This is a genomic window from Pseudarthrobacter sp. WHRI 8279 (genome assembly GCF_040224115.2).
Lineage (GTDB): Bacteria > Actinomycetota > Actinomycetes > Actinomycetales > Micrococcaceae > Arthrobacter.
In genome coordinates, this window is sequence record NZ_CP168162.1 from 1,088,926 (window position 1) to 1,146,102 (window position 57,177).

Annotated in this window: 51 protein-coding genes and 1 tRNA gene (1 of these 52 only partly in view); 35 read left to right on the forward strand and 17 right to left on the reverse strand. The window is 65.4% G+C overall.

Features of this window, described 5'->3' with window-relative positions; genetic code table 11:
- Positions 1-143 precede the first annotated feature (143 nt).
- Positions 144-401 carry a type B 50S ribosomal protein L31 gene (locus tag ABRP28_RS04845; RefSeq protein ID WP_066275740.1) on the forward strand — a complete coding sequence of 86 codons (258 nt, stop codon included), beginning with the start codon at positions 144-146 and terminating at the stop codon, positions 399-401.
- A 112-nt stretch (positions 402-513) separates the two neighbouring features.
- Positions 514-1,605 (forward strand): biotin/lipoate A/B protein ligase family protein, encoded by a 1,092-nt coding sequence (locus ABRP28_RS04850; protein WP_350003356.1) that lies wholly within the window; start codon positions 514-516, stop codon positions 1,603-1,605.
- Between the two features lies 1 nt (position 1,606).
- Here the strand turns inward: ABRP28_RS04850 and pepN are convergent, their stop codons facing one another.
- On the reverse strand, positions 1,607-4,246 hold the full coding sequence (pepN, locus tag ABRP28_RS04855) for an aminopeptidase N (protein WP_350003354.1): 2,640 nt from the start codon (positions 4,244-4,246) through the stop codon (positions 1,607-1,609).
- Positions 4,247-4,266: 20 nt separating this feature from the next.
- Positions 4,267-5,322, reverse strand: coding sequence for a putative sulfate exporter family transporter (locus ABRP28_RS04860; RefSeq protein ID WP_350003352.1), 1,056 nt, complete (start codon positions 5,320-5,322; stop codon positions 4,267-4,269).
- Between the two features lie 113 nt (positions 5,323-5,435).
- On the opposite strand from ABRP28_RS04860, the gene ABRP28_RS04865 reads away from it, so the two are divergent.
- The 3 genes from ABRP28_RS04865 to ABRP28_RS04875 are packed head-to-tail and all read left to right on the forward strand — an operon-like array spanning position 5,436 to position 8,827.
- A complete protein-coding gene (locus ABRP28_RS04865) occupies positions 5,436-6,992 on the forward strand; it encodes a circularly permuted type 2 ATP-grasp protein (RefSeq protein WP_231456534.1) in 1,557 nt (518 codons plus the stop codon).
- Positions 6,993-7,052: 60 nt separating this feature from the next.
- Entirely contained in the window at positions 7,053-7,979 is a 927-nt protein-coding gene (locus tag ABRP28_RS04870) for an alpha-E domain-containing protein (protein WP_066275749.1), read from the forward strand.
- Positions 7,976-8,827, forward strand: a complete 852-nt coding sequence (locus ABRP28_RS04875; protein WP_350003350.1) for a transglutaminase family protein — start codon at positions 7,976-7,978, stop codon at positions 8,825-8,827. The genes ABRP28_RS04870 and ABRP28_RS04875 overlap by 4 nt, the downstream gene beginning before the upstream one ends.
- A gap of 157 nt (positions 8,828-8,984) precedes the next feature.
- On the opposite strand, the gene ABRP28_RS04880 is transcribed toward ABRP28_RS04875, so the two are convergent.
- Entirely contained in the window at positions 8,985-9,377 is a 393-nt protein-coding gene (locus ABRP28_RS04880; RefSeq protein WP_350003349.1) for a hypothetical protein, read from the reverse strand.
- Between the two features lie 288 nt (positions 9,378-9,665).
- Between ABRP28_RS04880 and ABRP28_RS04885 the strand changes: the two genes are divergently transcribed.
- Complete coding sequence (locus ABRP28_RS04885; protein ID WP_350003347.1) at positions 9,666-10,643, forward strand: magnesium transporter; 978 nt, start codon at positions 9,666-9,668, stop codon at positions 10,641-10,643.
- Positions 10,644-10,748: 105 nt separating this feature from the next.
- Here the strand turns inward: ABRP28_RS04885 and ABRP28_RS04890 are convergent, their stop codons facing one another.
- From ABRP28_RS04890 to glgC, 3 genes are all read right to left on the reverse strand, one after another.
- On the reverse strand, positions 10,749-11,216 hold the full coding sequence (locus ABRP28_RS04890; RefSeq protein ID WP_350003346.1) for a pyridoxamine 5'-phosphate oxidase family protein: 468 nt from the start codon (positions 11,214-11,216) through the stop codon (positions 10,749-10,751).
- Positions 11,217-11,231: 15 nt separating this feature from the next.
- Positions 11,232-12,683, reverse strand: a complete 1,452-nt coding sequence (locus ABRP28_RS04895; RefSeq protein ID WP_350003344.1) for an SDR family NAD(P)-dependent oxidoreductase — start codon at positions 12,681-12,683, stop codon at positions 11,232-11,234.
- 71 nt (positions 12,684-12,754) lie between these two features.
- A complete protein-coding gene (gene glgC / locus ABRP28_RS04900; protein ID WP_231456529.1) occupies positions 12,755-14,161 on the reverse strand; it encodes a glucose-1-phosphate adenylyltransferase in 1,407 nt (468 codons plus the stop codon).
- Positions 14,162-14,263: 102 nt separating this feature from the next.
- On the opposite strand from glgC, the gene glgA reads away from it, so the two are divergent.
- Positions 14,264-15,469 carry a glycogen synthase gene (gene glgA / locus ABRP28_RS04905; protein ID WP_350003343.1) on the forward strand — a complete coding sequence of 402 codons (1,206 nt, stop codon included), beginning with the start codon at positions 14,264-14,266 and terminating at the stop codon, positions 15,467-15,469.
- A gap of 82 nt (positions 15,470-15,551) precedes the next feature.
- Here glgA and ABRP28_RS04910 read toward each other — a convergent pair whose 3' ends face one another.
- Both ABRP28_RS04910 and ABRP28_RS04915 read right to left on the reverse strand, forming a co-directional pair.
- Positions 15,552-17,666 (reverse strand): acyl-CoA dehydrogenase, encoded by a 2,115-nt coding sequence (locus tag ABRP28_RS04910; protein ID WP_350003341.1) that lies wholly within the window; start codon positions 17,664-17,666, stop codon positions 15,552-15,554.
- 117 nt (positions 17,667-17,783) lie between these two features.
- Positions 17,784-18,533 (reverse strand): TetR/AcrR family transcriptional regulator, encoded by a 750-nt coding sequence (locus tag ABRP28_RS04915; RefSeq protein ID WP_350003405.1) that lies wholly within the window; start codon positions 18,531-18,533, stop codon positions 17,784-17,786.
- Between ABRP28_RS04915 and ABRP28_RS04920 the strand changes: the two genes are divergently transcribed.
- The 3 genes from ABRP28_RS04920 to ABRP28_RS04930 are packed head-to-tail and all read left to right on the forward strand — an operon-like array spanning position 18,532 to position 22,151.
- Positions 18,532-19,893, forward strand: a complete 1,362-nt coding sequence (locus ABRP28_RS04920) for an acetyl-CoA C-acetyltransferase (RefSeq protein WP_350003340.1) — start codon at positions 18,532-18,534, stop codon at positions 19,891-19,893. The two genes, ABRP28_RS04915 and ABRP28_RS04920, sit on opposite strands and share 2 nt — an antisense overlap.
- Before the next feature lie 9 nt (positions 19,894-19,902).
- Positions 19,903-21,243 carry a 3-oxoacyl-ACP reductase gene (locus ABRP28_RS04925; protein ID WP_350003338.1) on the forward strand — a complete coding sequence of 447 codons (1,341 nt, stop codon included), beginning with the start codon at positions 19,903-19,905 and terminating at the stop codon, positions 21,241-21,243.
- Positions 21,240-22,151, forward strand: coding sequence for a MaoC/PaaZ C-terminal domain-containing protein (locus ABRP28_RS04930; RefSeq protein ID WP_350003336.1), 912 nt, complete (start codon positions 21,240-21,242; stop codon positions 22,149-22,151). Before ABRP28_RS04925 ends, ABRP28_RS04930 begins: the two co-directional genes overlap by 4 nt.
- Before the next feature lie 6 nt (positions 22,152-22,157).
- On the opposite strand, the gene ABRP28_RS04935 is transcribed toward ABRP28_RS04930, so the two are convergent.
- The 5 genes from ABRP28_RS04935 to ABRP28_RS04955 form a co-directional block, all read right to left on the reverse strand.
- Entirely contained in the window at positions 22,158-23,276 is a 1,119-nt protein-coding gene (locus ABRP28_RS04935; protein WP_350003332.1) for an aromatic acid exporter family protein, read from the reverse strand.
- Between the two features lie 81 nt (positions 23,277-23,357).
- Positions 23,358-24,467 carry a serine hydrolase domain-containing protein gene (locus ABRP28_RS04940; RefSeq protein ID WP_350003330.1) on the reverse strand — a complete coding sequence of 370 codons (1,110 nt, stop codon included), beginning with the start codon at positions 24,465-24,467 and terminating at the stop codon, positions 23,358-23,360.
- A 24-nt stretch (positions 24,468-24,491) separates the two neighbouring features.
- Positions 24,492-25,607 carry a glutathione S-transferase family protein gene (locus ABRP28_RS04945; protein WP_350003327.1) on the reverse strand — a complete coding sequence of 372 codons (1,116 nt, stop codon included), beginning with the start codon at positions 25,605-25,607 and terminating at the stop codon, positions 24,492-24,494.
- A 9-nt stretch (positions 25,608-25,616) separates the two neighbouring features.
- Positions 25,617-26,357, reverse strand: coding sequence for a M50 family metallopeptidase (locus ABRP28_RS04950; protein ID WP_350003325.1), 741 nt, complete (start codon positions 26,355-26,357; stop codon positions 25,617-25,619).
- Between the two features lie 160 nt (positions 26,358-26,517).
- Complete coding sequence (locus ABRP28_RS04955) at positions 26,518-26,820, reverse strand: DUF4193 domain-containing protein (protein WP_066275770.1); 303 nt, start codon at positions 26,818-26,820, stop codon at positions 26,518-26,520.
- A 211-nt stretch (positions 26,821-27,031) separates the two neighbouring features.
- Here ABRP28_RS04955 and ABRP28_RS04960 point away from each other — a divergent pair, with 211 nt between their 5' ends.
- The 3 genes from ABRP28_RS04960 to ABRP28_RS04970 all read left to right on the forward strand — a co-directional run bounded on the left by ABRP28_RS04960 (position 27,032) and on the right by ABRP28_RS04970 (position 30,242).
- The gene (locus ABRP28_RS04960; RefSeq protein ID WP_350003323.1) at positions 27,032-28,177 is read left to right on the forward strand and encodes a glycosyltransferase family 9 protein; all 1,146 of its coding nucleotides are present in this window, start codon (positions 27,032-27,034) and stop codon (positions 28,175-28,177) included.
- Positions 28,174-29,145, forward strand: a complete 972-nt coding sequence (locus tag ABRP28_RS04965; protein WP_350003322.1) for a glycosyltransferase family 9 protein — start codon at positions 28,174-28,176, stop codon at positions 29,143-29,145. The genes ABRP28_RS04960 and ABRP28_RS04965 overlap by 4 nt, the downstream gene beginning before the upstream one ends.
- 110 nt (positions 29,146-29,255) lie before the next feature.
- Entirely contained in the window at positions 29,256-30,242 is a 987-nt protein-coding gene (locus ABRP28_RS04970; RefSeq protein WP_350003321.1) for a metallophosphoesterase, read from the forward strand.
- Between the two features lie 271 nt (positions 30,243-30,513).
- On the opposite strand, the gene ABRP28_RS04975 is transcribed toward ABRP28_RS04970, so the two are convergent.
- A tRNA-Leu gene (locus ABRP28_RS04975) sits at positions 30,514-30,596 on the reverse strand.
- Between the two features lie 170 nt (positions 30,597-30,766).
- Between ABRP28_RS04975 and ABRP28_RS04980 the strand changes: the two genes are divergently transcribed.
- Both ABRP28_RS04980 and ABRP28_RS04985 read left to right on the forward strand, forming a co-directional pair.
- Positions 30,767-32,071, forward strand: coding sequence for a M20/M25/M40 family metallo-hydrolase (locus ABRP28_RS04980; RefSeq protein WP_350003319.1), 1,305 nt, complete (start codon positions 30,767-30,769; stop codon positions 32,069-32,071).
- Positions 32,072-32,081: 10 nt separating this feature from the next.
- Positions 32,082-33,242: an acyl-CoA dehydrogenase family protein gene (locus tag ABRP28_RS04985; RefSeq protein ID WP_350003317.1), complete on the forward strand. Its 1,161-nt coding sequence runs from the start codon at positions 32,082-32,084 to the stop codon at positions 33,240-33,242.
- Here the strand turns inward: ABRP28_RS04985 and ABRP28_RS04990 are convergent.
- Positions 33,239-33,472, reverse strand: coding sequence for a DUF5703 family protein (locus ABRP28_RS04990; protein WP_231454336.1), 234 nt, complete (start codon positions 33,470-33,472; stop codon positions 33,239-33,241). The genes ABRP28_RS04985 and ABRP28_RS04990 overlap by 4 nt on opposite strands.
- A gap of 39 nt (positions 33,473-33,511) precedes the next feature.
- Here ABRP28_RS04990 and ABRP28_RS04995 point away from each other — a divergent pair, with 39 nt between their 5' ends.
- Positions 33,512-33,778, forward strand: a complete 267-nt coding sequence (locus tag ABRP28_RS04995; protein ID WP_350003315.1) for a hypothetical protein — start codon at positions 33,512-33,514, stop codon at positions 33,776-33,778.
- Positions 33,779-33,788: 10 nt separating this feature from the next.
- On the opposite strand, the gene ABRP28_RS05000 is transcribed toward ABRP28_RS04995, so the two are convergent.
- On the reverse strand, positions 33,789-34,724 hold the full coding sequence (locus ABRP28_RS05000; protein WP_350003313.1) for an aldo/keto reductase: 936 nt from the start codon (positions 34,722-34,724) through the stop codon (positions 33,789-33,791).
- Between the two features lie 52 nt (positions 34,725-34,776).
- Between ABRP28_RS05000 and ABRP28_RS05005 the strand changes: the two genes are divergently transcribed.
- The gene (locus ABRP28_RS05005; RefSeq protein WP_350003311.1) at positions 34,777-35,610 is read left to right on the forward strand and encodes an undecaprenyl-diphosphate phosphatase; all 834 of its coding nucleotides are present in this window, start codon (positions 34,777-34,779) and stop codon (positions 35,608-35,610) included.
- 15 nt (positions 35,611-35,625) lie between these two features.
- Entirely contained in the window at positions 35,626-36,903 is a 1,278-nt protein-coding gene (gene mshC / locus ABRP28_RS05010) for a cysteine--1-D-myo-inosityl 2-amino-2-deoxy-alpha-D-glucopyranoside ligase (protein WP_350003309.1), read from the forward strand.
- 50 nt (positions 36,904-36,953) lie between these two features.
- On the opposite strand, the gene ABRP28_RS05015 is transcribed toward mshC, so the two are convergent.
- Positions 36,954-37,859, reverse strand: a complete 906-nt coding sequence (locus ABRP28_RS05015) for a PAC2 family protein (protein ID WP_231454332.1) — start codon at positions 37,857-37,859, stop codon at positions 36,954-36,956.
- A 151-nt stretch (positions 37,860-38,010) separates the two neighbouring features.
- Between ABRP28_RS05015 and ABRP28_RS05020 the strand changes: the two genes are divergently transcribed.
- The 17 genes from ABRP28_RS05020 to ABRP28_RS05100 form a co-directional block, all read left to right on the forward strand.
- Positions 38,011-38,748 carry an HAD family phosphatase gene (locus ABRP28_RS05020; RefSeq protein WP_350003307.1) on the forward strand — a complete coding sequence of 246 codons (738 nt, stop codon included), beginning with the start codon at positions 38,011-38,013 and terminating at the stop codon, positions 38,746-38,748.
- The gene (locus ABRP28_RS05025) at positions 38,745-39,911 is read left to right on the forward strand and encodes a site-2 protease family protein (RefSeq protein ID WP_350003306.1); all 1,167 of its coding nucleotides are present in this window, start codon (positions 38,745-38,747) and stop codon (positions 39,909-39,911) included. Before ABRP28_RS05020 ends, ABRP28_RS05025 begins: the two co-directional genes overlap by 4 nt.
- A gap of 93 nt (positions 39,912-40,004) precedes the next feature.
- Positions 40,005-41,072: a tRNA (adenine-N1)-methyltransferase gene (locus ABRP28_RS05030; protein ID WP_231454329.1), complete on the forward strand. Its 1,068-nt coding sequence runs from the start codon at positions 40,005-40,007 to the stop codon at positions 41,070-41,072.
- A gap of 82 nt (positions 41,073-41,154) precedes the next feature.
- On the forward strand, positions 41,155-42,906 hold the full coding sequence (arc, locus tag ABRP28_RS05035; protein WP_350003304.1) for a proteasome ATPase: 1,752 nt from the start codon (positions 41,155-41,157) through the stop codon (positions 42,904-42,906).
- Positions 42,903-44,573 carry a depupylase/deamidase Dop gene (gene dop, locus ABRP28_RS05040; protein WP_350003302.1) on the forward strand — a complete coding sequence of 557 codons (1,671 nt, stop codon included), beginning with the start codon at positions 42,903-42,905 and terminating at the stop codon, positions 44,571-44,573. The genes arc and dop overlap by 4 nt, the downstream gene beginning before the upstream one ends.
- 85 nt (positions 44,574-44,658) lie before the next feature.
- Positions 44,659-44,862 (forward strand): ubiquitin-like protein Pup, encoded by a 204-nt coding sequence (locus ABRP28_RS05045; protein WP_015937113.1) that lies wholly within the window; start codon positions 44,659-44,661, stop codon positions 44,860-44,862.
- An 81-nt stretch (positions 44,863-44,943) separates the two neighbouring features.
- On the forward strand, positions 44,944-45,765 hold the full coding sequence (gene prcB / locus ABRP28_RS05050) for a proteasome subunit beta (RefSeq protein WP_350003300.1): 822 nt from the start codon (positions 44,944-44,946) through the stop codon (positions 45,763-45,765).
- 1 nt (position 45,766) lies between these two features.
- Positions 45,767-46,477: a proteasome subunit alpha gene (gene prcA, locus ABRP28_RS05055; protein ID WP_350003298.1), complete on the forward strand. Its 711-nt coding sequence runs from the start codon at positions 45,767-45,769 to the stop codon at positions 46,475-46,477.
- Between the two features lie 13 nt (positions 46,478-46,490).
- On the forward strand, positions 46,491-47,855 hold the full coding sequence (gene pafA, locus ABRP28_RS05060) for a Pup--protein ligase (protein WP_350003296.1): 1,365 nt from the start codon (positions 46,491-46,493) through the stop codon (positions 47,853-47,855).
- 111 nt (positions 47,856-47,966) lie between these two features.
- Positions 47,967-48,929 carry an FKBP-type peptidyl-prolyl cis-trans isomerase gene (locus ABRP28_RS05065; RefSeq protein WP_350003294.1) on the forward strand — a complete coding sequence of 321 codons (963 nt, stop codon included), beginning with the start codon at positions 47,967-47,969 and terminating at the stop codon, positions 48,927-48,929.
- Between the two features lie 108 nt (positions 48,930-49,037).
- On the forward strand, positions 49,038-49,433 hold the full coding sequence (locus ABRP28_RS05070; protein WP_066275847.1) for an FKBP-type peptidyl-prolyl cis-trans isomerase: 396 nt from the start codon (positions 49,038-49,040) through the stop codon (positions 49,431-49,433).
- A 110-nt stretch (positions 49,434-49,543) separates the two neighbouring features.
- Complete coding sequence (locus tag ABRP28_RS05075; RefSeq protein WP_350003292.1) at positions 49,544-51,538, forward strand: WYL domain-containing protein; 1,995 nt, start codon at positions 49,544-49,546, stop codon at positions 51,536-51,538.
- Between the two features lie 10 nt (positions 51,539-51,548).
- Positions 51,549-51,893 (forward strand): hypothetical protein, encoded by a 345-nt coding sequence (locus tag ABRP28_RS05080; protein ID WP_350003290.1) that lies wholly within the window; start codon positions 51,549-51,551, stop codon positions 51,891-51,893.
- Positions 51,894-51,925: 32 nt separating this feature from the next.
- Positions 51,926-52,201 carry a Sec-independent protein translocase subunit TatA gene (gene tatA / locus ABRP28_RS05085; protein WP_350003289.1) on the forward strand — a complete coding sequence of 92 codons (276 nt, stop codon included), beginning with the start codon at positions 51,926-51,928 and terminating at the stop codon, positions 52,199-52,201.
- 48 nt (positions 52,202-52,249) lie between these two features.
- Positions 52,250-53,044: a twin-arginine translocase subunit TatC gene (gene tatC, locus ABRP28_RS05090; RefSeq protein WP_350003287.1), complete on the forward strand. Its 795-nt coding sequence runs from the start codon at positions 52,250-52,252 to the stop codon at positions 53,042-53,044.
- A 20-nt stretch (positions 53,045-53,064) separates the two neighbouring features.
- Positions 53,065-55,998 (forward strand): DEAD/DEAH box helicase, encoded by a 2,934-nt coding sequence (locus tag ABRP28_RS05095; RefSeq protein ID WP_350003285.1) that lies wholly within the window; start codon positions 53,065-53,067, stop codon positions 55,996-55,998.
- Positions 55,999-56,051: 53 nt separating this feature from the next.
- Positions 56,052-57,177, forward strand: partial view of an amidohydrolase family protein gene (locus ABRP28_RS05100; protein WP_350003283.1) — the 5' portion only. Its footprint extends 530 nt past the window's final position; the window shows 1,126 of its 1,656 coding nt (coding positions 1-1,126); the start codon lies at positions 56,052-56,054; its stop codon lies beyond the right edge, outside the window.

The window sequence follows — 57,177 nt, forward strand, 5'->3', positions numbered from 1 at the left end:
AGCCAGGAGGCCTGGTTCGCGGGCACCTGCGTTCTCCGCTATTATTGATAGCTGGCTGTAGTGCGCCCCCGGGCGGCGCTGCTGGCCATCCCATTCATACCTGGCAGCTGGCAAAATCCAGTTGTGCGAACAAAGGTCCATTTATGAAGTCTGATATCCACCCGAAGTACGAAGCTGTTGTTTTCAACGACCTGGCTTCCGGCACGAAGTTCCTGACCAAGTCCACCGTTTCTTCCTCGAAGACCATCGAGTGGGAAGACGGCAACACCTACCCGGTCATCGATGTCGAAATCTCCTCTGAGTCGCACCCGTTCTACACGGGCAAGCAGCGCATCATGGACTCCGCAGGCCGCGTCGAGCGCTTCAACGCTCGCTTCAAGGGCTTCGGCGGCAAGAAGTAACATACTTCCGCAAGGTTCTTTTGGGAAAGCCCGCACCGGTAAACGGTGCGGGCTTTCTGCGTTCCGGCAGCCTGTTACGGTGTGCCGGCAATTCTGGGGCAGGATGGAAGGCATGACCGCCACACCCTCGCCAGCAGACCGCTCCGCCTCCCGCCGCCACGGTGAATATAAGGTACCCGGCGGCAAACTCGTGGTGGTGGACCTGGATGTTGTGGACGGCCACCTCGCCAACGTTAGCCTCAGCGGCGACTTTTTCCTGGAACCGGACGAGGCCCTCCTGGACATCAACCGGGGGCTCACGGGCCTGCCTGACACCACGACGGCGGCCGAGCTTGCCGCCGTCGTGTCTTCTTCGCTGCCCACCGGCGCTGCCCTGTTCGGCTTCTCCGCGGACGCCGTCGCCGTCACCGTCCGCCGTGCCCTGGCCAAGGCAACCTCCTGGGCGGACCACCACTGGAACGTCATCGCACCCACCGTCCTGCCCACCGAGATCAATGTGGCCCTGGACGAGGTCCTCACCGAGGAAGTCGGCGCCGGCCGACGCCATCCCACCCTCCGCTTTTGGGACTGGCAGGAGCCGTCGACGGTGATCGGCAGCTTCCAGTCCTACCGCAACGAGGTGGACCCCGGCGGCGTGGCGAAGCACGGCATCAAGGTTGTCCGGCGCATCAGCGGCGGCGGAGCCATGTTCATGGAGGCCGGCAACTGCATCACGTACTCGCTGTACCTGCCGCAGACCCTCGTTGACGGGCTCAGCTTCGCGGACTCCTACCCCTTCCTGGACGCCTGGGTGATGGCGGCACTGGAGAAGCTTGGCATCAACGCTTTCTACGTGCCCCTGAACGACATCGCCACGGAGCAGGGCAAGATCGGAGGGGCTGCGCAGAAGCGGCTTGCCAATGGCGGCATGCTGCACCATGTCACCATGAGCTACGACATCGACGCCGACAAGATGGTCGAAGTCCTGCGGATCGGCAAGGAAAAGCTCTCGGACAAGGGGACCCGCAGCGCCAAGAAACGGGTGGACCCGCTCCGGCGCCAGACCGGACTGGCTCGCACGGCCATCATCACCGCCATGGCGGACGTTTTCACGGACCGGTACGGCGCCACGCCCTCACAGCTGACGGAGAACGAGCTCGCTACCGCCCGTGAGCGGGTCGCCGGCAAATTCGGCACGGCGGAGTGGCTGCACCGGGTTCCGTGATCTAGGGAGCGGCCGGTGAGGCTTGGACGACGACGGCGGCCTGCGCGGTGAGTGCCCGCAGCAGGTGGCTGCGCTGCTCCACCATGATCCGCCGCAGGGCGCGCGGAGCATCTCTATTGGCGGCCAGCCATGCGTCCGTGCGCCGGATGACGGGGTGCCCCGCCGGGTCCATGCCCTCGGCCAGGTCCTGGCCCAGCGGGTAGAGGCCCCGGACAATCCGGCTGGCGATCTCGATGCTGCGTTCCTCCCAGACGCTGCGCAGGCACGCGAAATATGGCTCCACGAACGGCACCAGCAGATCCGGCGGCGCCGTCATGAACCCGGTGATGGTGGCGGTCAGCAGCTGGTTGGAGAGCTCGTTCCCGTGCACCGCAGCCTTCCACGCTGCTGCCTTGGCGTCCGGGGCCGGGCGGGCAGCGAGCGCCGTTGCGTGGCCGGCGCGCCCGGAGGCAGTGGTGTCGCGGGCAAGCTCGGCGTCCAGTTCTTCCACTGTCGCCTCACCGTTGGAAGCCAGGGCATGCCAGAGGTGCCAGCGCAGTTCCGCATCCACGGCCAGTCCGGCCACCGGTGCCGTGCCGTCCATGAGTCCGCGCAGCCGGGACAGCATGGCGGCATCGTGCCGGCTGGCGCTGGCCAGGGTCCGAGCCCAGGCCAGCTGCTGGTCCGAGCCGGGTGCGGCCCTGTCCAGTTCGGCTGCTGCGGCTGCCAGGAACGTGGAGCGCAGGGCATCACGTTCGCCGGCCGGGGTGTAGCGTTCGACGGCGGTGCCTGCGTTGTCGAGGATATTCAGCAGGACGCCGATTCCCGTTTCAGCCGGACCGAACGCAGCCACTGCTTCAACGTAGCGCGCAGCCGGGCTTTCCCCGTCCCGGGCCGAGTTCCAGAGCGCCGTCCAGCACAGCGCCCGGGCCATGGGGTCTTCGATGCGGTTGAGGGACGAACGCACGGTTTCCTCCGACGCCGGGTCCAGCCGCACCTTGGCGTAGGTAAGGTCGTCATCGTTGACCAGCAGGAGCGCTGGCCGGGGCTTGCCGGCGAGCTGGGGGAGTTCCGTCCGGGCACCCGCCACGTCCGTCTCAAAGCTGTCGGTGCGCACCAGTGCCCCGCCGCCGTCGAAATTGTACGAACCCACGCGCAGCCGGTGCGGCCGCAGCTCCTCGCGTCCGGTGACCGGATCAATGGCGTCCTGGACGATTGCCACCCGGCCCAGCAGGCCCTCGTCGTCCGTTCCCGGAGCAATGTCCAGGGACAGCGTGGAGATGCCCGAGGTCTGCAGCCACTGCTGTGCCCAGCCGGCCAGGTCGCGTCCGGAGGAAGCACCCAGTGCCTCCAGCAGGTCGCCAAGGGTTGTGTTGCCGTAGGCGTGCTTGCGGAAGTAGTCGCGGGAGCCGGTGATGAACGCCTCGAACCCGGCGTAGGCCACCAGCTGCTTCAGCACCGAGGCGCCCTTGGCATAGGTAATGCCGTCGAAGTTCTGCTTGGCGGCTTCAAGGTCCGGGATGTCCGCCACGATCGGGTGGGTGGTGGGCAGCTGGTCCTGGACGTAGGCCCAGGCCTTGCGCTTGTTGGCGAAGTTCACCCAGGCGGTGTCCCAGTCCGTGGCGCGGTCCACGCCGAGGGTGCCCATGTAGTCGGCGAAGGATTCCTTGAGCCACAGGTCATCCCACCACTGCATGGTGACAAGGTCGCCGAACCACATGTGCGCCATCTCGTGCATCAGGGTGTTGGCCCGTCCCTGGTACTGGGCGTCGGTGGCGCGCGAGGTGAAGACGTAGCTTTCGGTGAACGTCACCAGGCCGGGGTTTTCCATGGCACCGAGGTTGTATTCGGGCACGAAGGCCTGGTCGTATTTGCCCCAGGGGTAGGGGTAGTCGAAGAGCCGGTTGAAGAAGTCCAGCCCGTTTTTGCTGAGCTGGAACAGTTCGCCGGTGTCAAAGGATTCCGCCATGGACGCCCGGCAGTACAGGGCGAGCGGCACGTCCAGGGAGGTGCCGTCGTCGAGCGTGGCCTGCCAGCGGTCCTCGGCCTTGAAGTACGGCCCGGCCAGCACGGTGGTGATGTAGGTGGACATGCGCTCCGTGGTGGCGAAGTCCCAGCGGGCGGCAGAGGGGTCGCTGGTGAGGAGGGTGCGGGCAGCTTCCGCGCCGTTGGAGGCGACCTGCCAGCCGGCCGGTGCGGTCACGTGGAAGGTGTACGGGGCCTTGAGGTCGGGCTGTTCGAAATTGGCGAACACGCGGCGGGCGTCGGCGGGCTCGTACTGCGTGTAGAGGTAGCACTGGCCGTCCGCCGGGTCAAAGAAGCGGTGCATGCCTTCGCCGGAGCGGCTGTACAGGGCGGTGCCGGTGACCGTCACCTGGTTTTCGGGCTGCAGGTTGTCCAGCCTGATCCTGGCGCCATCGGCCACGTCCTCCACGCGGAGTTCCCGGCCGTTGAGGAACACACCCTGGACCTCGCCGATGAAGTCCAGGAACGTCGATGCGCCCGGCCGGGAGGCTGTGAAGGTGATGATGCTGCAGGTGGGATAGCCCGCCACGTCCGGATCCGCCGCCTGCCGCACGTCCAGGGATACGTCGTAACCGGTGGTGCTGATCAGGGCTGAACGGTGGGCGGCTTCATCGCGCTGCAGATTCTCATGTGACACCCAGCTATCTAATCACGTGGTTATCCGGCTATCAGCAGGGCCGCCGCCAGCCCCAGCACGGCGATCAGGAACCACGACGCCAGTGCCGCCAGCAGCGCGCGACCGCCTGTGTGCAGGAGCGTCCGGATCCGGACGGCGGACCCCAGGCCGAAGAGCGCTGCACCCAGCAGGATGTCCTGGAGCGCTGCACCGGCCTCCAGCCATCCATCGTCCAGCCAGCCGGTGGAGCGGAGGCCCACCATCGCCATGAAGCCAAGTACGAACAGCGGCACTACCGGCGGCAGTTTCGCGTTGTCGCGGTCCGCCGGGTTCTCCGGCCGGGGCGCGTACCGATGGTGCGCACCGGCCAGTGCCGCCACCGGTGCCAGCAGCAGCACCCGGGTGAGCTTAACCACGACGGCGATGCCCAGCGCCGCCGTCCCAGCGGTTTGCGCCGTGGCCACCACCTGGCCGACATCGTGCACTGAGGCGCCTGTCCAGGCACCGAATACGGGCGCACTGAGCTGGAGGGGATGGACCAGCAGGGGCAGGACGCCGATGGCAAGGGTCCCGCAGAGTGTTACGAGCGCCACCGGCAGGACGGTGTCCACGTGCCGGATCCGGCGGACGGCGGCCATGGCGCCAATGGCGGAGGCACCGCAGATCGAGAAACCAGTGGCCACCAGCAGCGAGGTCACAGGCGGCAGCCGGAACAGCCTGGAGATCAGGTAGGTGCCGCCAAAGCTGGCCGCCACCACGCCGACGATCAGGACCAGTGCCAGCCAGCCCAGGCCCAGCACGTGCATGATGCTGACTTTCAGGCCCAGGAGCACGATGCCGCCGCGCATGAGGTGCTTCCCGGCAAAGTCCAGTCCGGGCCGTGCCCTGCCGGCTGTCCACACCCCGGCGGCGGGAAGGTTGGCGGCCAGGACGCCCAGGACCACTGCCAGTGTCATCGCGGGAAGCGCCGGGACCAGGCTATGAACCAGGAAGGCTGCCGCCAGGGCGGCGGCAGCTGTGGCCAGGCCGGGCAGCAGCCTTTCCGCCCGCCCTGGGCGGCCATTGCCGGGGTTTCTGAACGATCTGCGGACTGGCACTCACCTACTGTGCCGGAAAAGCGGCGCAATGCACGAACCAGGCATCCGGCGCCAACACGCCAGAATGGATGGCAGTAATGAATTCGAAACAAAAAGATGGTTGGCTATTGGACATGTCAGACCTATTCCAGGATTACTCCGTGGCCGCCGGCCGGTCCGGAGCCTACGACGAGATGTTCGCGCCCGGGCAACAGGCCAGGGACTCGTACGGGCAGGTGGCGGACGCCCTCCGCAAGCTCTCCCTCGCGGATGTGAGCGCCCGTGCCGACTCCATGGCGCGCACCTTCCTGGACCGCGGTGTGACCTTCGACTTTGCGGGGGAGGAGCGACCCTTCCCGCTGGACATCGTTCCCAGGGTCATTCCGGCCGGGGAGTGGGACGTCCTGGAGCGGGGCGTTGCCCAGCGTGTCCGTGCGCTGGAAGCCTTCCTCAACGATGTCTACGACAAGATGACGGTAGTGGCCGACGGCGTGATCCCCCGGCAGCTTGTCACTACCAGTGCCCACTTCCACCGCCAGGTCCACGGGTTCGAACCGGCAGGCGGCGTCCGCGTCCACATCTCCGGCATCGACGTCGTCCGCGACGCCGCCGGGACCTTCCGCGTGCTCGAGGACAACGTCCGCGTTCCCTCCGGCGTGAGCTACGTCCTGGAGAACCGCCGGGCCATGGCCAAGGGCCTGCCGGAGGCTTTCGGCCAGCAGCTCATCCGCCCGGTCGAGGAATATCCCCGCCGCCTGCTCTCTGCCCTGCGCAAGACGGCGCCCTCCGGCGTCGACGATCCCACCGTCGTCGTGCTCACCCCCGGCGTGTTCAACAGCGCCTACTTCGAGCACACCCTGCTCGCAGGCCTCATGGGCGTGGAACTGGTGGAGGGCCGCGACCTCATCTGCCGCGGAAACCGCGTCTACATGCGCACTACTGCCGGCGAGCAGCGCGTGGACGTCATCTACAAGCGCATCGACGACGACTTCCTGGACCCGCTGCAGTTCCGGTCGGACTCCATGCTGGGTTGCCCCGGCCTGGTCAACGCTGCCCGGGCAGGCGGCGTCACCATCGCCAACGCCGTGGGCAACGGCGTCGCGGACGACAAACTGGTCTACAGTTACGTCCCTGACCTCATCCGCTACTACCTCAGCGAGGAACCCATCATCGCCAACGTGGACACGTACCGCCTGGAGGAGAAGGAAGCCCGCGAATACACCCTGGACAACCTGGCCGAACTGGTGGTCAAGCCGGTTGACGGCTCCGGCGGCAAGGGCCTGGTCATTGGCCCGGACGCGTCAAAGGATGAACTCGATGCCCTCCGCCAGCGGGTCATCGCCGATCCCCGCGGCTGGATTGCCCAGCCGGTGCTGCAGCTTTCAACGGTTCCCACACTGAGCGGGGACAAGTTCGGCCCCCGCCACGTGGACCTGCGGCCCTTCGCCGTGAACGACGGCGACAACGTCTGGGTGCTCCCGGGCGGGCTGACGCGCGTGGCGCTCAAGGAAGGCTCGCTGATCGTGAATTCCAGCCAGGGCGGCGGGTCCAAGGACACCTGGGTTCTGGCCGACTCGCCCCAGGTGCCGGTGGAAACCGTGCCCCGGCCGTCCATTTCCGTCCGTGAACGCGTCTCGGTATGGCCCGTTGAGAGCAACTGGCGGGACCGCCAGTCGGAGCAGCAGCAGTGAGCCGGGCCGTGACCTGGCAGTTTCCTTTTCCAGTTTCGGGCCCGCAGGAGGTAGCCGCGAATGCTTAGCCGTATTGCCGAGTCCCTATTCTGGATCGGCCGTTATGTGGAGCGTGCGGACGGTACCGCCCGCATCCTCGACGTCCACCTTGAGCGGCTCAACCACCTGCCCATGGACGAGCGCAAGAGCGTGGCCCAGGAACTTTTGGCGGTCATGGGCGCACGCCCGCAGAGCGAGGATTTCGGGCTGCCCGAGCTGCTCCATGCGCTGGCCTATGACAAGACCAGCGCCACCTCCATTGCAGGGTCCCTGGGAGCCGCGCGGGAGAACGCCCGGCGGGCCCGCGAAACCGTCTCCTCAGGGCTGTGGGAGAGCCTCAACACCACCTACTACGGGCTGAGCCAGCACCGCAAGGACGTGGTGGGCACCTACCGGTTCTGCAACTGGACGCTGGAACGGACCGCCATGGTCAGCGGCCTGGCGGATACCACCGTCAGCCATGACGAAAGCTGGCTCTTCCTGGTGCTGGGCCGGTCCCTGGAACGGGCGGATATGACCGCCCGGATGCTCTCCACCCGCGACGTGCTGTCCGCCGGAATGTCCTGGGTCAACATGCTCCGGTGCGCCGGGGCGTACGAGTCTTTCCTGCGTACCCGCCGTGCAGCCTTCGGCGACCAGCACGCCGCCGAGTTCCTGCTGCTGGACCGGCTCTTCCCGCGCTCCATCGTGTACGCCCTGCGGGACGCCGACGAGTGCCTGGCCAAGCTGGATCCTTCCGCCCAGCGCGTGGGGTTCATCAACGACGCCCGGCGGATCGTGGGCCAGGCCCGCACGTTCCTTGAGTTCCACCGGACGGATGACCTGATGTCCGAGCTCCCGGAGCACATGGAGCGTGTGCAGAAAGCCGTTGCGCAGGCGTCGGACGCCATTTCCCGTAAGTACTTCAATCAGGCGGATGAACTGGCCTGGGTGGGAGAAGTTTCATGACCCGGCTGAGCATCGTGCACAAGACGGCCTACAAGTACAACAAGCGGGTCACCCTGTCCTACAACGAGGCGCGCATGACCCCGCTCACCGACTCGCAGCAGGTGGTGCTGGAATCGGTGGTCAAGGTCTCGCCGTCGCAGGCGGCCGTCAGCACCTACCGCGACTACTGGGGTACCAGGGTCACGGCGTTCGACATGCAGATGCCGCACGAACACCTCGAAGTGGTCTCCAACATCACGGTGGAAGTCCACCGCGCCGAAAAGATCCCCGCGGAAGCGGACATTGCCGGCTGGGATGTCCTTGCTTCACCGGAGACGCTCAATACGTTCAGCGACTGGCTGCCGCAGTCCAGGCTGAGCGGCCCGGGGGACGAGGTCCTCGGCATCATCCCTGACGTGGTGGCCGGGAAAAACCCGCATGAGGCCGCCATGGCTGTGTTTGAGTGGATGCGCGGCGAGATGACCTACATGTCCGGCTCGACGGCGGTGACCACCAACGCGGAAGAGGCGTGGGGCCAGCGCCAGGGTGTGTGCCAGGACCTGGCGCACCTGGCGATCGGTGCACTGCGCAGCTGCGGCATCCCGGCACGCTACGTGTCCGGCTACCTGCACCCGCGGTCCAGCGCCGGCATCGGCGAGACCGTGGCAGGGCAGTCACATGCCTGGCTGGAATTCTGGGACGGCGACTGGCGCAGCTGGGACCCCACCAACCACAAGCCGGCCGGCGACTTCCACGTCACGGTGGCCCGGGGTCGGGATTACCGTGACGTGCCGCCGCTGAAGGGCATCCTGTCCGGCGGTGGGGGCTCGGCGCTGAGCGTCAGCGTGGAGATCACGCAGCTCGCCTGACCAGCGGGCCTGCCCGGTGGGCTACCACTGGGCCGTGCTCCTGTGGTGCGGGTGCCCGGTTCTTGAGAACCGGGAAACCGGGCCGGGAGCAGACATCCGCGATGAGACTGCCTCCACCCGACTAGCGATTTCGCCAGGACGATACATAGAGTTCGCGCTAGGGCCCTGTGTGGAGGACGGACCCGCCCAGGCTTTTCTGGATGAGGTCCGGGTCCTCGCTGACGACGGTCCAGTTCTTTCCAATATTGACGGCACGCTGCCCGGCCGGCTTCCAAAGATCCAGCTGCGACTGCAAGTACACGTCGTCGGTGTAGATCGCAAGGTAGGTGAACTCACCGCAGCTTGCCGAGGAGGCAGCGAACTTGGAGGGGGGCGAATCGACAACCAGCTCCGGGCATGCCAGGCCTGCAGATTCCACAGCTTCCTTCAAGTTGCCTACCGACTCAAACGTTCCGCCATCCTCCGGCGGCGGACTGAGTTCGGAAGCAGAGCATGATGCCAAGGAGAAGGCGAGAATGACTGCGGCAGTGCCCATAGCGGTTCGGTTCATATCTGGTCCCCATTTCAGAAATCGTCCGCGTTGTCCCAGCCTAACCGGCCCAGGCACCCGCCGCGCGCCAAGAATGGCCTTACCCGCCCGGATCGCTCAAGGGCGTACCTGATAGCGCAGGTGAAGCACACGGTTCCCCTGAATCATTAAGTCAGTGACTGTTGTCTGCGTAGGGGCGATAGCATGGGCTGGTAGCACTGTACGATGCCCACGGCGGCGGCAAGGCGTAGCTCCAGGCTCCTCTGAGGTGGCGCAGGTATCGCGCCCAAAGCTGTCGAAGGATGTCCGATGACGATTCTCGATCCTGCCAGGTCCGACCAGTTCCGCACAGCGGCGCAGCACGCTTCATTCCACGTGCCCACAGCGCGCCGCGACGAGTTGGCCACTCACGTTCTGGACGCCATGCGTGGCCAACGCTACGACAGCGCCGCAGCGGTCGCAGTCCTTGATGGTGACCAACTGCTCGGCCTGGTCACCATCGAGAAGTTGTTCGCCGCCCCGCCTGCCACTCCGATGAGCCTGCTGATGGACGCCAACCCTCCGGTTGTCGCTGCCTCAACCGTGCAGGAGCATGCGGCCTGGAAAGCCGTCCACCACAATGAGCCCACCCTCGCCGTCATTGACAATGGCCGGTACGCCGGTCTCATACCCGCCAACGCAATGCTCGAGGTGCTGCTGACTGAGCATGACGAGGACATGGTGCGTCTGGGCGGGTTCCTGCGCTCTGCATCGCCCGCTCAGCTGACGACGGTGGAGCCGCTGCTGCGTCGCCTGTGGCATCGCCTCCCATGGCTGGGTGTTGGGCTCATCGGTGCGTTGCTCGCGGCCGGGGTGGTGGGCAACTTTGAGGCCGATCTGGCTGAGCACGTCCTCATCGCATTCTTTGTCCCCGGCGTGGTCTATCTCGCCGATGCGATCGGAACGCAGACGGAAGCGCTCGTCATTCGAGGCCTTTCGCTTGGTGTAGGCGTGCAGCGAATCATAGGCCGCGAGATCGTAACTGGTGTGATTCTGGGCTTGCTCCTCGGAGGGGTGTCACTGCTCATTGTGGGATCAATCTGGCAGGACTGGGCCGTGGCCCTGGCCGTCGCTCTCTCACTGCTGGCTGCCGCTTCGATCGCTACCGTCATCGCCTTGGTTCTGCCCTGGGTAATCAGCAAGCTGGGCCAGGACCCGGCCTTCGGTTCCGGGCCCCTCGCCACGGTGGTACAGGACATCCTGACCGTGACGATCTACCTTACTGTTGCCTCCGCCCTCGTGGGCTGACTTCCCGCCGCCGCGTCCGGCACCAAAGTTCGCGACAGTACCCGGCAGCTCAGCCACCGGCAGGTTAGGCCGCGGCAGGTATGCACTCCGGCCGTGGCAGGGGAATTACTCCTGTGCAGTCCTAATGGCGCCGCTGAGCTGGGTCCACCAGGTCATCGGCTCGGTCACCCTGAAGCGGCGGCCGGTGACGGTATCCGGGGTGATGCGCACGAACACATCCTTCTTCCCGGCCTGCCACGGGAAGAGGAAGAGCTGCGTGGTGTCCAGGACCTGTTCGGTTCCGGTGACGACGGCGGCCGTCCCCTTAACCACCACACTCCAGGCGAGCCCGGTGTCAGGATCCACCCCGTCGGCTTCCACGGCCACCGCTGCGTCTTCCGAGGCGCCGGACAGCTTGGTCCCTTCACTCGTGCGGAACACCAGGGTGCCTCCGTCCACCGTGTAGTTGATGGGGAAAATATCCGGCCGTCCCGAGACCAGGACGGCCAGCCTGCCGACGGACACGTTCCGGAGCATGGCCCAGCACTCGTGGTGTTCAAGATTCTGCACTTCAGATATCGGTTCGCCGCTCATGCCGCGAGCTTACCCTTACCAAGGGCTGGGTTTGTAGTCCTTGAGGAACACCCCGTACTGGTCCTCACCGTTCTCGCCCATGACAATGGGATCGTACACACGGGCGGCGCCGTCCACGAGGTCCAGGGGCGCGTGGAAGCCTTCCTCCATAAGCCTGACCTTGGTAAAGTGCGGACGCTCATCCGTGATCCATCCCGTGTCCACGGCGGTCATCAGGATGCCGTCGCTGTCCAGCATCTCCTGCGCGCTGGTGCGCGTCATCATGTTCAGCGCTGCCTTGGCCATGTTGGTGTGCGGGTGGCCCGGGCCCTTGTAGGCGCGGGAAAACTGCCCTTCCATGGCGGAGACGTTCACGATGTACTTCCGGCGGGCCGTGGAGCGTTTCATGGCGGCGCGCAGGCGGCTCACCAGCAGGAAGGGCGCCGTCACGTTGCAGAGCTGCACTTCAAGCATCTCCAGCGGATCCACCTCGTCCACCACCTGGGTCCAGCTGTTGATCGTGGCCAGGTCCGGAACCAGCCCACCGGCATCAATGGCCGTTCCAGAAGCGATCCGCTCCAGTGAAGCGGAGCCGGTGGACAGCGCCAGGGACGTGATCGCATCTCCGGCCAGGACCGGGTGTTCGGTGACGCTGCTGGCCAGCGCCAGGGGGTGCTTGTCATGCGCGTGGCCGAACGTCACCAGTTCGGGGCCGCCGTTTGCCTGCTCCAGTGCTGCGGGCAGGGGCTCGTCCTCGGCGTCCACCAACGGCTTGTAGGCATTGCCCGAACGTCGGACGGTCTGGGCCGCGTTGTTGATAATGATGTCCAGCGGGCCCGCCTCGTTGAGGGAGTCCGTCAGTGCCATCACCTGTGCAGGGTCGCGCAGGTCGATGCCCACAATCCGGAGCCGATGCAGCCACTCTCCGCTGTCCTCCATCGCGGCGAACCGGCGGGCGGCGTCCTTGGGAAACCGCGTGGTGATGGTGGTGTGCGCACCGTCGCGCAGCAGCCGGAGCGCGATATACATCCCGATTTTGGCCCGCCCGCCGGTGAGCAGGGCGCGGCGGCCGGTGAGGTCGGTGCGGGCGTCCCGCTTGCTGTGGCTGAAGGTGGCACACTCCGGGCACAGCTGGTGGTAAAACGCATCCACCTGGGTGTAGTGCTGCTTGCAGATGTAGCACGGGCGCGACCGGATGAGGTGTCCTGCCACTTTGCCGGTGGCCGAGGTGGCCAGCTTGTTTCCGCGGGTCTCGTCGTCGATGCGGTCTGGAGCGGCGGTGGCGGTCTGGGCGAGGACTGCCCGGTCTGCCTCGGAAATCAGGTCGCGCTTGGTGACCCGCCGGTGCCGCTTGACGGCCTTGAACATCTTCCCCGTGGCACGCCGCACAGAGATGTAGTCCGGGTGCTCCTCGTCATAGGCGTGGATGGTGTTCAGGACCTTAAGGCAGGCCTGGATTTCCTCAGGGGTCAGATCGGGGGAGCTCACTGTACCGATTTTACAGCCTGGGGCACTGCCGGCCGCACCTGTGCAGGCGGGCCGGCCCTCGGGGTGAGGCGCTAGATCCTGGCGCCGGGTGCGGCGTCGGCAGCGGCCGCAGCGTGTGTCTCGGCCACCCTGTCCACGGATTCCTGCAGGTCGGGATGCTGGCCGGCAGCTGCCTTTACTGCGTTCGGGACGAGGTGGAGGTTCCGGGCAGCAAGCTGCCGTTCGTCGTCGGTCGGTTCGGGTACGGTCTGCCCCTTGGAGAGGACCGTGATGCCGGACTCGGTGACCTTGAAGCCGCGGGCACGGTCCAGGTCCGCGTCCAGTCCGATCGCCGCACCTGCCGGCACCTTGACGTTCTTGTCGATGATGGCCCGGTTCACAACGGCGCCCTCGCCGATCTGCACCTTGTCCATCAGGACGGAGTCGATAACCCGGCTGCTGGTGGCCACGTAGACGTCGTTGGACAGGACGGAGCCCTCCACGATGCCGCCGGAAATCACTACGCCGCTGGAGACGATCGAGTCCAGGGCGGTGCCCACCGTGTTGTTCTGGCCGCGCACGAACTTTGCGGGCGGTGAGATGCTCTGCCTCGTGTAAATGGGCCACTCGGAGTTGTAGAGATTGAAGACAGGAAGCGGGGAGATAAGGTCCATGTGGGCGTCGTAAAACGAATCGATGGTGCCCACGTCCCGCCAGTAGGTGCGGTCACGCTCGGTGGAGCCGGGGATGTCGTTGAGGGTGAAGTCGTACACGTCGGCCTCGCCCTGGTTGACGAAGTAGGGGATGATGTCCCCGCCCATGTCGTGCTTGGTGTCCAGCCGCTCGGCGTCGACGTGGAGGGCGGCCACCAAAGCGTCGGCGTCAAAGACATAGTTGCCCATGGAGGCCAGGAACTGCGAGGGATCGGCGGCGAGGCCCGGAGTGCTTGAGGGCTTTTCCACGAACGCCGAAATCTTCTGCGGGTTCTCCTGGTCCACCTCGATCACGCCAAACTGGTCCGCCATGTGCAGGGGCTGCCGGACGGCGGCAACCGTCGCCTTGGCGCCGCTGTTGACGTGCTGCTCCACCATCTGGGCGAAGTCCATGCGGTAGACGTGGTCTGCGCCGACAACCACCACGATGTCCGGGTTGGCGTCGTGGATCAGGTTCAGGGACTGGTAGATGGCGTTGGCGCTGCCCAGGAACCAGCTCTTGCCCACGCGCTGCTGTGCGGGGACGGAGGCTACATAGTTTCCGAGCTGGGTGGACATGCGCCAGGCCTCTGAAATATGCCGGTCGAGGCTATGGGATTTGTATTGGGTGAGGACCACGATTTGCAGGTAGCGCGAATTCACCAGGTTGGAAATCGCAAAATCGATCAGGCGGTAGCTCCCGGCGAAGGGTACAGCAGGTTTGGCCCGGTCTGCCGTCAATGGCATCAGTCTGTTTCCCTCGCCACCCGCGAGGACAATGGCCAGGACTTTTTTGTTCAACGGCATGATGGTCGCTCCTGTACGCCTTCGTAACTCCCCAAGACAGTCCGGTAGGCCCGGACCCCTTCACACTAGAACAGTTAAGCGGGAAGGACTACCTTGGGTCTTGTGCGTATAGACATTGTGACCAAAGAGTTCCCGCCGGAGATCTACGGTGGCGCCGGAGTCCACGTGGCCGAATTGAGCAGGGTGCTTAGCAAGCACGTTGACCTGCAGGTTCGTGCTTTTGGGGCTCCCCGCGACACCGACTATCATGGCGCCACCGTGACGTCCTACCAGGTGCCGGAGGACCTTGGCGGAGCGAACGCCGCAGTCCAGACCCTCGGCGTGGACCTTCGGATTGTGCCGGACGTGGAAGGCGCGGACCTTGTCCATTCGCACACGTGGTACGCCAACATGGCAGGGCACCTGGCCTCTCTGCTGCACGGCATCCCGCACGTCCTGAGCGCCCACAGCCTGGAGCCCCTGCGGCCCTGGAAGGCGGAGCAGCTCGGCGGCGGGTACGCGCTCTCGTCCTGGGTGGAGAAGACGGCGTACGAGGCAGCGGCAGCCATCATCGCCGTTTCTGAGGGTATGCGCCAGGACATCCTGCGCAGCTACCCGGACGTCGATCCGGAAAAGGTCCGGGTGGTCCATAACGGCATCGACGTTGAGCTGTGGCAGCGTGACGAGAATGACGACGCCGTCCGCTCCCTGGGCATCGACCCCGCCAAGCCCAGCGTGGTCTTTGTGGGCAGGAACACCCGCCAGAAGGGCGTGCCCTACCTTCTCCGTGCAGCAGCGAAGCTTCCCGCCGACGTCCAGCTGGTCCTCTGCCTGGGCGCCGCGGACACCCCCGAACTTGCTGCCGAAACGGCACGGCTCATTGAGGAACTGCAAAGCCAGCGGACCGGAGTGGTGCTCATTGAGCGGATGCTGCCGCGCCACGAGCTAATCCAGGTGCTCAGCCATGCGACCGCTTTCGCCTGCCCCTCCATTTACGAGCCGCTGGGCATCGTCAACCTGGAGGCCATGGCGTGTGGCGCCGCGGTGGTTGCCAGCGCCACCGGCGGAATCCCGGAGGTGGTGGAACACGGCCGGACCGGGCTCCTGGTTGACCTTGAGCAGGTCACCGACGGAACCGGAACGCCCCTCGATCCGGAGAAATTCGTGACCGAGTTCGCGGCAGCGCTCACGGAGGTGGTCTCCGACCCGGAGCGTGCCCGCGCCATGGGGCAGGCCGGCCGGCTGCGTGCCGAGAAGCATTTCTCCTGGGAGTCCATCACCGAGACCACCCTCGAGGTGTACCGGTCCGTGCTGCCGGCCCGGAGCTAGCGGTCCTTCCCACATGACGACGACGGCGCCGCTTCCCTCGCAAGGGGAGCGGCGCCGTCGTCGTTAATGACGCCGGGGACGGTCAGCTGCGCTTGGCCGCTGCGGTCCTGGCGAGCAGCACCTTCTCGTCCACGGGGGCCTGGCCGCTGGCCCGCTGGCTCCGGAAGTAGGCCCGCGCCTCGTCCTGGCGGCCCTTTTCGGCGCCCGTGGCGACTGCGGCGCGCACATGCTCATCCCCATAGCCGAACGCCTCCACGAGGCCCAGCGCATGGGGCCGGATCTTTACCAGCAGCCTGTTGATGTACTCGCCCACCGTCCGGCCACGCTGCATGGAGAGACGCCCGTTCATGAGGTACCAGGACAGGTTTTTCTCGATCAGCGAGAGGCCGAAGAGGTCCCGCAGCCAGGTCAGGACCAGCCTGGTTCCGGGATCCTCCACCTCGCGGAGCGCGTCCGTGAAGGCTTCCCACTGCAGCAGCTCGGCGTGTGCCTGCGCGGCGTCGATGAGTTCGTTCTGGTGACGGTTGAACAGCGCGGCCCCCTTTTCCTGCGAGAGCCTGTTGCTGCCCCGGAGCGAGCCCGCTGCCTCCGCGACCATGGTCTGCACCCGGTCAGTGAGCAGCGCGCGCTGGCCTTCCTCGTCGCGCAGGGCGATGGCCGCCCGCTGCACGGAACCGGTGTCGGCCATGAACTGGGCAACCTGGCGCAGGCCGGTCCGGTGGATTGCGGCGCCGGTGGCCTGGCCCACCACGTAGCGGGCCAGGACACCGAAGTCCACGTTCCGGAACTCTTTGGCGTAGTCAGCCAGCAGGCGCTTCGCCACCAGCTGCAGAAGCACGGTGTTGTCACCTTCGAATGTGGCATAGACGTCCAGGTCCGCGCGCAGCGAGGCGAAACGGTTTTCGATCAGGAAGCCGGCACCGCCGCAGGCTTCCCGGCATTCCTGCAGGGTGTCCAAAGCATGCCATGTGCTCAGCGCCTTGAGTGCGGCAGCGAGGGTTTCCAGGTCCTGGCGGTCCTCGTCCGTGTCGTGGGCGCCTGAAAAGACGTCGTCGAACTTCTGCAGCAGTTGCTCGTGGGCGAACCCGGCGGCGTAGGTGGTTGCGAGCCGCGTGAACAGGCGCCGCTGGTGCCGCTGGTAGTCGAGCAGGACTTCCTCATCAGTGTGCGAGGAGGCATTGAACTGGCGGCGTTCAGTGGCGTACCCGATGGCCGCCTTCAGCGCCACTTTGGAGGCCGCCACCGCAGCGCCGTCCAGCGACACCCGTCCCTGGACCAGGGTGCCGAGCATGGTGAAGAACCGCCGGCCCGGGCTGGCAATGGGCGACGAATAGGTTCCGTCAGGAGCAACGTCACCGTAGCGGTTGAGGAGGTTTGTCCGGGGGATCCGGACGTTGGTGAAGTGCAGCCGGCCGTTGTCGATGCCGTTGAGCCCGCCCTTGATGCCGTCGTCCTCGCCCCCGATACCCGGCAGGAACTCCTTGGTCTCCGGGTCCCTAAGCTCCACGTAGAAGGCGTGGACGCCATGGTTAACTCCGCGGGTGACGAGCTGGGCGAACACAACGGCGCCCAGTCCGTCGGTGGCGGCGTTGCCGATGTAATCCTTCCAGGCGGCGCGGAAGGGGGTGTGCACCACGAACTCCTCTGTTGAGGGGTCGTAAGTAGCGGTGGTCGCAATGCTGGCCACGTCCGAGCCGTGACCCGTTTCAGTCATGGCGAAGCAGCCGGGAATGTCCAGGTTCATGATGCCGGGAAGCCAGGCGGCATGGTGTTCGGCAGTGCCGAGGTGCATGACCGCGGAGCCGAAGAGGCCCCACTGCACCCCGGCCTTGATCTGCAGCGAGGGATCGGCCACCACCAGCTCCTCGAAGCCGGCGATGTTGCCGCCGTGGTCATCGGAACCGCCCAGGGCCGCCGGGAACGCGCGGTGGACGGCTTCATTCTCCACCAGGTACCGCAGCTGCCCGAACACCCTTTTCCTGTGCTCGGTGTGCGTCAGGCCCTCGATTTTGTGGAGCTCGGGCCGGGCGGCAAGCTCCCGGGCCTGGAGCCGGACATCGGCCCACTTGCCCAGCAGCTGCCGGCCCAGCGCTTCCACGTCGACGGCGGGCTGGACCCGGGAAGGGCCCGGCGCGGTCTTGTTTGGGGCAGCGGGGCGCTGCCCTTTGCCGGCGGGACGGTCCACTACTTCAGTCATGTCAATGTCCTTCGTTGGTGCTGACAGTGCTTTGTGGTTTCGGTGATTGGTTGGGGTTGCGTGCCTGGCTGGTTCACGTATTAGGGTTGCCGGGCGCTCTGTTGGCGGCAGTGCCGGTCATCCGCGTGGTGCGGGCGAGAGCTCAGGGGCGATTCCTACGCAAAGCCAGGCTGTGATTTGCCGTGCCATCGCCTCCTGCCCGGGCTTGGCGGGGGAGTCCGGAGTGCTGAGCCACTGTTCCCCGGCGTTCCTTACCAGGCCGATCGCCGCCTTGGGCCAGTAGCCGATGACCGCCTGCTTATCATCGCCAAGGTGCGACCTCATGGGGGTGGCGATCATGTCAGCTACGGCGTCAAAGAAGTGCCCGAGCGCCCCGGACACTGCGCCGGAGGACCCCTCCGGATCGCCACTGCCGTACCGGGTGACAAAGGTGTAGACGTTGTGGCTGGTGTCAGCCATCTGGAGGTAGGCCGAGACCATGGCCAGGAGGCCTTCGCGCGGTGTGTCCGCGTTCTGGGCGGCTTCCTGGATCCGGCGCTGCATCTGGCTCAGGACAACTTCGCCCACCGCCTGCTGGAGCCCGGCTTTGTCGCCGAAGTAGCGGTAGAACACGGACTTCGAAGTGCCGGCCGCGGCAGCGATTTCTTCCATGGAAGCGTCGCTGCCCAGCTTGTGCACTGCCCGCCGGGCGGACTTGATCAGCTCCCGGCGGCGTTCCTCCCGGTGGCTTTGCCAGCGCGAAGAGCGGCCGTCGGGACTGCCGGGTGCAGGCTGCAGTACAGGACCGGTTTCGTGGTTGTTCACGATACTCAGCGTATCAGGTACGCTGGGTATCGGTAACCGCACGTGACCCGAGGAGATATCCATGTCCATTGACGGACAGTCCACCGCTGGACCCGAAGAAGCAGGCAGCATGAATGCCGGGGCCCCCGGCCTCCGCAGGGCGGTGATTGTCGGAGGAAACCGGATTCCGTTTGCCCGTGCCGGCGGTGCCTATGCAAAGTCCTCCAACCTGGACATGCTGACGGCGGCCCTGGACGGTCTCATCGCCAGGTTCGGCCTGCAGGACGAGCGCATTGGAGAAGTGGCTGCTGGGGCGGTCCTCAAGCACTCCCGGGACTTCAATCTCACCCGCGAAGCAGTACTGGGTTCCGCGCTCTCGGCCGAGACTCCTGCCTACGACCTGCAGCAGGCGTGTGCCACAGGCCTGGAGACCGTCGTTGGCCTGGCGAACAAGATCAAGCTGGGACAGATCGACTCGGCAGTGGCCGGCGGAGTGGATTCAGCCTCTGACGCCCCCGTTGTGGTCAGTGAGGGCCTCCGCGAAGTGATCCTGGACCTCAACCGGGCCAAGACGCTTCCACAGCGGTTGCAGGTCCTCAGCCGGCTGCGGCCCAAGGACCTGGCCCCGTTGGCTCCCGGTACAGCCGAGCCCAGGACCGGCCTGTCCATGGGGGAGCACCAGGCGCTGACCACATCCCAGTGGAAGATTTCGCGCGAGGCGCAGGATGAGCTGGCCTACAACAGCCACAGGAACCTCGCCGCCGCATACGACTCCGGTTTTTTCGATGACCTCCTCACGCCTTACCGTGGCCTTTCACGCGACGGCAACCTCCGCGCCGATACATCGCTCGAAAAGCTCGCCACGCTGAAACCGGTCTTCGGCAAGAACCTTGGTGCCGACGCCACCATGACTGCCGGCAACTCCACGCCGCTGACGGACGGGGCCTCAACTGTCCTGTTGGCTTCCGAGGACTGGGCGGATGCCCGCGACCTGCCCAAGCTCGCGGCCGTGGTGGACGCCGAGGCTGCCGCCGTCGACTTTGTCCATGGCAAGGATGGCCTGCTGATGGCCCCCGTGTATGCCGTGCCCAGGCTGCTGGCCCGGCAAGGCCTCACGCTTGCGGACATCGACTTCTTCGAAATCCATGAAGCGTTCGCCGCCACTGTCCTCAGCACGCTGGCGGCCTGGGAGGACGAGGAATTCGGCCGGACCCGGCTTGGCCTGGACGGAGCCTTTGGCAGCGTCGACCGTTCGCGCCTGAACGTCAACGGCTCATCCCTGGCCGCCGGCCATCCCTTCGCCGCCACCGGCGGCCGGATTGTTGCCTCCCTGGCCAAACAGCTCCACGCCAAAGGCAGCGCGGACGGCCGGCCCGCACGCGGCCTGGTCTCGGTCTGCGCCGCCGGCGGCCAGGGCGTCGTCTCAATTCTCGAATCACTGTAGGGGGCCCCGATGACAGACAAATATGCACAACTGGTGCACCACGGCATTGGCAGGGATGTGGCCAGGAAACTAGGACTGCCCCAGCCTGCCGTTCTGCGCCGATACCAGCCCGGGCAGCCCCTGATCACGGGCCCCGTGCTCGTTCAGGGGAATACCGCCGAGGCAGACAACCTGGCCGCCGAACTGCTCTCCTGGGAGCTCGATGTCCGGCGGCACGCGGTACCCCGCGAAAAACTGGGTGCCATCATCCTGGTCCTGGACGACGTGGCCAGCCCCGCTGATCTTGAAAAACCCGTCCTCACGGCGGCAGCCTCACTGCGGGACCTCGCCCCCGGCGGCCGGGTGGTCACAGTCTCCCGGCCGGCGTCAGAGGCAGATTCTCCGGCCACCGCCGCTGCCCGGCAGGGAATTGACGGGTTCCTGCGCTCGCTGGCCAAGGAACTGCGCGCCGGCGCCACCGGCAATGGCGTCGTCCTCCGCGAAGGCGTCCAGGCAACGAGCGCAGGCTCCCTGGCCGCCCTCCGGTTCTTCCTCTCGGGCCGTTCGGCCTTCGTGGACGGGCAATTCATCACCGTGTCCAGCACCGCCGGAGAACTCCCCGGCGACGTTGACCAGCCGCTGGCAGGCAAGATTGCCGTTGTCACCGGGGCTGCCCGCGGCATCGGCGCAGCCATTGCCCGCACACTGCACCGTGACGGCGCAAGGCTCATCCTCGTGGACGTCCCCGCCGCCGGCGACCAACTGGCGGCCGTGGCGAACGAAGTCCGGGGGACAGCCCTGCAGCTTGACATCAGCAGGGATGACGCCGGGCACCGGATCATCGCGCACGCGGCGCAGCGCCACGGACGCCTCGACGTCATGGTCCACAACGCGGGCATCACCCGGGATAAGCTGCTCGCCAACATGGACCACGCGAAGTGGAGCTCGGTGATCGGCATCAACATCACCGCTCAGCTCTGGATCAACGAAGCCCTGCTTGCGTCCGAACACTTCCGGGAATCCCCGCGTATTGTGTCAGTGGCCTCTACCAGCGGTATCGCCGGCAACAGGGGGCAGACCAACTACGCGGCGTCCAAGGCAGGGGTAATGGGAATGGTCAGGGCCAGCGCTCCGCTCCTGGCCGCGCACGGGGGCAGCATCAATGCCGTGGCCCCCGGCTTCATCGAAACCGAAATGACGGCGCGGATCCCCTTCGCAGTCAGGGAGATCGGACGGCGGTTGAACTCCCTGCAGCAGGGCGGCCAGCCAGCCGACGTTGCTGAAGCCATCGCGTTCCTGGCCAGCGATGCCGCCGCAGGGATCAACGGGGAGGTCCTGCGGGTATGCGGGCAGAACATGGTGGGGGCATGACGTCCGCCCAGCCGGTCATTTTGGGGGAGATGCCGTCGCTGTCGAAGCTGTACGTCAATGCAGCAGCGCAGGCCGCCCGCCGCCGGCTGTTGGGCACCCACGACGGAACGGCTCTTCCGGGCGAAAGCCATGAAGTGCGGGGAGTCGCCGTTGATGTTGCCACCCTCACCGCCTACCAGCACCTTATCGGCGAAACAGCCAGTGACGTGCTGCCAGCAGGATTCGTCCACGCACTTGCCTTTCCCCTGGCCATGAGCGTGATGAACAGGGATGATTTTCCCGTTCCGTTGCTCGGCATGATCCATCTTCGCAACAGCGTGGAGCAGCGAATTCCCGTTGTCTTCAGCGACGCCCTGGACATCACCGCCAGGGTGGAGAACCTGCGCGGGCACCGTGCAGGCACGCAGGTGGACGTCATCGCCGAGGTCCGCCGGGCCGGGACAGCTGAAATCTGCTGGCTTGGGATTTCCACCTACCTGGCCAAGGGAGTCTTCCTTCCGGGTATTGATAAACCTTCGCAGGCCCCTGCCCGGGCCGACTTCAAGGCACCTGACCCCACGGCCCTTTGGCAACTCGGCGTTGATACCGGGCGGGCTTACGCTGCGGTATCAGGCGACTTCAACCCCATCCACCTGAGCGTTCTCTCGGCCAAGGCATTGGGAATGCGGCGGTCCATAGCGCACGGGATGTACCTTGCCTCGCGGGCGCTCGCGGACGTGGGCGCGTCCCGTGGCGACTCCTTCGCCTGGGATGTGGACTTTGATGCCCCTGTGTTTCTTCCCTGCAGGGTTGCCTTGGAGATCAAAACGGAGGAGGGTCCTGCAGGAGCCTGGGGCCGGTCCGACTTCGTGGCTTGGAATCCCCGGTCAGGCCGGCGCCATTTCCACGGTTCAGTGAGTGCCCTGTAGCCTTACTCAGCCGGCCGTCCGGACAGCCCGCAGGATCCGGTGGAGGCTCAGGAGGACGGATTCGGATGCGGGAACCATTCCCTGGTCAGGCTGCCTCCCGGCGGTGGACGCGATGCACGCTTCCACCGCCGTCTTTGCCGCCTCGAGCTGCTCCTCCTGCTTGGCCGGGTCATCCTCGCTGAACGAGCGCAAAAGTTCACCGGTTGACTTCAGGGCATCAGCCAGCGGCTCGTTATCCTGCAGCGGAACCCCGTACGGCACGTCGCTCTCATAGATGACATCCGAGAGCACGTCCGTTATGTCCTGGATGTGGAAGGTCACGCGTTCCAGTTCGCGCAGGTTGCGGTAGTCAAGGTCAACGTCGCGGGGGTGGAGTTTGCGCCGCGGGTTTGCCCTGCGGCTCGCGTCCGCCTCCTTGACCAGATGCCGGACGGAGCGTGCGGCCGCTGAAAGCTCGTCCGAACGGCGCGACCAGTCCTCGTGTTTGGGGGGCCACTCTTCCAGAAGCGCTTTGCCCATGTCCGTGAGCTGTTTGCCGAGCGCGATGCGCAATTCGTCCAGGCTGGCTGCCGCGGCATTGAAGTGCAGCGGCGGAAAGATCAGGAAATTGACGCCGATACCCACGGCGACTCCCACACCCATCTGCAGGAGGTAGCCGAACGAAAAATCGTCCGGATCACTGCCGCCGACCAGCAGGACAAGCAGCGCCGCCGTCGGAATCCAGTCACTGCCCTTGCCAATTCCCGGAAGGCCGCCCAGCAGGACGCCGATGCCCATGATCAGTGCCACGGCAAGGGGGGATGGATCAGTCACGTTCACCAGCACGAACGCAAGGCCGATTCCCATGGCCAAGCCGGCAAGGGCCTGCATTCCCTGCTTAACTGAACCGGCAACGTTGTGGTACATGGCCACCAGCGCGCCCAGCGGCGCGTAGTAGGGGTAATTGGCTGCCGCGCCCGGCATCAGCGGGGCGATAAGGAAGGCTAGCCCTGCAGCAATTGCAGCCTTCGCCGCCAGTTGGAGCCGTTGCGTTGCAAAGGCCGCAGACAGCCCCGATACCGCCTGTTTGAGAAATTGGGTCCCGCCGGCCCAGCGGGCATCCGGGCGTACTTGAGGCTTGGTCATCAGCACAACGTTACGGGCGACCTGACGCTGCGGACAAAGCTGCTGGTCAGGCGTCCGCCCTGGGCGCGGGGACAGGACCGTTTAGGACAAAGCGGCCGCGGCACGGCGTACTTCGGCAGCGAGGCGGTGGGCCCGCCCTGGTGTCCGTCCGTCCTCCTGCCGCTGCGGGATGTAGCCGAAGCCGAGGCCGTAGGCCGGGTCCGCGAACGCGAGCGCGGCGTTGGCCCCCTCATGCCCGAACGCGCGGTGGCTGCCGAAGTTCCGGGACGGGTGTGGCTTCATGAAGACGACGGCGAACGCGTTGTCCAGGCCGGAGGAACGGTCAAGGCCCCACACCTGTTCCCGGGCCATGAGGTCAACGGTCGCAGCGTCCAGGAATGGTGTGCCTCCATCTATGCCCGTGGTGGCCGCCGCGTAGAGGCGGGCCAGGCCCTCAGCGGTTCCCACCCCTCCTGCCGCCGACATGCCGGCCGCCCGGACAGAGCGGATGTTGGGAAGTTCCATGATGTTGCTGACTGGGGCATTGCTGTTCATGCCTTCGAGGCTGAGCGGATCGAGCCAGGGCTGCTCCGGGCCGGCCGAATAGAGGACGTTCCTGTAGCGGGATTCCTGATCCTCCGGCAGTCCGAGGAAAAAATCGATGCCCAGCGGACCCCGAATCCGCCGCTCAAAGGCCTCCTGCAGCGTTTCACCGGCAGTGCGGCGGCACAGTTCCTCCATGATGATCCCGATGGTCAGCGCGTGGTAGCCGAACTGCGTGCCGGGCTCCCACGCCGGGACTGCTGCGGCGAGCCGGGCAGCGGCGGCGGCAGTGGTGAATTCATCCAGGGCGAAGCCGCCTTCGATGCCCATAAGCCCGGCCTGGTGGGACAAAGCCTGCCTGACCAGGAGCCGGTTTTTTCCATGCACTCCGAATTCAGGCCAGTAATGCGCCACCGTTTGGTCCAGGTCCAGCAGGCCGTCCTGCACCAGCAGCCCGATCACCATAGCGGCCACCCCTTTGGAACACGAGTACGCTCCCGTCACGGAGTCGGGAGCCATGCCGGGCCCGCCGGAAAGCCCCACTACCTGGATACCATCCTGGTAGGCGGCCAGCTGCCCGCTGTACTGCGGGTCCTCTTGCAGGAATGAGTCGAACAGTTCCAGGACGGCGCCGTATCCGGGCGCCACAAAGCCAAGTGATGTCTGCATGGCGCAAGTCTAGTCGGAAAGCGTTTACCGGCCTGGCTCCGCTTGGGGTTTGGGAGCGGCCCCGTGGCCGGGAGATACTTCCTCCCCTTCCTTGACGGGTCCGGGCGGTGTGCCGTCACCAAAGGGCCGGCCACCCAGCGATTCCCGGCCATGGGCTTCCAGCCAGCCGCCCAGGTCCGGACCCGCAGGGACGATGCCGGTGGGGTTTATGTCCTCATGGACGATGTAGTAGTGCTGCTTGATCTGCACGAAGTCGGTGGTATCCCCGAAACCGGGGGTCTGGAAGAGATCCCGCGCATAGCCCCAGAGTGCGGGCATTTCGGCGAGCTTCTGGCGGTTGCATTTGAAGTGGCCGTGGTAGACGGCGTCGAAGCGCGCCAGCGTGGTGAACAGCCGCACGTCCGCTTCCGTGATGGTGTCACCAACCAGGTAGCGCTGCCGCGAGAGCCGGTCTTCGAGCCAGTCCAGTGCGGACCACAACCGCGCGTAGGCGGCGTCGTAGGCTTCCTGGGACCCGGCGAAGCCGCAGCGGTACACCCCGTTGTTGACCTCGGTGAACACGCGCTTGTTGACCTTGTCGATCTCATCCCGAAGTGCCTCCGGGTACAGGTCCGGCGCTCCCGGCCGGTGGAACTGTGTCCATTCGGTAGCGAAGTCCAGGGTGATCTGCGGGAAGTTGTTGGTTACCACGGCGCCGCTGGCCACGTCCACGATTGCGGGGACGGTAATGCCCCGCGGGTAGCCAGGGAAACGCCTGAAGTAGGCATCCTGCAGTCTTTCGATACCCAGGACCGGGTCCACCCCTCCGGGGTCGAGGTCAAAGGTCCATGAGCGCGCATCGTGGGTGGGGCCGGGCTGTCCCAGGGAAATGGCGTCCTCCAGGCCGAGCAGGCGCCGGACGATGACGGTCCTGTTGGCCCAGGGGCACGCCCGTGCGGCGATCAGCCGGTACCGGCCCGCCTCCACGGGCCAGCCGGGTTCGCCCTTGGAGCCCGGGGTGGCATCTCTGGTGATGCGGTCCTCGATGTAATTGGTATCACGGTTGAATTCCGCGCCGCCGGTGACGTAGGCGCCCCGGGTGCTGTGCTCTGTGCCGCCTGCCCCGGTGGCTTGCTGCGTGGTGTCGGTTTCCTGGCTCATGGGACCAGCCTATGCTCCCGCGTAGAGGACTGTGGAGATGGGCTGCCAGGCCCACAGCCAGGAGCCCGCCACCAGGGCCGCGAAGAGTACGATCCACACGGCGGAGGGAATTGAGGTGGCGCGCCACAGCAGGTAGGCGTCAGAACTCGCCAGCCTTTCCCGCCGGCGCAGGTGAAGGTGCGCCAGCTTGATGAGGTCGCGCACGGCGGCCACCAGCAGCGCCATCCCCAGGATGACGGCCACGTGCCCGACGAATGCCTCCGGGACCAGGAGCACCAGGAGAAGTGTCACGGCGATTGCGGTGAAAGTAATAAGGATGCCGGCAAGATTGCGCAGGAACAGCAGCGAGGCAGCCAGGGCAAGGCCGCCAGCCGTGATGGCGGCCGGGCCCCAACCGTTGAATCCGCACCAGACAAACGCGGCGCCCACAATGGCCGGGACCGGGTAACCCCAAAAGCACGACCATGCGCTTGCAAGCCTGCTGCGGCTGTAGGTGGTGGTGGTTCCGGAATGGTCGAGGCGCAGGCGGATGCCTGACAGCCGCTGGCCGCTCAGCAATGCAGCGGCCGCATGCCCCATTTCGTGCGTTGCCGTGGCCAGCAGCCCGAAGTACTTCCAGGAACGCCGCGGAACGGACAAGGCGGCAGCGATCACCAGCACCAGCGCGAGTTCGGTAAACGTCACGTCAGGGGCGTCCGCCCGGCTGAAGGCATCCAGCAACTTATTCCACGGGTCGACTGATATGTTCATCAAAGCCAGGTGCCGGCCGGGTCATCGTGTGCCATACGCGCCACAGTACCGGGACGTCCTGGGTGCCGGCTTAAAGCCGAAAGGCACGCCAACGAAAAGGGCGTGCCTTAGGATCGGTGGGGCCGCGGATGTTCCCGAAGCCCCACGTCGACTGTGTTAACTAGCCTTCGCACTCGGTGCAGTAGCTGTGGCCATCCTTCTGGCGCGCTATCTGGGACCGGTGACGGACCAGGAAGCAGGAGTAGCAGGTGAATTCATCTTCAGCCTGCGGGATGACCTGTACCACGAGCTCTTCGGCCACGAACTCGCCTCCGGGCACGCCTGCGCCGTCAAGCCCGTCAGCCTCATCCAGTTCCAGCACAACGCTGCGGGCGTCGGGAGCATTAGCTGACTGGAGCTGCTCGAGTGAGTTGTCCTGCGATTCCTTGACGTCGGAGCGCAGTTCGTCGTAATCGGTTGCCACTTTAGGTGCTTCTCTTTTCTTTGGTTCGCCTGTCGCGTATGAAACGTACAGCATCACGAGGCTATTCCCCAATAGCCGGAGTATGTTGACCCTCCACTGGGTAAGGGTTGAAAGAAGGCATCCTGCGGTTTATCACCGCAGCATGGATGGCAGGGCAGCGGAGGACGTAGCGCACGGCGCGCGGTCTCTGCATTACGGGTAAGGGGTATACGTGGAGCAGCTCACTGCAGAGTTCGGTGGTTCCCGGCGGGTTGGTACCGGTGTTGGTCCTGTCCTGGAAAAGTTCCAGGACGTGACGAGGATCGCTGTATTGCGGGGCGGAGGCCTGGGCGACCTGGTCTTTGCAATTCCGGCCATGTCCGCCCTCAAGGCGGCTTATCCCGGCGCAACACTGACTTTGCTGGGCACCCCCGTGCACAAGGCACTGATCGACGCAACCACAAGTCCCGTGAATGAGGTGTGCGTGCTGCCCTTTGCTGAAGGCGTCCGCCCGGGGCAGGAGGCCACGGAGGAACTGGATACATTTTTTGATGCCATGCGCGAACGCGGGTTCGACCTTGCCGTCCAGCTCCATGGCGGAGGGCGGTATTCAAACCCGTTCCTCCTTCGCCTGGGAGCGCGGCACACGGTGGGCACCCGTACCGCGGACGCCGCCAGCCTGGAGCGGACGGTTCCCTACCTCTATTACCAGCATGAGCCGCTGAGGGCGCTGGAAGTCGCTGGCCTGGCCGGCGCCTTCCCCATCGACCTCGAGGCACGCCTGGCGCCGGCACCGGGACTTGCGTGCCCCGCCGTCGTAATGGACGACGGCGGCACCGGGCCTTTGGTGGTGGTCCATCCGGGCGCCACGGATCCCCGCCGCCGCTGGCCGGTTGCGCGGTTCGCTGAACTGGCGGCAGCGTGCGCCGCGGACGGGTTCCGGGTGGTGGTCATCGGGGATGAGAGCGAGCAGGAACTGGCCGGCGAGGTCGCGGAGCAGGCAGCCTCCGCCCACGTCCGATCCCTGGCCGGGGACCTTGACATGGGCGGGCTTGTGGCGCTGCTAGCCCGTGCGGCAGTGGTGGTTGGCAATGACAGCGGCCCCCGGCACCTCGCTCAGGCGCTGGGAGTGCCCACAGTGGGAGTGTTCTGGGCGGGCAACGTCATCAACGCCGGGGCGCTGGGCCGGAGCCTGCACCGCATACACGCATCCTGGGTGACCGCTTGCCCCTCCTGCGGGATAGACGTCACCCAGGTCGGCTGGACGGCGCCCCGGTGCCCCCATGACGACTCAGCCGTGGCAGATGTCTCGGTCCGTGATGTTTACGAGGACGTGCGGAGCCTGGCCGCCACAGAGCTGCCGAAAGAGGACGCATGAGCGGCGGGGAGGTCCTCACCAAGCCCGCGCCGGGGAACCTTGGCGACGCAAAACCCGAACTGCTGGTGCTGCGGGCCTTAAAGCTGGGGGACCTGCTGGTGGCCGTGCCCGCCCTTAAAGCCCTTCGCCGCGCCTTTCCTGAGCATCGCCTGCGGTACGCGGCCCAGGGGTGGCTGTCGGAGGCGTTGGGGCTGGTGGGCGGCTATGAGCTCCTGCCCACCCATGGCCTGGACGAGCCGCTGGCTTTGGAACCCGGCGTGGTCGATGTGGCAGTAAACCTCCACGGCAGCGGCCCGGAGAGCCAAGGAAGGATCGAAGCTTTGCAGGCGCGGCACACTATCGGGCACCGGAGCCAGCACCGGGACGGCCCGCCGTGGCGTGCCCACCTGCATGAAAGGGAGCGCTGGACGGCGCTCCTGGAATGGCACGGCATCGAAGCCGATCCGCTGGACATCCAGCTGCAGGCGCCCCATCGGCCCAGCCCCGTTCCCGGAGCCGCCGTCCTGCATGTCGGGGCAGCCTACGGCAGCCGCCTCTGGCCTGCCGAGCGGTTTGCCGCTGTTGCCTCTGCGCTCGCCGTGGCCGGGCACACCGTTGTTTTTACCGGCGGCAGCGGGGAAAGGGACCGCGCAGTGGAGGTGTGCCGGCAGTCCGGCCTTCCCGACGACGCCGTGCTGGCCGGGAGGCTGGGGTTGGGGGAGTTCGCCGCCACCATCGCCGCTGCCCGGCTGGTGATCTCCGCGGATACCGGCGCCGCGCACCTGGCGTCGGCCTACGGTACGCCGTCGGTGGTGTTGTTTGGGCCTGCCCCGCCCGAAATCTGGGGCCCGCCGCCGGGTCCCCACATAGTCCTGACCCGGGCTGAGCTGCGGCGGGGAGACACATTTGCCCATGAACCCGACCCCGCCCTGCTGGCGGTTACCGTGCCGGATGTGCTGGCCGCTGTGGGGGAGCTGGGCGTCCTTTAGGCCGGCCAGCCCATTGTCCTTAACGGCCACACCGGTAGGATCGCTTCAAGCTGCTAAGCCACTACACTTCCGCGGGAGTTGGTTCACCCATGATTCGTAGCAAGCGATCGGTGAGGCAGTTGCTGGCCGCCGGAATGGCAACACTCAGCCTCGCTGTCCTGGCCGCGTGCGGATCCCAGGATCAAGAGTCCGTCCACTTCACCGCCGCGGGAGACATAGGCCTGGGTGAAGGCGCCTTGGCTGTGCTGGATACGGTGGCCCAACTGAAACCGGACTTCAATATCGGGCTGGGTGATTTCCCCTACGAGCCCGGCGCCGACCAGAAATTCTGCGACATGGTCACTGGAAAGCTGGGAGGGGAGTTCGCCTACCAGCTGCTTCCTGGAAACCATGAGAGCGATGGCTCTGACGGTGATATTGAGAAGCTGGCCGCTTGCCTGCCCAACCGTCTTCCCGGCCTGCAAGGCGATTACGCCGAACAGTGGTACGTAGACGTTCCGCAGGAAGAACCACTGGCCCGAATCATCGTGGTTTCACCAGGTATCGAGTTTCCTGGTGGCAAGCTCGACTATTCAAAGGACAGCGAGCGGTGGAACTGGACGGAACAGGCAATCGACGGAGCGCGGACAGAGAACATTCCCTGGACCGTTGTCGCCATGCATACTCCCTGTTTCACCATGGGGCGGTATGCCTGCGCAGCGGGAGAAGCCCTCACCAACATGCTGATCGAGAAGAAGGTTGACCTCGTTCTCAGCGGCCATGAGCACCTGTACCAGCGGACCCGCCAACTCGGATTCAGTGACCGGTGTGAGTATATGAGAGCCAAAACCGTGGAGAAGAGATGTGTGGTGGACACCGGAGACTCCATGACCCAAGGCAGGGGAACGGTCTTCGTCACCGTGGGCATTGGAGGGCGGACACCCCGCGAAATCAACATCGACGACCCCGAGTCGCACTATTTCGCATCCTGGTCAGCCGGTAACCACAATTCGACACTAGGGACGCTGGACGTCACGGCAACCAACACCCGCATGGACGTGAAGCTTGTTCCGGCGGACGGCTACACCTTCTCTGATTCGTTCAGCATCCGGAAGTGATCACGGGCGCATTGCGCACAATAAGCGCAGTCTCAGGACGGGGTGAGTGGAACCGGCGACGGCTGGGGGCGAGCACACGTGGTCTCAGGCGTGGCTCTCGTCGCCGGTTCCGTGAACCACATTAGGATCCCTGAAAGGCCTGCACCCGAGTAGTTGGTACCTGCTTTGTGGGGAACCCGTACCCGGCCGCCTGGAGTGCCGGACGCCGGCAGCGACACGCAAATACAAAAAAGCCCCGGAAAATCAGTGATTTTCCGGGGCTTTCCCATTGTGCGCGGAGGGGGACTTGAACCCCCACCCCCTTTCGAGGACTAGCACCTCAAGCTAGCGCGTCTGCCATTCCGCCACCCGCGCAGGTGGTGATTCGGAAACCGTTTCCGCCTTTCAGCGTTTCGCGTTTCTCCGAAGCAGCGAGAAAAACTCTAACACGACTTTTCCTGAAACATCGAATCGGGCCAAGTGGGTAGGCTGAGGGCAGCACATCAGCGTTGCACCAGCCAGTCATTTCCAGTGAGGAGCCCTCCATGCCTGACGTCATGCCCGAGGATGAAGTAGTCCGGATCTGCCAGGAACTCATCCGGATAGACACCTCCAACTTCGGTGACGGTTCGGGTCCGGGCGAGCGCGCCGCGGCGGAGTATGCCGCCGGCCTGATCGAGGAAGTCGGCATGGACGCCGAAATCTTTGAGTCCGCACCGGGGCGGGCAAACGTGGTGACCCGAATGGCCGGCGAGGACCCGTCCGCCAGTGCCCTCGTGGTCCACGGCCACCTGGACGTGGTGCCGGCGCTTCGGGACCAGTGGTCTGTGGACCCGTTCGGCGCCGAACTGAAGGATGGGCTGATCTGGGGACGCGGCGCCGTCGACATGAAAGACATGGACGCCATGATCCTCGCGGTGCTGCGGGGATTCGCCCGCACCGGCAGGAAGCCCAAGCGGGACATCATCTTCGCCTTCTTCGCGGATGAGGAAGCGGGCGGCGCCTACGGTGCCCGCTACGCCGTGGACAAACGTCCGGAGCTGTTCGAGGGCGCCACCGAGGCAATCTCGGAGGTGGGTGGATTCTCGGCCACTATTGGCGGCCAGCGGACGTACCTCCTCCAAACCGCGGAGAAGGGCATTTCATGGCTGCGGCTGGTGGCCCACGGCAGGGCGGGGCACGGCTCCCAGATCAGCACCGACAACGCCGTGACGCGGCTGGCCGGAGCCGTCACGCGCATCGGTGAATACAAGTGGCCCATCGAGCTGACCCCCACCACCCGGCAGTTCCTTGACGGGGTGACCGAACTCACGGGCGTGGAGTTCGACGCCGACAACCCGGATGTCCTGCTGAGCCAGCTGGGAACCGTAGCCCGGTTCGTTGGGGCAACACTGCAGAACACCACTAACCCCACGCTGCTCAAGGGCGGCTACAAGCACAACGTCATCCCGGAATCCGCTGAGGCGCTGATCGACTGCCGCACCCTGCCAGGCCAGCAGGAACACGTCCTGGAGATCGTCCGCGAACTGGCCGGCACGGGCGTCGACGTCAGCTACGTGCACCAGGACGTCTCCCTGGAGGTGCCCTTCGCGGGCAACCTGGTGGACTCCATGATTGACGCCCTGCACTCCGAGGACCCGGGCGCCAAGGTGCTGCCGTACACCCTTTCCGGCGGCACGGACAACAAGTCGCTGAGCAGGCTTGGCATCACCGGATACGGTTTCGCGCCCCTGATGCTGCCGGACGAACTGGACTTCACCGGCATGTTCCACGGCGTGGACGAACGGGTCCCGGCCGATTCGCTCAAGTTCGGTGCGCGGGTCCTCAACACCCTCCTCACCAACTACTGACGCGGCCGCCATGACCCCCGAGGAAGTCCTGCCCGACGCCCTCCTGGAGCGCATCCGCGGCCGTGCCGCCGGCTATGACCGGGACAACGCGTTCTTCCATGAGGACCTTGAGGAACTGGTGGGTGCCGGTTACCTGACGATGTTCGTTCCAGCGGACGACGGCGGCCTGGGCTTTGGCCTCGAAACGGTGGCACAGTGCCAGCGCAGGCTCGCAACGGCCGCCCCCGCCACAGCACTGGCCGTCAACATGCACCTGGTATGGACCGGCGTCGCGCATGTCCTCAAAGCCCGCGGCGACACCTCCCTTGACTTCGTCCTCAAGGAAGCTGCGGACGGCGCCGTCTTTGCCTTCGGCAATTCCGAGGCCGGCAACGATTCGGTCCTGTTCGATTCACGGACCACCGCGACTCCCTTGCCGGACGGTGGTTACTCGTTCACAGGGACGAAGATTTTCACAAGCCTCTCGCCGGCCTGGACCCGGCTGGGGATTTTCGGCAAGGACCCGCATGCCCGGGAAGGGGAAGGCGAACTGGTCCACGGCTTCATCACCCGGGAAACGCCGGGATACCGCGTCGTGGACGACTGGGACACCCTGGGCATGCGCGCGAGCCAGTCCAACACCACCGTCCTGGACGGTGCCACTGTCTCGCCGGAAAGGATCTTCCGCAAGATTCCCGTCGGTCCCAGCAGGGACCCGCTGATCTTCGCGATCTTCGCCTGTTTCGAGACGCTGCTCGCGGCCGTCTACACGGGAGTGGGGGAGCGCGCCCTCACAGTGGGCGTGGAGGCTGTGAAGCGGCGCACCTCGTTCAAGAACAACGGACGCAGCTACGCGCAGGATCCGGACATCCGGTGGAAGGTTGCGGAGGCAGCCATGGCCATGGACGCCCTGTATCCGCAGCTGGCTGCAGTGGCCGCGGATGTGGACGCCCTGGCAGACCACGGAGCGCAGTGGTTTCCGAAGCTGGTTGGCCTGAAGGTAAACGCCACGGAGACTGCGCGGAAGGTTGTGGACCTGGCTATCCGTGTCAGTGGGGGATCGAGCTATTTCCGCGGCTCAGAACTGGAGCGGCTCTACCGGGACGTACTGGCAGGCATGTTCCATCCGTCCGATGATGAATCCGCCCACAACACCGTTGCCAACGCGTGGCTGGGTCCGTTGGAAGGCTAGACCGTCCGCTGGACCTGCAGGACCCGCCGGCGCAGCCAGAACCGCCGTCCGCCGCCAACATAAAGCTTGCTGCGCTCCAGCTCCCACTTGCCGTACTCGGAATGTTCCACCAGGCGGCGCCTCGCCTCAGGCAGTGAATCCTCAGGACTGACCGTCAGCACGAGGTACTCGTACTGCCTCAAATAGTCCCGTTCCCGCTGGACCGAGCTGGTGAGAAATTGTTCCTTCATTGCTCTCCATTTTCGTCCTTTTCCGGCTAACGTGAAGTCATGAGCATCGATCCGCGTGTCGCGCTTCAGTCCTTGACCACCGCTATGGAAGAACACCTTATAGCAGCATCCAACCGCCGCGGAGATGGTGACCCCTCCGTGGAGGCGGCGTTTTTCGCGGTCGCGGACGCCTTCGAAGTTTACGAAGATGCGCTCTATGAGGCCTACAACGAGGTGACGCCGCTCCAGGTCTTTGACGACGAGGACGACGAGGACGAAGAAAGCGACGTGGATGACGATGAGGACCTGGAAATCGTCCAGGACTAGGGCCGCGGACTTACAGCGGCGCTGAAACATCCTCAAGGGCCCGGGCAATTTCCGGCGGCAGCGGAGTGAGCTGCGCGTCCAGGAGTTCTTTCAGCTGCGCGGGCGTGCGCGGACCCACAATGGCGGTAGCCACGCCGTGCTGGGACAGGAGCCAGCTGAGGGATACGTCCTGCGGCGTCCGCCCCAGCCCCTTGGCCGCCATGCATAGGGCTTCCACGGTCCGGGAGGGCTTCTCCTCAAGGTAGGGCTCAACGTACCCGGCCTCGGCTGCGGACGCCGCCCGGGATCCGGAGGGAATGCTGCCGCGGTACTTGCCGGTCAGCACCCCGCGGCCCAGCGGCGCCCAGGCCATGAGGCCCAGTCCGGCGTCTTCAACCGCAGGGATAAGCTCAGCCTCGGGCCTGCGCTGCAGGAAAGAGTACTCGGCCTGGGCGGCCACCAGGGGGAACCCGGCAACCGCAGCGGCCTTCGCCGTCTGCCACCCGTTGAAGTTTGAAACGCCGGCGTAGCGCGCCCGGCCGGAGCGGACGGCAAATTCCAGGGCGGACAGGGTTTCGTCCAGCGGAACGTTGGCGTCCCAGGCCTGGGCAAACCAGATATCCACATAGTCGGTGCCGAGCCGGGCCAGGCTGGCATCAAGTCCGGTGAGCATGGCGTTGCGGGACGTGTCCACGCCGCGCCGGCCGTCCGGCGTCGTCATCCCTGCCTTGGTGGAGATGGAAATCTCCGTGCGCGCCACTACGTCGCCCAGCAGCGATCCGATCATGGCCTCCGAGCGGCCGTCGGCGTAGGACGCGGCAGTATCAACGTGGCGGCCACCCGCATTAAGGAAGGTGCGCAGGAGTTCCGAGGCGTCCTGTTCGTCGGTTTCGCCGGCCCAGCCCATGGTGCCGAGGGAAAGGGCGGACACACGCAATCCACTGTTGCCGACGTAACGCTGCTGCATAGCAGCAAGCTTACGGCCAGAACAGGCACCGCCTATGACGTAGGGTCTTAGCGTGAACTGGTTTGAGGCGGCCCTGCTGGGCCTAGTGCAGGGTTTGACCGAATTTCTACCGATTTCATCAAGTGCGCATCTTCGGATTGTGGGGCAATTCCTGCCCAATGCGGCTGACCCGGGGGCAGCGTTCACAGCCATCACCCAGTTGGGTACCGAGACCGCGGTCCTGGTCTACTTCTGGCGGGACATCGTCCGGATCTTCAAGGGCTGGACGGGTTCGCTGACCGGCAAGGTATCGCGGCAGGACCCGGACGCCAGGATGGGGTGGCTGGTCATCCTGGGCAGCCTTCCGATCATCATTCTAGGCCTCCTGTTCCAGGACCAGATCGAGTCCGTTCTCCGCAGCCTTTGGATTGTGGCCACCATGCTGATCGTCTTCGGGCTCTTCCTGGCGGTCGCTGATGCCATCGGCACGCAGGAGCGGGACCTCAGCCGGCTCACCTACAAGCACGGCATCCTCTACGGCTTCGCCCAGGCCCTGGCACTGATTCCCGGTGTTTCCAGGTCCGGCGGAACCATTACGGCCGGCCTCCTGATGGGTTACACCCGCGAGGCCGCCGCCCGCTATTCGTTCCTTCTGGCCATCCCTGCCGTATTCGGCAGCGGGTTCTACCAGCTCTATAAGACCGTCACCAATGAGGGCATCGCCGGCCCCTATGGACTGCCGGAAACCGCCTTGGCCACAATGATTGCCTTCGTTGTGGGATACGTCATCATCGGCTGGTTCCTGAAGTTCGTGTCCACCCGCAGTTACCGCTTGTTCGTCTGGTACCGGATCTTCCTTGGCCTGGCCCTGTACCTCCTGCTCGGTTTCAATGTCATCAGCGCCTAGCACTAGGCTTGGTGTGTGAAATCCTGGATATCCCGCCCCGTTCCTGACGTGCCCGGAAGCATGCCCGCCCTCCGGCTGTTCGACACAGCGGTGCGCAAGGAGGTGGTACTGGACAACGAGAGCCGGCCGTCCATGTACGTCTGCGGCATCACGCCGTACGACGCCACCCACATGGGGCACGCATCCAGCTACGTCGCTTTTGACCTCCTGAACCGGGCCTGGCGGGACTCCGGCCGCGACGTCGCCTATGTGCAGAACGTCACGGACGTTGACGATCCGCTCCTGGAACGTGCCGAGGCCACGGGTGTTGACTGGCGGGACCTTGCTGCCGGCCAGATCGAACTTTTCCAGACGGACATGGAAGCACTGAACGTCCTGCCCCCGGACCACTACGTGGGCGCCGTGGAGTCCATCGGACTGATAGTGCCGGAAGTGGAACGGCTGGTGAGCCTTGGGCTGGCCTACACAGTGCCGGGCACCAAGGGCGAACCCGACGGGGACGTCTATTACGACGTCGAGGCGGCCGGCAAGCAGTCCGTCGCACCGGATGCGTGGTCCCTCGGATGCATCTCCGGGCTGGCCGAGAGCGAGATGCTCGAGCTCTTTGCGGAACGCGGCGGCGACCCCGGACGGGCGGGCAAGCGGCAGGCACTGGACCCGCTCCTGTGGCGCGTTGCCCGCGAAGGGGAACCGAGCTGGCCAGGCGGCAGCCTGGGAGCAGGCAGGCCAGGATGGCATATCGAGTGCACGGTTATCGCACAGAAGTACCTGCCTTCACCCTTTACCGTCCAGGGCGGCGGTTCGGACCTTATCTTCCCGCACCACGAAATGGGCGCGGGACACGCTTACTCCCTTGCGGGGGTTCCGCTGGCAAAGCACTACGCCCACGCCGGCATGGTGGGCCTCGATGGCGAGAAGATGAGCAAGTCCAAGGGAAACCTGGTGCTCGTATCAAAACTTCGGGCAGCAGGGGAGGAGCCCGCCGCGATCCGCCTTGGCATTCTTGCCCACCACTACCGCTCCGACTGGTCCTGGACGAACGAGGGGTTCGAGGAGGCGAAGGCCACCCTGGCTGCCTGGCGCAGGGCACTGGCCCACGCCCCCGCAGGCTCCGCCGCCCCCCTCGTGGCCGAGATGCGCGCAGCGCTTGCCGCCGACCTTAACGCTCCTGCCGCAATTGCGGCAGTATCCCGCTGGGCCGAGCAGGCAAACGCCGACGGCGGACCGGCTAGTCCCGCAGACCAGGCCCTGGTCAAAGACGCTGTGGACGCTTTGCTGGGAGTGCTTCTCTAAAACGGCCCCTCAGGGCAGGGGGCCGCACCGTGACCGCACGGCGGTGCCGGTCAGGGCCGGTCCTGGCCCCGGCGCTTGAGGTACCGCTCGAATTCCCGGGCAATCGACTCGCCGGTGGCTTCCGGGAGATCCGCTGTGTCCTTGGCTTCCTCGAGCTGCCGGACGTAGGCTGCGATTTCGGGATCCTCGGTGGCCAGTTCGTCCACCCCCCGCTCCCACGCGTCCGCTTCCTCAGCGAGCTCGTGCGTATCCAGCGGAACCTGCAGCAGTTCCTCAATCCGGTGCAGCAGCGCAAGCTGGGCCTTCGGCGACGGCGCCTGGGCCACGTAATGCGGGACGGCGGCCCACAGCGAAATCGTGGGGATTCCCGCCAGCAACGCCACCTCCGACAGCACGCCGACAATGCCCACCGGACCTTCATACTGCGAGGCTTCCAGGTTCATGCGCTCACGCAGCGGGGCGTCGTCCGACGAGGTACTGACCGGAATCGGCCTGCTGTGCGGAACATCCGCCAGCAGAGCCCCCACCAGCACAACGTAGTCAACGTTCAGTGCCTCGGCGTGGACCAGGAGTTCCGCCGTGTAGGCACGCCATTTATAGGACGGCTCTGTGCCCTGGACAAAGATGACATCAACGTTCGAGTCCGGAGCGCTTGCCTTATAGATCCGTGTGGAGGGCCACTTGATCTTGCGTTCTCCGGCGGCGTTCCGGCGCACGGTAGGACGCGTGAACTGGAAGTCGTAATACTCGTCGGCGTCGATGGAGGCCACCTTCTTGCCGCCCCACAGTTTGTTCAGGTAGCGAAGGGAGTCGCTGGCCGCTTCCCCGGCGTCATTCCAGCCTTCAAAGGCGGCAAGCATCACTGTCACGCGCTGTCCGTCAGCTACAGGCTGCAGGAACCGCTCCCTTTCGGGCCCGGCACCCGGTTCTGTGGTGTCTCCCTCGAAGCTATTCATTTCTTCACCCTACGTCCAAGGACCGCGGCTGTGCATTGAATGAAGCGCCACAACATCACGCAAATGCACTGCGGCCGGTCAGGGGGAGCCCCATATTCGCCAAGGGCGTAGCCATCAGCCGGCGCCCAGGCGGTCCCCGTAGACTGAGGGCATGCGATTGCCAGCCGACAGTTCCCCGCTCAAAGCCGTCCTGTGGGACATGGACGGGACGATCGTTGATACGGAGCCCTACTGGATCGCCGCCGAGCGCGCGCTGGTGGAAGAATACGGCGGGACCTGGTCCCACGGGCAGGCCATGCAGCTGGTTGGCCAGTCGCTCACTTTTTCCGCCGGGCTGCTCCAGGAAGCCGGCGTGGAACTGGAAATCCGGGAAATCATCGACACCCTCACCCACTCGGTGGTCAGCAGCGTCAAGCGCCAGGTCCCGTGGCGGCCGGGTGCCCGTGAACTCCTCGAGGAACTCCACATTGCCGGTGTCCGCTGCGCACTGGTCACCATGTCCGAGGGCCCGCTGGCCAGGCAGGTAGTGGCAAGCCTTCCACGGCAATACTTCGAGGTCCTGATTACCGGGGACACCGTCGCCCAGGGCAAACCACACCCTGAGGCGTACCTGACCGCCGTCGAATGGCTGCAGGACGCAGACCCGGACCTGGGCCTGCACCACTGCGTGGCGCTGGAGGACTCGGTGCCCGGTGTCTCCGCTGCCGTGGCGTCCGGTGTGGCAACCGTGGCCATACCGCACATTGTTCCGCTGCCCGAGGACGAGCGTTACACCCTCTGGGATTCCCTGGCTGGCCGCACCGTGGCCGACCTCGAATCGCTCCTGCCCGGCGGCCAGGGGATGCAGGGGTTCGTGGACGCGGCCCGTCCGCTCGGGGACCAACGGTGACGGAAACTACTGTCCCGGTCCGGCGCGAAGGCATTCCGCTGGGCAGGATTGCGGGCGTCCCTGTGGTGCTGGCTTATTCCTGGTTCATCATTGCCGCTTTCACGGTCATCGTCTACGGTCCCGTCCTGGCCGGGCAGAACCCGGCCCTCGGCGTCAGTGCTTATATCGTGGCGTTCGCGTACGCCGTCCTGCTACTCGTTTCGGTCCTGGTCCACGAACTGGCCCACGCCCTGACGGCCAGAATCTATGGCTGGCCCACGCAGAAGATCGTGCTCAACCTGTGGGGCGGACACACCCAGTTCGAAAGTTTCACGGCGTCGCCCGGACGCTCCGTCCTGGTGGCCCTCGCCGGACCGGCCGCCAATTTCGTCCTGGCCGGAGGAGCGTGGCTGCTTCTCAGCACGGCAAGCATGGGCAGCGTCGCGGAAATCCTAACCAACATCTTTATGTGGGCGAACTTCCTGATTGCCGTGTTCAACGTCCTCCCGGGTCTTCCCCTGGACGGCGGACGGCTGGTCGAATCGGCCGTATGGAAGGCCACCGGCAGCCAGGCCAAGGGCACGGTTGCGGCGGGCTGGGGAGGCCGGATCATCGTCGTCGCCATCGGGTACTGGTTTGTTGCCAGGCCGCTGCTTGCCGGTGATGCCCCCGATTTCAGCCTGCTGATGATCACCGTGCTGGTGGGCGCTTTCCTCTGGATGGGGGCCTCAGCGTCCATCCAGCAGGGGACCCTTCGGGGCCGGCTCCACCTGGTCAGTGCGGCGGCGCTTTCCACCCCCGCTGCCGGCCTGCCATCTACCGCCACGGTGGAGGACGCCTTGAATTACAGTCGCGGGGACGCCACGTCGCTGGTGGTCTGCGGACCGGGCGGCCGGCCGGAGGGCGTTGTGGATTCCGCCGCACTGGCCTCCGTTCCTCCCCACGCCGCAGCGTCAACCCCCATCACCGCCGTTTCCTACGCGCTGTCTCCCGGCGCCTACGTCCCCGAATGGTCCAAGGGACAGGAGTTGCTCCAGTTCCTGTCCCAGCTGGAAGGGCGGCACTACGCCGTCGTAGACCACAATGGCAAGGTCACCGGACTACTCTCCCAGGACGCCGTCCTGGCCGCCATCACGGGCAAACCCAGGCGGCCCGATACACGCCGGCAGGGCCAAAACCGGTAGAGTTACCTGCCGGCCGGTGCTTTGCCGCCGCACACGCCGGATTGTTTCCACACGACATGCAGGCGCCACAGTTTTACAGGAGCGAGGAAAGTCATGAGCAGCGAAACCGCCGTCAACGAAGCCACAGAAGCTGCGGTCCCGGCCGGGGCTGCAGCCGGCGGCTCGCAGCCGGTGGGGGCCGCCCGGCGCCGGGGTCCCTTCCGCGAGGGGGAGCGTGTCCAACTGACGGACGAACGCGGCCGCATGAACACCATCACCCTCGAAAGCGGCGGCGCATTCCATACCCACCGCGGTTTCCTGAACCACGACGACATCATCGGCAAGGTGGACGGTTCCGTCGTTGTGAACAACGTTGGGCAGCAGTACCAGACCCTGCGCCCCCTGCTGTCCGACTTTGTCCTGTCCATGCCGCGCGGCGCCGCCGTCGTCTACCCCAAGGACGCCGGACAGATTGTTACCATGGCGGATATTTTCCCCGGCGCCCGCGTCGTGGAGGCCGGCGTTGGTTCCGGTGCGCTGTCCATCTCGCTGCTCCGGGCCGTGGGGGACAACGGATATTTGCACTCTTTTGAACGGCGTGAAGAGTTCGCTGACATCGCCCGCGGCAACGTCGAGACAATCTTCGGCGGCCCGCACCCCGCCTGGCAGGTATCGCTGGGCGACTTCCAGGAAGAGGTTGTCCGCAGCGAGGCACCCGGCTCCGTTGACCGGGTGGTGCTGGACATGCTGGCCCCTTGGGAATGCCTCGATGCCGTGGCCACCGTACTCGCCCCCGGCGGTGTCTGGATCAACTACGTCGCAACCGTCACCCAGCTTTCCCGCACTGCCGAAGCCATCCGCGCGGACGGGCGTTTCACCGAGCCCGACGCCTGGGAATCCATGGTGCGTGGCTGGCACCTGGAAGGGCTCGCCGTCCGGCCGGACCACCGCATGGTGGCACATACCGGCTTCCTGCTGGTCACCCGGCGCCTGGCCGACGGCGTCACCGGCATCTCCGTCAAGCGCCGCCCGTCCAAGACAGACTTCAACGAAGAGGACGTGAACGCGTGGACGCCGGGTGCGGTGGGCGAGCGCCAGGTCTCCGACAAGAAGCTTCGCCGGGCAGCCCGGGACGCCATCGCGGGTACCCACGTCAAGGACGACCCAGAGGTCACGAACTAGTCCACATTTCGGGAGTCTCCATCCCTACCTGCCATCTTGGGGCTAATGTCTTAATAGAAGCGCAGGAAGGGGCTGATACATCATGGAGACACCAAACCAGGACTCCGGACGTACACCGGCAGAGCAGTCTGCCGCCAACGACCTCTCGGTTGCAGACCGCCAGGTCAACATCCTCCGGGACAAGCTGAGGCATATTGACCGGCAGTTGGCTGCGGCAACGCAGAACAACACCAAGCTGGTCAGCATGCTTGAGACCGCCAAGGCCGAAATCCTCCGGCTGAAGAACGCCCTGGACCAGGAAGGCCAGCCGCCCTACAGCTTCGGCACCATACTCCAGCTCAATCCCAGGCGGCAGCCTGCCCCCGGCAGCAGCGGACAGGCGGCAACCGAGGAATCGGTTGACATCTTCAACGCCGGCCGGAAAATGCGCGTCGGCATCAGCCCCCTGGTCAACATCAACCAGCTGGCGGTTGGCCAGGAGGTCCTGCTGAACGAGGCGCTCCTCGTTGTTGCCGGGCTCGGCTACGAGCGCGCCGGTGAACTGGCCACGCTCAAGGAAATGCTGGGAGCGGACCGCGCCCTCGTGGTGGGCCGTGCCGATGAAGAACGCGTCGTCCGGCTTTCCGGGGCGCTCCTCGCCGAGAAGCTCCGGGTGGGCGATGCCCTTTCCATCGACTCAAGGACCGGATACGCCCTCGAAAAGGTGCCGCGCTCCGAGGTGGAAAACCTGGTCCTGGAGGAAGTCCCGGACATCACGTATGAGGACATTGGTGGCCTGGGGCCCCAGATCGAGCAGATCCGCGACGCCGTCGAGCTGCCGTTCCTCCACCCCGATCTCTACCGCGAGCACGGGCTCAAGGCGCCCAAGGGCATCCTGCTGTACGGTCCTCCAGGCTGCGGCAAGACCCTCATTGCCAAGGCCGTGGCCAACTCGTTGGCAGCAAGGGCAGCGGAGCGTTCCGGCAACGTGGACCTCAAAAGCTATTTCCTGAATATCAAGGGACCCGAACTCCTTGACAAATACGTCGGTGAAACCGAACGGCACATCCGGCTGATCTTCTCCAGGGCGCGTGAAAAGGCCTCGGACGGCAGCCCGGTGGTGGTGTTTTTCGATGAGATGGATTCGCTGTTCCGCACTCGTGGCACCGGTATTTCGTCCGACGTCGAAACAACCATCGTGCCGCAGCTGCTCAGTGAGATCGACGGCGTGGAGCGGCTGGACAACGTGATCGTCATCGGCGCGTCCAACCGCGAGGACATGATCGATCCGGCCATCCTCCGGCCGGGCCGGCTGGACGTGAAGGTCAAGATCCACCGTCCCGACGCCGAGGCCGCCGCCGATATCTTCAACAAGTACATCACCCCCGACCTGCCCTTCCACGAATCGGACCTGGCAGAGCATGACGGCGACGTGCAGGCCACGGTGGACGCCATGGTCCAGCGGACGGTGGAAGCCATGTACTCCACGGACAAGTCCAACGAGTTCCTGGAGGTCACCTACGCCAACGGGGACACCGAGATGCTCTACTTCAAGGACTTCAACTCCGGCGCTGTGGTGCAAAACGTGGTGGACCGGGCCAAGAAGTACGCCATCAAGGACCTCCTGACCACCCACCAAAAGGGGCTTCGGATCGAGCATCTGCTGCGCGCCGTCGTGGACGAGTTCCGCGAGCACGAGGACATGCCCAACACCACGAACCCGGATGACTGGGCGCGGATCTCCGGCAAGAAGGGCGAACGGATCACGTACATCCGCACCATTGTCCAGGGCAAAGCCGGCCAGGAACCCGGCAAATCCATCGAGACGATGCCGACAACAGGCCAGTATCTATGACCGCTGCACCGGAGCCCGCCGCCGGGGGAGCATTGCCGGCAGGCGGGGCCATGCGGGTCATGGGCGCGGAAACCGAATACGGCATCCACGCCCCGTCCGCACCCTCGGCGAACGCCACCATGATGAGCGCCAGGGTGGTCCAGGCCTATGCACAGGTAACCCGCATGCGCGCCGCCGGCGGCGCCGAGACCCGCTGGGACTATACGGACGAGGAGCCGCTCCATGACGCCCGCGGGTGGACTGTGGACCGCAGTTCCGCCCACCCGAGCCAGCTGACGGACCAGCCGCCGGTTTTGGATGCGGAGGCGGTGGCGCTTGCCTACGGGCGCGAAGAGCTTGAGCTCGACGGGCAGGACGAGTCCGGGACACTCCTGATGAACATGGTGCTGGGCAACGGTGCACGGCTCTACGTGGACCACGCGCATCCCGAGTACTCCAGCCCCGAGGTGACCAATCCCCGGGATGCCGTTAGATGGGATGCGGCCGGAGACCTGGTGGCGCTGGCCGCCGTTCGCCGCCTGGCTGCAGATCCGGACCTTCCGCCGGTCAATCTCTACAAGAACAACACGGACAACAAATCCGTTTCCTACGGCTCCCATGAGAACTACCTCATGCCGCGGTCCGTGCCCTTCGGCGATATTGTGCGCGGGCTGACGCCCTTCTTCGTCAGCCGCCAAATCATGTGCGGGTCTGGCCGGGTGGGGATCGGCCAGGACGCGTCAACCCCGGGATACCAGATCAGCCAGCGCGCGGATTTTTTCGAGGCCGAAGTAGGCCTGGAAACGACCATCCGCCGGCCAATCATCAACACGCGGGATGAGCCGCACGCCACCGCGGACAAGTACCGGCGCCTCCACGTGATCATTGGGGACGCCAACCTCAGCCAGGTTTCCAACTACCTGAAGTTCGGAACAACGGCGATGGTGCTCAGCCTGATCGAGGCCGGCCTGGCGCCAAAAGTCGAAGTCTATGAGCCGGTCGCCGCGCTCCAGACGGTGAGCCACGACACCACGCTCACCGCCAGACTGCGGCTGCTCGACGGCAGACGGGTCACCGCCCTGGACCTGCAGTGGATGTACCACGAGGCCGCTGCCAAGCTGGCCCAGGACACCGGTGTGGGAGACAAAGTGGACGGCGACGGGCACACGCACGATGTCCTGGAACGCTGGGCCGCCGTCCTCACCCAGCTCGACAACGACCGGGCCGCTGCCGCTTCCTCGGTGGAATGGCTGGCCAAGCTCTCGCTGCTCAACGGATACCGGGAGCGTGACGGGCTGGAATGGAACGACGCCCGGCTGGGACTCGTCGACCTTCAGTGGGCAGACATCAGGCCGGAAAAGGGCCTTTACTACCGGTTGCTCGCCAGGGACCGGATGCAGAGGATCCTTGAAGATGCGGCGATCGCGGGAGCAGTTTCCGAACCGCCGGCGGACACCCGGGCGTTCTTCCGCGGCAGGTGCATCAGCAGCTTCGGCAAGGACGTGGTGGGCGCCAGCTGGGACTCCGTCATCTTCGATGTCCCGGGATACGGGCGGCTCCAGCGCGTGCCCACGAGGGAGCCCCTCCGGGGAACCAGAGCCCTGACCGGCGCGTTATTCGAACGCTACCGGGAAGCGGGCCCGTTCCTGGCAGAGCTTCTGGGACATAACGCTCCGCCTGCGGCGTAAACCGCCACCGGAAGCCCACACCGTGGCAGGATGGGCATATCGGAGGATCCGCCGGATCCGACGACGGATATAAGGAGGGGTAACAATGGCAGGCCAGGAGCAGCAGCAGCCGCAATCGCGCGACAGCCAGGTCGACGAGGACATTCCCGAGGCGCCGCCCGCGCCGCCGGAGGCACAGGCATCCGCCTCCACTGAAGGCGTCGACGACCTTCTCGACGAGATCGACGGCGTCCTCGAATCCAATGCTGAAGAGTTCGTCCGGGCGTTCGTCCAAAAGGGCGGTCAGTAACCCGGATTCGGAGGCTGGCGGAAGCCGCGGAAGGCCCGAATCTGTACCGACGTTGAAGGACCACGTTCAAGGAGTGCATGAGTGCAGGAATCAACCGCCAACCAGGTAGCCGCCAACGCCACCTCATCATTTACCGAACACCTGCAACGGGACCGGCCGGAACTCCTTCCGTATAACCGGTCCCTCCAGGCAGGCGCGCAGGCGGCTGCCCCCTTGCAGGTTCCGCATGCCACCACCATTGTCGCCATGAGCTACGACGGCGGTGTGCTGATGGCGGGTGACAGGCGCGCCACCATGGGCAACGTCATTGCCAGCAGGCACATCGAAAAAGTCTTCCCCGCCGACCGCTATTCCGTCCTGGGGATCGCCGGCACTGCCGGAATCGCCATCGACCTGACCAGGTTGTTCCAGGTGGAACTTGAGCACTACGAAAAAATCGAGGGCACGCTCCTCAGCCTTGAAGGCAAGGCCAACAGGCTGGGCGCCATGATCCGGGGCAACCTTCCCCTCGCCATGCAGGGACTCGCCGTTGTGCCCCTCTTTGCCGGCTTCGACACCAGCGCAGGCGTGGGCAGGCTTTTCTCCTACGACGTCACCGGCGGCCGGTACGAGGAACGTGAACACCACACCGTGGGATCCGGTTCCGTCTTTGCCCGCGGTGCCCTGAAGAAGCTCTGGCGGCCCAATCTCACGGCGGCCGAAGCCGTCGCCGTCGCCGTCGAATCGCTTTACGACGCAGCCGACGACGATTCGGCCACCGGCGGACCCGACACCGTGCGGCAGCTGTGGCCCGTCATCTACACCGTGGACGGTTCGGGCGCGCGCCGGGTGCCGGACAACGAACTGGCTGCAGCATCCCGGAACGTGATCGAGGCGCGGACCATCGCCGGACGGGAGGCCTGAGATGACACAGCAGTTCTATGTTTCACCCGAACAGCTGATGAAGGACCGCGCCGATTTCGCCCGTAAAGGCATCGCCCGGGGCAGGTCCGTCGTCGTCATCAGCTGCCAGGACGGAATCGCACTCGTCGCCGAGAACCCTTCTCCGTCGCTGCATAAGATCGGCGAGATCTACGACAAAATCGCTTTCGCCGCCGTCGGAAAATACAACGAATTCGAAAGCCTCCGCCAGGCCGGTGTCCGCTACGCCGACGTGCGCGGCTACTCCTACGACCGCGAGGACGTCACAGCCAGGGGACTGGCAAGCGTCTACGCGCAGAGCCTTGGAGCGGTGTTCACCGCCGAACAAAAACCGTTCGAGGTGGAGCTGGCCGTGGCCGAGGTCGGCGCCACCCAGGCGGAAGACCACCTTTACCGGCTGACCTTTGACGGCTCCATTGCCGACGAACACTCCTTTGTTGTGATGGGTGGCCAGGCGGACAAAGTCTCCTCCGTCATCGGAGAAGGCTGGCGCAACTCACTGAATTTCGCTGATGCGGTACGCCTTGCAATGACTGGCCTGGTCCCGCCCGGAGAGCCGGCAGAACAGGCAAAAGCACTTCCGGCAGGTGCGCTGGAAGTAGCAGTCTTGGACCGGGCATCGGAAGCCACCCGCGGGTCCAGGCGCGCCTTCCGCCGGCTCAACGACGCGGACATCACTGCATTGCTGGCCTAGGAGGACAGGACAGATGGACAAGAGAATCTTCGGCATCGAAACCGAATTCGGGATCTCATACTCGAGCCCGGATTCCAGGCCGCTTGCCCCTGAGGAAGTGGCCCGCTACCTTTTCCGCAAGGTGGTCAGCTGGGGGCGATCGTCCAATGTGTTCCTGACCAACGGCTCCAGGCTGTACCTCGACGTGGGATCCCACCCGGAATATGCCACGGCCGAATGCGACGACCTGGCGCAGCTTATTGCCCACGACAGGGCCGGAGAGCTGATCCTGGACGACCTCGTGGATGAAGCGCAGGCCCGGCTCGCAGCCGAAGGTTTCAACGGCACGGTGTACCTCTTCAAAAACAACACCGACTCCGCGGGGAACTCCTACGGCAGCCACGAGAACTACCTCATTCCGCGCCGCGGCGAGTTCTCCCGGCTCGCCGAGATCCTGATCCCGTTCCTGGTTACCCGCCAGCTGATCGCCGGCGCCGGAAAGATCCTCAAAACACCCCACGGCGCAACATACGCATTCTCCCAGCGGGCGGACCACATCTGGGAGGGCGTTTCCTCCGCCACCACCAGGTCCCGTCCCATCATCAACACGCGGGACGAGCCGCATGCTGATGCCGAGTTCTACCGCCGCCTCCATGTCATCGTGGGGGACTCGAACATGTCCGAAGCCACGGCCCTCATGAAGATCGGCACCGTGGACCTCGTCCTGCGCATGATCGAGGCCGGAGTGATCATGCGGGACATGCGGATGGAAAACCCTATCCGCAGCATCCGCGAAATCTCACATGACCTCAGCGGCCGGGCACTGGTCCGGCTGGCAAACGGACGCCAGCTCACCGCTCTCGAAATCCAGCAGGAATACCTGACTAAAGTGACGGCATTCGTCAAGGAGCACGGCCCGCACAACCCCCACGTCCCGCTCATCCTGGACCTGTGGGAGCGGACGTTGAAGGCCATTGAAAGCGGTGACTTCCGCGGGATCGACACCGAAATCGACTGGGCCATCAAGAAGAAGCTCATGGACAAGTACCGTGAACGCCACGGCCTGGGCATGGACGCCCCGCGGATAGCCCAGCTGGACCTTACCTACCATGACATCTCCCGAAGCCGCGGCCTCTACTACCTGCTTCAGTCGCGCGGTGCGGTGCGACGGATTGTGGACGACACCGTCATCAAGGACGCCGTGGATGTCCCGCCGCAGACCACACGGGCCAAGCTCCGGGGAGACTTCGTGCGCCGTGCCCAGGAGCTGGGACGGGACTATACCGTTGACTGGGTCCACCTGAAGCTGAACGACAGGGCTCACCAGACGATCCTGTGCAAGGACCCCTTCCGCAGCGTCGACGAGCGCGTGGACGCCCTCCTCGACTCTATGGGCTGACACCCAGCTTCAGGGGCTATTCTGGATAAGGCCCTTTAGAGGGACCCAGCGATGCCGCCCGCTGCGATGCGGACCATCGCCTCCACCCTGCCCCGACGAAAGTTTTCTTACGTGCGCCGACTACTAGCAATCCTTCTTCCCGGTCTGCTGATGCTGACCGCCTGCGGCGGCTCAACCGCAGAGCCGGAACCCACCAGCGTTTCCGCCGGCGAGACTGCCAAGTTCGACTCCCTCAAACTGACCGATAACGGGGACAAAAAAGCCCCCGGCGTGGAATTCGCCAAGCCGCTGGAAGTGGCAGAGCCAACCATCAAGGTCATCACCGAGGGCAGCGGTGAGGTGGTGCAGGCAAACCAGGTCGCCAACATTTCCATTCTGGCGCTCAACGGCACTGACGGCAGTACCCTTGAGGACACCTTTCCCGGCGAGCCCGAGCCCCTTGAGCTCAACGACGAACTGAAGACCAGCAGCGAGGTTATCTACAACGCCTTTGTTGGCGCCAAGGTAGGTTCCAGCCTGGCCCTGGCCGTCCCTGGGCAACAGAGTGCACCGGCCCCGAGCCCCTCTGACGGAGCCAGCCCCGCCCCGTCCGCGGCGGCGGAGCCCACCCAGTTGTTGATCATCAAGGTCCTGTCCGCCGAGGACGTGGCGCCCGTACTGGAAAAGCCTGAGGGCGAGACCGTCACCCCGCCGGCAGGACTGCCTACCGTGTCTGAAAAGGACGGCGTCCCCGAGATCAACGTCGAGGGTGTGGCTGCTCCCACGGCCCTCGTTTCGCAGGACCTCATCAAGGGCAACGGCGCCACGGTGAAGGAAACTGATACCCTCACCGTGAACTACGTGGGCGTCACCCTTGCGGGCGGCACCAAGTTCGACTCGAGCTTTGACCGCGGCGAGCCTGCGAGCTTCCCGCTCACCGGCGTCATCAAGGGCTGGACCCAGGGCCTTGCCGGAAAGACAGTGGGCTCCCGCGTCCTGCTGGTCATCCCGAAGGATCTTGCCTACGGCGATGAAGGACAGGGCGAGGCCAAGGGAGACCTGGTGTTCGTAGTGGACATCCTCGGGGCGAAGTAGCAACACTTACAGTCAAAGCAGCACAGGTTACGGCAACGCCGCAGCTGGCCCGCGGCTGCGGGAACCAGCAGCACCAAGAAAAGCAGCACTGAGATCTAAGGAGCAACCATGTCATTTGGTCAGCGTGAATTCGACCGCCAGAAGCCCGAGATCGACTTCCCGGAGGGCGACGTCCCCACCGAGCTGGTCATCACCGACCTCATTGAGGGTGACGGACGTGAAGCCAAGGCCGGCGACACTGTTTCCACCCACTACGTCGGCGTAGCCTGGTCCACCGGCGAGGAGTTCGACGCATCCTGGGGCCGCGGAGCTCCGCTGGACTTCCGCGTGGGCGTGGGCCAGGTCATCCAAGGCTGGGACCAGGGCCTGCTGGGCATGAAGGTGGGCGGCCGCCGCCGCCTGGAGATCCCCTCGGAGCTGGCCTACGGCTCCCGCGGCGCCGGTGGAGCCATCGCTCCGAACGAAGCCCTTATCTTCGTGGTGGACCTGGTGGGCGTCCGCTAGACCGGAATTGCCGGCCTCCGGTACGCCAGGGCGCGGCAGCATCAGGACGCAAAGTCCTGGTGCTGCCGCGCTTTCTGCGTTCCGCCGCGGACTTTAGTAACGTAACCAGAGTGCCCGTATCCCGTACTGAACGCCTCCTCAACCTGCTGATCGCACTCCTGAACACCCGCTATGGGTTGCGCCGCAGTGAGCTGCGCGAGAAGGTCTACCACGATTCTTCCGGCAATGACGTCGCCTTTGGGCGGATGTTCGAGCGGGACAAGAACGACCTGCGCCAGTTCGGGTTTGAGGTGGAAACCCTGACGGACATGGGGTGGAGCGAGGACGACCCCGCCACCACCCGCTACCGCATCGGCAAGGAATCCAACCGCCTTCCGGATGTCCAGTTGGGGCCGGACGAGTGGACTGTCCTCCTCCTGGCCTCGCAGCTGTGGGAGCGGGCTGCCCTTGGCAACGCAGCCCAGAGCGCCCTCCGGAAGCTGCAGGCGTCAGCACATCTGGGGGACGCCGCCCTGCCCGCCGCTGCCCTGCCCGCCGGCGTCCAGCCACGCATCAAGCCGGCAGGGCAGGCTTTCGATGACCTTGTTGCTGCCATGCACTCCCGGCACCCCGTCACCTTCACGTACCTTGCCGGCAGCACAGGCAATGAGGAAGAGCGGACAGTGGAGCCTTGGGGCCTGGGGAGCCGGTTTGGCCAGTGGTACCTGGTGGGCCACGACCGTGTCCGGGAAGCACCGCGGCACTTCCGTCTTTCCCGCATCACCAGTGCCGTCACAACCCTGGACAAGGAGCTGTACACGCCGCCGGCCGGTTTCAACATCCGCCGGGAATTGGACCGCCTCCCCGAACTGCCGCTCCGCACCGCCGTCGTGGACGTCCGCGAAGGGCGCCTCCTGGCTCTGCGCCGGCGGAGTTCCGGGGAGGGCAGTATGGCCGGCCGGCCGGAGGCAGGCTACGAGCGATTGTCCGTGCAGTACCGGGACGCCGAGGCGCTTGCCGAGGAACTCGCTTCCTATGGACCGGATGCCCTGGCGGTGGAACCTCGTGAACTGGTCTCTGCCGTCCTCCGCAGGCTGCGCGCCGCTGCGGCGTTCAGCTCCGAACCTGAGCCCGCTTACTCCCTCGGCGCTGCCCGCGCCGCCGCAGTCCGCAAGCGTACGTCCGAGGACCAGCTCAAACGGATGCTGCAGCTTGTGCCCTTCCTGGTGCACAACCAGGGCCTTCACATCCAGGACGTTGCGGACCGGTTCGGGATCACAAGGAAAGAGCTGGAGGACGATCTGCAGATCCTGATCTGCTCCGGCCTGCCGGAGGGATACCCGGACGATCTCCTGGACATCCAATGGGACGACGACCACGTTTACATCACCCAGGACCTGGATCTGACGAAACCGGTCCGCTTCACTGTGGAGGAAGCCTGCGCCCTCCTGGCCGGGCTGGAGACGCTGAACGGGCTGCCGGAAGTTGCTGAAGGCGGAGCACTGGAATCGGTGACCATGAAGCTGCTGGCGGCCGCTGGTGAGGAAGGCCTCCGGGCAGCTTCCCTGGCCGGCCCGGAAGTGGCCCCGGCTGACGCGGCCACGCACGCTACCGTCCGGCAGGCCATCGAATCCCGGTCCCAGCTTCGCCTGCGGTACCTTTCGCCCCAGCGGGACACCATTACGGAGCGCGACGTGGATCCGTTCCGCCTCTTTTCGCTGGACAACACCTGGTACTTCGAGGCGTATTGCCACCTGGTGCGCGGGTTCCGCAATTTCCGCCTGGACCGCGTCCAGGACGTCCATCCGAACGGTGCCCCCATCTCGGCGGACTTCACGCCGGCGGAAGGTGTGCCCGCCAGGCTTTTCACCGCGAACGACGACGACACCATCGTCACCGTCCAGCTCACCCGGCAGGGGAGGGGATTGGCCGACGACTACTATGCGGAACGCACCGCAGAACTTCCTGACGGCGGGCTGGTGGCCGAGATCCGGTTCGGCACTACGGAATGGCTGCCGATGTTCGTGGCCCAGCACGGCGGTTTTGCCAGGATCCTGGCACCGGTCGAGCTGGCGGAGGCATCCCGCAGCTGGTTGGCGGCAGCCCTGGCCAGGTACGGCGGCTAGACTTCTCAGCATGCCTTGGTGGTCTTGGATCCTGATATGGGTGGCGCTCGTTGCGCTCTCACTGCTCTTCTATGTCCTGTTGGGCATCCGCCTCTTCCGCCAGTTCATGGCGACCGTCAAGGATCTGGGGGCAGCCGGTGAGAAGCTGGGGCACCTGGGCCCCATGGATGCACCGGATGATTCAGACCCTGCGGCGCCCCCGCAAGGTGCGGCGGTTTTTGCCTCGCCCACGCTCATGCGACATGATTACGAGGCATCCAAGTCGTCCCGACGGGAAATGCGCCGCCTGCGGCGCGTGCAGCGCAAGAAAGACCGGGGCCAGCCGCAGGCACTCGGCGATCTGGACTTTACTTAGAAGTAAAATGTACTTAGACGAAAGGATTTCCCGTGGGAAGACTCTTTGATGGCCCCTGGCCCATCGTAATTATCATCGTTGTTGCCTTGCTTCTGTTTGCCGCTCCGAAACTTCCGGCCATGGCACGCAGCCTTGGACAGTCCATGCGGATCATCAAGTCCGAGGTCAAGGAAATGAAGAACGACGGCAAGCCCGACACCACCACCGACGCCTCAGGCCCGGTGGAAGGAACCATCGTTAACCACCCCAAGGCGAAGCCCGGCGAGCCGACCGACGGCACTGACGTTCCGCCGTCGAACCGCGCCTGACCCCCAGTGGCACTGTCGCGGGCCCGTAAAGCCAACCCCGAGGGGCGGATGGCTCTTTGGGACCACCTCAAGGAGCTGAAGAACCGGCTGATCAAGTCGGCCATCGGCGTCGTCATTGGCGGCATCGGAGGATGGATACTTTACGATCCGCTGCTGAAAGCCCTGGCCGATCCGGTCAACCGCATCTCCCAGCAGACGGGCGGGCTTTCGGCAATCAACTTTGGGACCATCGCCTCTCCCTTCGACTTCAAGCTGCAGATGTCGCTGCTGATTGGCGTGGTGATTTCCAGCCCGATCTGGATCTACCAGCTGTGGGCTTTCATCACACCGGGGCTGACCTCCAAGGAGCGCCGGTACACGCTGGGATACATGGCTGCCGCTGTGCCGCTGTTCCTTGCCGGCATCTGGGCGGGCTGGCTGGTGGTCCCTCAGGTGGTCCGGGCGCTCACGCAGTTCACCCCGGACGGTTCGTCCAGCGTCATTGACGCTCGAACCTATATAGAGTTCGTCACCCGGATGGTCCTGGTGCTGGGTATCGCCTTCCTGGTGCCGGTGGTGCTGGTGGGCATCAACATGGCCGGAGTCATTTCCGGGCAGACCATCCTCAAGGCATGGCGCATCACCGTCTTCCTGGTGTTCGTCCTTGCCGCCATTGCCGCTCCCGGCGCGGACGCCATTTCGATGTTCATGCTCGCGGGGCCGCTTCTGGTGCTGTTCTTTGCCGCAATCGGTGTTTGCCTGATGAACGACAAGCGCCGGGCGCGCCGTGAAGCCAAGCGGGCAGCCGAAACAGAGGCAACAGCAGACATCGCCACCCCGGGCAGTGAGCTGAAGAACCTCTAGGCGCCCGTTAGGCTTGGGGTATGTCCTCCAACACCGGGCCTTCTTCCTCTGGACCGTTCACTCCCGGAGCTCCTGACTTCGAAGAGCTTTCACCCGCCGAGCGGTACCAGGCCAGCGCCAAACGCAGGGCCGAGGCAGCGACATACCTCGGAGCCTTCATCCGCACGCTCGACTTCGAGCTCGACGACTTCCAGCGGCAGTCGTGCCAGTCCCTGCAGGAAGGCAGGGGAGTGCTGGTGGCGGCGCCCACCGGAGCCGGGAAGACCATCGTCGGTGAATTCGCCATCTACCTGGCGCTGGAGCGAGGCCTCAAGGCGTTCTACACCACGCCCATCAAGGCCCTCAGCAACCAGAAATTTACCGAGCTTTCCGAAAAGTACGGCGCCCGGAACGTTGGCCTCCTCACTGGCGACACAAGCATCAACGGCGACGCGCCCGTCGTCGTGATGACCACGGAAGTCCTTCGGAACATGCTGTACGCGGACTCCGCAACCCTCGATGACCTGGGCTATGTGGTGATGGACGAGGTCCACTACCTCGCCGACCGGTTCCGCGGTGCCGTCTGGGAGGAAGTCATCATCCACCTGCCGAGCGAAGTGCAGGTGGTGTCGCTCAGCGCCACCGTCTCCAACGCCGAGGAGTTCGGCGCCTGGCTGGACACCGTCCGCGGCGACACCGACATCATCGTCTCCGAGCACCGTCCCGTACCCCTCTGGCAGCACGTGATGGTGGGGCGCCAGGTCATGGATCTGTTCGCCGGGGAAACCACTTTCGATGAAATCGCCCCGCCGGTGGACGGGGACGGAACGCAGCCGGTCCCGTCCGCGGACAATACCAAGGGGCGTGGCTTCGACGTCAATCCGGACCTCCTCAAGGTGGCACGGAGCGAAATCCAGCAGAGCTTCCGCAGCCGCCAGGGCGGACCGGGCGGCCGCGGACAGCGCGGAAGGCGCGGCAACGACCGGCCGGGCCGGGGCGGCGACGAACGCGGTGTCCGTCCGGCCAGCCGGCCACAGGTCATCGCAAGCCTTGACCGCATGGACCTGCTGCCTGCCATCACCTTCATCTTTTCCAGGGCAGGCTGTGACGCTGCGGTGGCGCAGTGCGTGGGGTCCGGACTGTGGCTCACCACCGAGAAGGAACAGCGCATCATCACCCAGCGCGTTGACGAGGCCGGGCAGGACATTCCCCCGGATGACCTGGACGTCCTGGGCTTCTGGACCTGGCGTGACGGCCTGATCCGGGGCTTTGCGGCGCACCACGCCGGCATGCTCCCCACGTTCAAGGAAGTGGTGGAGAAACTTTTCGCCGACGGCCTGGTCAAGGCGGTTTTCGCGACGGAAACACTGGCACTGGGCGTCAATATGCCAGCCCGCTCCGTGGTGCTGGAAAAGCTGGACAAGTTCAACGGCGAAGCCCACGTGGACATCACCGCCGGCGAGTACACCCAGCTGACCGGCCGTGCCGGCCGCCGCGGCATCGACGTGGAGGGCCACGCGGTGGTGCTGTGGCAGCCCGGAACGGATCCGACGGCGGTCGCCGGCCTTGCGTCCCGGCGCACCTACCCCCTGAACTCTAGTTTCCGGCCCACCTATAACATGAGCATCAACCTGCTGGCGCAGTTCGGCCGGGCAAGGGCCCGCGAAATCCTTGAGTCCTCCTTTGCCCAGTTCCAGGCTGACCGTTCCGTTGTGGGCCTGGCCAGGCAGGTGCGCAGCCGGGAGGAGTCGCTGGCCGGGTACGCCAAGTCAATGACTTGCCATCTGGGTGACTTCACGGAGTACGCGCGGCTGCGCAGGGAACTGTCCGACGCCGAAAACGCCGGCTCCCGTACCAAGTCGCGCGTCCGGAAATCACTGAATGACGATTCCCTGGCGCGCCTGCTGCCGGGGGACGTTGTGGATGTTCCCGGCGGCAGGGCACCCGGCCCGGCAATCGTGCTGAGCTCGGACCACACCAGCCGGGAACCCCGGCCCGCCGTCCTGACGCTGGACAACCAGCTGCGCAGGATCGGGACCGACGACCTGGAGGGACCCATTTCTCCGCTGACGCGGATCCGCATTCCCAAGTCCTTCAACGCCAAAGTTCCCAAGTCCCGCCGGGACCTGGCGTCCTCGGCACGGAATGCGCTGCGCGAAAACCGGCCGCCTGCCCCGGGCAACAACCGCAACAACGACTTTGGCCTCGCAACCGCCCTGCCGAACCAGGAAAAACGCATTGCCGAGCTCCGCCGCGCCCTGCGGGCCCACCCGTGCCACGGCTGCAGCGAACGCGAAGACCATGCCCGCTGGTCCGAACGCTGGTGGAAGCTGCGCCGCGAAACCGACGGGCTGGTCCGCCAGATCCAGGGCAGGACCAACACCATCGCCAAGACCTTTGACCGCGTGTGTGATGTCCTTTCCACCTACGGGTACCTTGAACAGGCAGCGGACGGGCGGCTCTCCATCAGCCCCGACGGTCAGCGGCTCAGGCGGATCTACGGGGAAAAGGACCTGCTCATCTCCCAGTCGCTGCGACTGGGAGCGTTCGATGACCTGGACGCCGCCGAGATCGCGGCCCTCGCGAGCGTGCTGGTGTACCAGGCGAAACGCGAGGACCGGGGGCTGAGGCCGCGGATGCCCAGCATCTCCCTTGAGACGTCGGTGGATATCGTCGTCCGTGAATGGTCCGCCCTTGAGGATGTGGAAGAGGACAAGAAGCTTCCCCTGACCGGCGAACCTGAACTCGGGCTTGTCTGGCCTGTGTACAAGTGGGCCAAGGGCCGCCACCTGCAGGACGTCCTCAGCGGTACGGATCTGGCCGCGGGCGACTTCGTCCGCTGGGTCAAGCAAGTTGTCGACCTGCTGGACCAGCTCGCCAAAATCCCCGGCCTGGATCCTCGCCTGGCAAGGCTCTGCGCCGAAGCCATCTCGCTGATCCGCCGCGGTGTCGTGGCCTATTCCTCCGTCCTCTGATCACCCGTGCCGGCTGACCGCCGGCACCCCCCAACGCCAGGAGCATTTCCCGTATGTCCCAGCCTGAACAGCTGCCCGCCCCGCGGGCAAAAACGGTCCTTTACCGGAACGGATCCGTGTACACGGCCGCCGACCCCTTTGCCACGGCAATGGTGGTGGATGGGGGCACAGTGGCGTGGGTGGGATCCGAGCAGGCTGCCGCCTCCATCGCGGACAGCTCCATGGAAATCATCGATCTCCGCGGAGCCCTCGTTGCGCCAGGCTTCATGGACTCCCACATCCACCTGACGGAGACGGGGATTGCGCTGGACTCCCTTCAGCTGGGCGGAGTCCGGTCAGCCAGGGAGCTGCTGGACGCCGTGGCCGCAGTTCCCGGTGACGGCCCGGTCCTGGGCCACGGCTGGGACGAGACCACCTGGCCGGACAGCAGCCTCCCAACCGAAGGTGAACTTGAGCGTGCGGCAGCGGGACGTGCGGTGTACCTGTCCCGGGTGGACGTGCACTCCGCACTGATCTCCGGATCACTGGCCCATGCTGCCGGTGTCCGGCAGCTGGACGGGTTCGACGGCGGCGCCAGAGTCCGCCGCGCCGCGCATACGGCCGCCCGGCAGGCAACCCGGCGCCTCCCGCAAGAAGCATTGAAGCGTCACCAGGCCAGGGCACTGTCCGAAGCGGCAGCCAACGGTTACGTGGCGGTGGCGGAAATGGGGGCACCGCATATCGGCGGTGCGGAGGACCTGCGGCTTGCAGGAGCCTGGAACAGCGGGGCGGATGGAAGCGCAGGGGTTCCTGAAGTCCTGCCCTACTGGGGGGAACTGGCGTCCTCGGAAGAGCATGCCCGCAGCCTCCTGGACCAGTTCGGCTTTGCCGTGCGTGGGCTCGCAGGCGACCTGAACATTGACGGCTCCGTTGGTTCCCGGACCGCTGCCCTGCGGACCGGGTACAGCGATGCCCCTGACGAGCAGGGCAGCCTCTACCTGAGCGTGGAAGAAGCCGCGGCACATCTCGCCGCCTGTTCGCTTGTGGGAGTGCAGGGCGGTTTCCACGTCATTGGCGACGCCGGCCTGGACACCGCGCTGGCGGCACTGGAACTGGCCGCCAGGGAAGTGGGGGAGCAGCGGGTGCGTGCAGCCGGACACCGTTTTGAACACGTGGAAATGGTTGATCCAGCGGCCATCG

Excerpts from the sequence above, each read along its gene's own strand:
- ABRP28_RS04845 (WP_066275740.1), top strand. The coding sequence starts at position 144 with ATGAAGTCTGATATCCACCCGAAGTACGAAGCTGTTGTTTTCAACGAC.
- ABRP28_RS04850 (WP_350003356.1), top strand. The coding sequence starts at position 514 with ATGACCGCCACACCCTCGCCAGCAGACCGCTCCGCCTCCCGCCGCCAC.
- ABRP28_RS04865 (WP_231456534.1), top strand. The coding sequence starts at position 5,436 with ATGTCAGACCTATTCCAGGATTACTCCGTGGCCGCCGGCCGGTCCGGA.
- ABRP28_RS04870 (WP_066275749.1), top strand. The coding sequence starts at position 7,053 with ATGCTTAGCCGTATTGCCGAGTCCCTATTCTGGATCGGCCGTTATGTG.
- ABRP28_RS04875 (WP_350003350.1), top strand. The coding sequence starts at position 7,976 with ATGACCCGGCTGAGCATCGTGCACAAGACGGCCTACAAGTACAACAAG.
- ABRP28_RS04880 (WP_350003349.1), bottom strand. The coding sequence starts at position 9,377 with ATGAACCGAACCGCTATGGGCACTGCCGCAGTCATTCTCGCCTTCTCC.
- ABRP28_RS04885 (WP_350003347.1), top strand. The coding sequence starts at position 9,666 with ATGACGATTCTCGATCCTGCCAGGTCCGACCAGTTCCGCACAGCGGCG.
- ABRP28_RS04890 (WP_350003346.1), bottom strand. The coding sequence starts at position 11,216 with ATGAGCGGCGAACCGATATCTGAAGTGCAGAATCTTGAACACCACGAG.
- glgC (WP_231456529.1), bottom strand. The coding sequence starts at position 14,161 with ATGCCGTTGAACAAAAAAGTCCTGGCCATTGTCCTCGCGGGTGGCGAG.
- ABRP28_RS04910 (WP_350003341.1), bottom strand. The coding sequence starts at position 17,666 with ATGACTGAAGTAGTGGACCGTCCCGCCGGCAAAGGGCAGCGCCCCGCT.
- ABRP28_RS04920 (WP_350003340.1), top strand. The coding sequence starts at position 18,532 with ATGTCCATTGACGGACAGTCCACCGCTGGACCCGAAGAAGCAGGCAGC.
- ABRP28_RS04915 (WP_350003405.1), bottom strand. The coding sequence starts at position 18,533 with ATGGATATCTCCTCGGGTCACGTGCGGTTACCGATACCCAGCGTACCT.
- ABRP28_RS04925 (WP_350003338.1), top strand. The coding sequence starts at position 19,903 with ATGACAGACAAATATGCACAACTGGTGCACCACGGCATTGGCAGGGAT.
- ABRP28_RS04930 (WP_350003336.1), top strand. The coding sequence starts at position 21,240 with ATGACGTCCGCCCAGCCGGTCATTTTGGGGGAGATGCCGTCGCTGTCG.
- ABRP28_RS04935 (WP_350003332.1), bottom strand. The coding sequence starts at position 23,276 with ATGACCAAGCCTCAAGTACGCCCGGATGCCCGCTGGGCCGGCGGGACC.
- ABRP28_RS04940 (WP_350003330.1), bottom strand. The coding sequence starts at position 24,467 with ATGCAGACATCACTTGGCTTTGTGGCGCCCGGATACGGCGCCGTCCTG.
- ABRP28_RS04945 (WP_350003327.1), bottom strand. The coding sequence starts at position 25,607 with ATGAGCCAGGAAACCGACACCACGCAGCAAGCCACCGGGGCAGGCGGC.
- ABRP28_RS04950 (WP_350003325.1), bottom strand. The coding sequence starts at position 26,357 with ATGAACATATCAGTCGACCCGTGGAATAAGTTGCTGGATGCCTTCAGC.
- ABRP28_RS04965 (WP_350003322.1), top strand. The coding sequence starts at position 28,174 with ATGAGCGGCGGGGAGGTCCTCACCAAGCCCGCGCCGGGGAACCTTGGC.
- ABRP28_RS04980 (WP_350003319.1), top strand. The coding sequence starts at position 30,767 with ATGCCTGACGTCATGCCCGAGGATGAAGTAGTCCGGATCTGCCAGGAA.
- ABRP28_RS04985 (WP_350003317.1), top strand. The coding sequence starts at position 32,082 with ATGACCCCCGAGGAAGTCCTGCCCGACGCCCTCCTGGAGCGCATCCGC.
- ABRP28_RS04990 (WP_231454336.1), bottom strand. The coding sequence starts at position 33,472 with ATGAAGGAACAATTTCTCACCAGCTCGGTCCAGCGGGAACGGGACTAT.
- ABRP28_RS04995 (WP_350003315.1), top strand. The coding sequence starts at position 33,512 with ATGAGCATCGATCCGCGTGTCGCGCTTCAGTCCTTGACCACCGCTATG.
- ABRP28_RS05000 (WP_350003313.1), bottom strand. The coding sequence starts at position 34,724 with ATGCAGCAGCGTTACGTCGGCAACAGTGGATTGCGTGTGTCCGCCCTT.
- ABRP28_RS05015 (WP_231454332.1), bottom strand. The coding sequence starts at position 37,859 with ATGAATAGCTTCGAGGGAGACACCACAGAACCGGGTGCCGGGCCCGAA.
- ABRP28_RS05020 (WP_350003307.1), top strand. The coding sequence starts at position 38,011 with ATGCGATTGCCAGCCGACAGTTCCCCGCTCAAAGCCGTCCTGTGGGAC.
- ABRP28_RS05030 (WP_231454329.1), top strand. The coding sequence starts at position 40,005 with ATGAGCAGCGAAACCGCCGTCAACGAAGCCACAGAAGCTGCGGTCCCG.
- arc (WP_350003304.1), top strand. The coding sequence starts at position 41,155 with ATGGAGACACCAAACCAGGACTCCGGACGTACACCGGCAGAGCAGTCT.
- dop (WP_350003302.1), top strand. The coding sequence starts at position 42,903 with ATGACCGCTGCACCGGAGCCCGCCGCCGGGGGAGCATTGCCGGCAGGC.
- ABRP28_RS05045 (WP_015937113.1), top strand. The coding sequence starts at position 44,659 with ATGGCAGGCCAGGAGCAGCAGCAGCCGCAATCGCGCGACAGCCAGGTC.
- prcA (WP_350003298.1), top strand. The coding sequence starts at position 45,767 with ATGACACAGCAGTTCTATGTTTCACCCGAACAGCTGATGAAGGACCGC.
- pafA (WP_350003296.1), top strand. The coding sequence starts at position 46,491 with ATGGACAAGAGAATCTTCGGCATCGAAACCGAATTCGGGATCTCATAC.
- ABRP28_RS05070 (WP_066275847.1), top strand. The coding sequence starts at position 49,038 with ATGTCATTTGGTCAGCGTGAATTCGACCGCCAGAAGCCCGAGATCGAC.
- ABRP28_RS05080 (WP_350003290.1), top strand. The coding sequence starts at position 51,549 with ATGCCTTGGTGGTCTTGGATCCTGATATGGGTGGCGCTCGTTGCGCTC.
- tatC (WP_350003287.1), top strand. The coding sequence starts at position 52,250 with ATGGCTCTTTGGGACCACCTCAAGGAGCTGAAGAACCGGCTGATCAAG.
- ABRP28_RS05095 (WP_350003285.1), top strand. The coding sequence starts at position 53,065 with ATGTCCTCCAACACCGGGCCTTCTTCCTCTGGACCGTTCACTCCCGGA.